This is a genomic window from Anaerotignum sp. (assembly GCF_030625865.1).
In the GTDB taxonomy this organism is placed as follows: domain Bacteria; phylum Bacillota; class Clostridia; order Lachnospirales; family Anaerotignaceae; genus Chakrabartyella.
Genome location: NZ_DAOUQB010000022.1, coordinates 1 through 52954, shown reverse-complemented (window position 1 = coordinate 52954; position 52954 = coordinate 1). Strand labels below are relative to the sequence as shown.

General features: G+C 37.3%; 45 protein-coding genes, 4 tRNA genes and 1 other annotated feature. Of the genes, 24 read left to right on the top strand and 25 right to left on the bottom strand.

Annotated features, from left to right (window positions below; translation table 11 throughout):
* From carB to P9Q65_RS07965, 6 genes are all read left to right on the top strand, one after another.
* A partial coding sequence (gene carB / locus P9Q65_RS07990; RefSeq protein WP_304508858.1) for a carbamoyl-phosphate synthase large subunit occupies positions 1-3528 on the top strand: 3528 nt, incomplete at its 5' end.
* A gap of 160 nt (positions 3529-3688) precedes the next feature.
* On the top strand, positions 3689-4228 hold the full coding sequence (gene rbr / locus P9Q65_RS07985) for a rubrerythrin (RefSeq protein WP_304508857.1): 540 nt from the start codon (positions 3689-3691) through the stop codon (positions 4226-4228).
* A gap of 366 nt (positions 4229-4594) precedes the next feature.
* Positions 4595-5074: a MarR family winged helix-turn-helix transcriptional regulator gene (locus P9Q65_RS07980; protein WP_304508856.1), complete on the top strand. Its 480-nt coding sequence runs from the start codon at positions 4595-4597 to the stop codon at positions 5072-5074.
* Complete coding sequence (locus tag P9Q65_RS07975) at positions 5071-6192, top strand: efflux RND transporter periplasmic adaptor subunit (protein WP_304508855.1); 1122 nt, start codon at positions 5071-5073, stop codon at positions 6190-6192. Before P9Q65_RS07980 ends, P9Q65_RS07975 begins: the two co-directional genes overlap by 4 nt.
* 3 nt (positions 6193-6195) lie before the next feature.
* Entirely contained in the window at positions 6196-9333 is a 3138-nt protein-coding gene (locus P9Q65_RS07970; protein ID WP_304508854.1) for an efflux RND transporter permease subunit, read from the top strand.
* Between the two features lie 131 nt (positions 9334-9464).
* A complete protein-coding gene (locus tag P9Q65_RS07965) occupies positions 9465-10187 on the top strand; it encodes an MBL fold metallo-hydrolase (RefSeq protein ID WP_304508853.1) in 723 nt (240 codons plus the stop codon).
* Positions 10188-10288: 101 nt separating this feature from the next.
* Here P9Q65_RS07965 and P9Q65_RS07960 read toward each other — a convergent pair whose 3' ends face one another.
* Together P9Q65_RS07960 and P9Q65_RS07955 are read right to left on the bottom strand one after the other, a co-directional pair.
* Complete coding sequence (locus P9Q65_RS07960; protein WP_304508852.1) at positions 10289-12817, bottom strand: FAD-dependent oxidoreductase; 2529 nt, start codon at positions 12815-12817, stop codon at positions 10289-10291.
* 75 nt (positions 12818-12892) lie between these two features.
* A complete protein-coding gene (locus P9Q65_RS07955) occupies positions 12893-13273 on the bottom strand; it encodes a desulfoferrodoxin family protein (protein WP_304508851.1) in 381 nt (126 codons plus the stop codon).
* A 139-nt stretch (positions 13274-13412) separates the two neighbouring features.
* On the opposite strand from P9Q65_RS07955, the gene P9Q65_RS07950 reads away from it, so the two are divergent.
* Positions 13413-14072 carry a Crp/Fnr family transcriptional regulator gene (locus P9Q65_RS07950; protein ID WP_304508850.1) on the top strand — a complete coding sequence of 220 codons (660 nt, stop codon included), beginning with the start codon at positions 13413-13415 and terminating at the stop codon, positions 14070-14072.
* Positions 14073-14108: 36 nt separating this feature from the next.
* On the opposite strand, the gene spoIIID is transcribed toward P9Q65_RS07950, so the two are convergent.
* A complete protein-coding gene (gene spoIIID / locus P9Q65_RS07945) occupies positions 14109-14366 on the bottom strand; it encodes a sporulation transcriptional regulator SpoIIID (RefSeq protein ID WP_304508849.1) in 258 nt (85 codons plus the stop codon).
* 304 nt (positions 14367-14670) lie between these two features.
* Between spoIIID and P9Q65_RS07940 the strand changes: the two genes are divergently transcribed.
* Positions 14671-15750 (top strand): PTS transporter subunit IIC, encoded by a 1080-nt coding sequence (locus P9Q65_RS07940; protein ID WP_304508848.1) that lies wholly within the window; start codon positions 14671-14673, stop codon positions 15748-15750.
* Between the two features lie 155 nt (positions 15751-15905).
* On the opposite strand, the gene P9Q65_RS07935 is transcribed toward P9Q65_RS07940, so the two are convergent.
* Positions 15906-16844, bottom strand: coding sequence for a carbohydrate kinase family protein (locus P9Q65_RS07935; RefSeq protein ID WP_304508846.1), 939 nt, complete (start codon positions 16842-16844; stop codon positions 15906-15908).
* Between the two features lie 154 nt (positions 16845-16998).
* On the opposite strand from P9Q65_RS07935, the gene P9Q65_RS07930 reads away from it, so the two are divergent.
* Complete coding sequence (locus P9Q65_RS07930) at positions 16999-17736, top strand: SIMPL domain-containing protein (protein ID WP_304508845.1); 738 nt, start codon at positions 16999-17001, stop codon at positions 17734-17736.
* A gap of 265 nt (positions 17737-18001) precedes the next feature.
* Here the strand turns inward: P9Q65_RS07930 and P9Q65_RS07925 are convergent, their stop codons facing one another.
* On the bottom strand, positions 18002-18337 hold the full coding sequence (locus P9Q65_RS07925) for an SLOG family protein (protein ID WP_304508861.1): 336 nt from the start codon (positions 18335-18337) through the stop codon (positions 18002-18004).
* A 112-nt stretch (positions 18338-18449) separates the two neighbouring features.
* On the opposite strand from P9Q65_RS07925, the gene P9Q65_RS13315 reads away from it, so the two are divergent.
* Complete coding sequence (locus P9Q65_RS13315) at positions 18450-18692, top strand: helix-turn-helix domain-containing protein (RefSeq protein ID WP_334307199.1); 243 nt, start codon at positions 18450-18452, stop codon at positions 18690-18692.
* Positions 18693-18817: 125 nt separating this feature from the next.
* Here P9Q65_RS13315 and P9Q65_RS07915 read toward each other — a convergent pair.
* The 17 genes from P9Q65_RS07915 to dnaA all read right to left on the bottom strand — a co-directional run bounded on the left by P9Q65_RS07915 (position 18818) and on the right by dnaA (position 39704).
* Positions 18818-18905 (bottom strand) — tRNA-Ser (locus P9Q65_RS07915).
* Positions 18906-19160: 255 nt separating this feature from the next.
* Entirely contained in the window at positions 19161-20450 is a 1290-nt protein-coding gene (gene serS / locus P9Q65_RS07910) for a serine--tRNA ligase (RefSeq protein WP_304508844.1), read from the bottom strand.
* A gap of 79 nt (positions 20451-20529) precedes the next feature.
* Positions 20530-20732, bottom strand: a binding site (T-box leader).
* A gap of 114 nt (positions 20733-20846) precedes the next feature.
* Positions 20847-21650 (bottom strand): Cof-type HAD-IIB family hydrolase, encoded by an 804-nt coding sequence (locus P9Q65_RS07900; protein WP_304508842.1) that lies wholly within the window; start codon positions 21648-21650, stop codon positions 20847-20849.
* A gap of 190 nt (positions 21651-21840) precedes the next feature.
* Positions 21841-22659 carry a DUF4446 family protein gene (locus tag P9Q65_RS07895; RefSeq protein ID WP_304508841.1) on the bottom strand — a complete coding sequence of 273 codons (819 nt, stop codon included), beginning with the start codon at positions 22657-22659 and terminating at the stop codon, positions 21841-21843.
* 6 nt (positions 22660-22665) lie between these two features.
* Entirely contained in the window at positions 22666-23562 is an 897-nt protein-coding gene (locus P9Q65_RS07890; protein WP_304508840.1) for a ParB/RepB/Spo0J family partition protein, read from the bottom strand.
* Between the two features lie 3 nt (positions 23563-23565).
* Complete coding sequence (locus P9Q65_RS07885) at positions 23566-24339, bottom strand: ParA family protein (RefSeq protein ID WP_304508839.1); 774 nt, start codon at positions 24337-24339, stop codon at positions 23566-23568.
* A 135-nt stretch (positions 24340-24474) separates the two neighbouring features.
* Positions 24475-25386 (bottom strand): YegS/Rv2252/BmrU family lipid kinase, encoded by a 912-nt coding sequence (locus P9Q65_RS07880; RefSeq protein WP_304508838.1) that lies wholly within the window; start codon positions 25384-25386, stop codon positions 24475-24477.
* Positions 25387-25402: 16 nt separating this feature from the next.
* Entirely contained in the window at positions 25403-27097 is a 1695-nt protein-coding gene (gene argS / locus P9Q65_RS07875) for an arginine--tRNA ligase (RefSeq protein WP_304508837.1), read from the bottom strand.
* Between the two features lie 225 nt (positions 27098-27322).
* Positions 27323-28051, bottom strand: a complete 729-nt coding sequence (locus P9Q65_RS07870; RefSeq protein ID WP_304508836.1) for a FadR/GntR family transcriptional regulator — start codon at positions 28049-28051, stop codon at positions 27323-27325.
* An 80-nt stretch (positions 28052-28131) separates the two neighbouring features.
* On the bottom strand, positions 28132-29307 hold the full coding sequence (locus P9Q65_RS07865) for a CapA family protein (RefSeq protein ID WP_304508835.1): 1176 nt from the start codon (positions 29305-29307) through the stop codon (positions 28132-28134).
* A gap of 320 nt (positions 29308-29627) precedes the next feature.
* Positions 29628-29918: a hypothetical protein gene (locus P9Q65_RS07860; RefSeq protein WP_304508834.1), complete on the bottom strand. Its 291-nt coding sequence runs from the start codon at positions 29916-29918 to the stop codon at positions 29628-29630.
* Between the two features lie 465 nt (positions 29919-30383).
* Entirely contained in the window at positions 30384-32876 is a 2493-nt protein-coding gene (gyrA, locus tag P9Q65_RS07855; RefSeq protein WP_304508833.1) for a DNA gyrase subunit A, read from the bottom strand.
* A gap of 200 nt (positions 32877-33076) precedes the next feature.
* Positions 33077-34978, bottom strand: a complete 1902-nt coding sequence (gene gyrB / locus P9Q65_RS07850; RefSeq protein ID WP_304508832.1) for a DNA topoisomerase (ATP-hydrolyzing) subunit B — start codon at positions 34976-34978, stop codon at positions 33077-33079.
* Between the two features lie 473 nt (positions 34979-35451).
* A complete protein-coding gene (recF, locus tag P9Q65_RS07845; RefSeq protein ID WP_304508831.1) occupies positions 35452-36537 on the bottom strand; it encodes a DNA replication/repair protein RecF in 1086 nt (361 codons plus the stop codon).
* A gap of 218 nt (positions 36538-36755) precedes the next feature.
* Complete coding sequence (locus tag P9Q65_RS07840; protein ID WP_304508830.1) at positions 36756-36974, bottom strand: RNA-binding S4 domain-containing protein; 219 nt, start codon at positions 36972-36974, stop codon at positions 36756-36758.
* Between the two features lie 41 nt (positions 36975-37015).
* Entirely contained in the window at positions 37016-38119 is a 1104-nt protein-coding gene (gene dnaN / locus P9Q65_RS07835; protein WP_330695304.1) for a DNA polymerase III subunit beta, read from the bottom strand.
* A 253-nt stretch (positions 38120-38372) separates the two neighbouring features.
* Positions 38373-39704: a chromosomal replication initiator protein DnaA gene (gene dnaA / locus P9Q65_RS07830; protein ID WP_304508859.1), complete on the bottom strand. Its 1332-nt coding sequence runs from the start codon at positions 39702-39704 to the stop codon at positions 38373-38375.
* Between the two features lie 647 nt (positions 39705-40351).
* On the opposite strand from dnaA, the gene rpmH reads away from it, so the two are divergent.
* The 10 genes from rpmH to noc all read left to right on the top strand — a co-directional run bounded on the left by rpmH (position 40352) and on the right by noc (position 49519).
* Complete coding sequence (gene rpmH, locus P9Q65_RS07825) at positions 40352-40486, top strand: 50S ribosomal protein L34 (RefSeq protein ID WP_290715678.1); 135 nt, start codon at positions 40352-40354, stop codon at positions 40484-40486.
* A gap of 91 nt (positions 40487-40577) precedes the next feature.
* The gene (gene rnpA, locus P9Q65_RS07820; RefSeq protein ID WP_304508828.1) at positions 40578-40961 is read left to right on the top strand and encodes a ribonuclease P protein component; all 384 of its coding nucleotides are present in this window, start codon (positions 40578-40580) and stop codon (positions 40959-40961) included.
* The gene (gene yidD / locus P9Q65_RS07815; RefSeq protein WP_442870842.1) at positions 40958-41179 is read left to right on the top strand and encodes a membrane protein insertion efficiency factor YidD; all 222 of its coding nucleotides are present in this window, start codon (positions 40958-40960) and stop codon (positions 41177-41179) included. The genes rnpA and yidD overlap by 4 nt, the downstream gene beginning before the upstream one ends.
* A 71-nt stretch (positions 41180-41250) precedes the next feature.
* Entirely contained in the window at positions 41251-42312 is a 1062-nt protein-coding gene (locus tag P9Q65_RS07810) for a YidC/Oxa1 family membrane protein insertase (protein WP_304508826.1), read from the top strand.
* Complete coding sequence (gene jag, locus P9Q65_RS07805) at positions 42305-42922, top strand: RNA-binding cell elongation regulator Jag/EloR (protein ID WP_304508825.1); 618 nt, start codon at positions 42305-42307, stop codon at positions 42920-42922. Before P9Q65_RS07810 ends, jag begins: the two co-directional genes overlap by 8 nt.
* 570 nt (positions 42923-43492) lie before the next feature.
* A complete protein-coding gene (gene mnmE / locus P9Q65_RS07800; protein ID WP_304508824.1) occupies positions 43493-44878 on the top strand; it encodes a tRNA uridine-5-carboxymethylaminomethyl(34) synthesis GTPase MnmE in 1386 nt (461 codons plus the stop codon).
* 168 nt (positions 44879-45046) lie between these two features.
* A complete protein-coding gene (mnmG, locus tag P9Q65_RS07795; RefSeq protein ID WP_304508823.1) occupies positions 45047-46930 on the top strand; it encodes a tRNA uridine-5-carboxymethylaminomethyl(34) synthesis enzyme MnmG in 1884 nt (627 codons plus the stop codon).
* 92 nt (positions 46931-47022) lie between these two features.
* Complete coding sequence (locus tag P9Q65_RS07790) at positions 47023-47457, top strand: hypothetical protein (protein WP_304508822.1); 435 nt, start codon at positions 47023-47025, stop codon at positions 47455-47457.
* Between the two features lie 3 nt (positions 47458-47460).
* Positions 47461-48180, top strand: coding sequence for a 16S rRNA (guanine(527)-N(7))-methyltransferase RsmG (rsmG, locus tag P9Q65_RS07785; RefSeq protein ID WP_304508821.1), 720 nt, complete (start codon positions 47461-47463; stop codon positions 48178-48180).
* 499 nt (positions 48181-48679) lie between these two features.
* Positions 48680-49519, top strand: a complete 840-nt coding sequence (gene noc, locus P9Q65_RS07780) for a nucleoid occlusion protein (RefSeq protein WP_304508820.1) — start codon at positions 48680-48682, stop codon at positions 49517-49519.
* A gap of 365 nt (positions 49520-49884) precedes the next feature.
* On the opposite strand, the gene P9Q65_RS07775 is transcribed toward noc, so the two are convergent.
* From P9Q65_RS07775 to P9Q65_RS07765, 3 genes are read right to left on the bottom strand one after another with little or no spacing between them, the layout of a single operon-like run.
* Positions 49885-50361, bottom strand: a complete 477-nt coding sequence (locus P9Q65_RS07775; RefSeq protein ID WP_304508818.1) for a PaaI family thioesterase — start codon at positions 50359-50361, stop codon at positions 49885-49887.
* 16 nt (positions 50362-50377) lie between these two features.
* A complete protein-coding gene (locus P9Q65_RS07770; protein ID WP_304508817.1) occupies positions 50378-50863 on the bottom strand; it encodes a PaaI family thioesterase in 486 nt (161 codons plus the stop codon).
* Positions 50864-50877: 14 nt separating this feature from the next.
* Positions 50878-51822, bottom strand: a complete 945-nt coding sequence (locus P9Q65_RS07765) for an alpha/beta fold hydrolase (RefSeq protein WP_304508816.1) — start codon at positions 51820-51822, stop codon at positions 50878-50880.
* A 102-nt stretch (positions 51823-51924) separates the two neighbouring features.
* Here P9Q65_RS07765 and P9Q65_RS07760 point away from each other — a divergent pair, with 102 nt between their 5' ends.
* The 4 genes from P9Q65_RS07760 to P9Q65_RS07745 all read left to right on the top strand — a co-directional run bounded on the left by P9Q65_RS07760 (position 51925) and on the right by P9Q65_RS07745 (position 52497).
* A complete protein-coding gene (locus P9Q65_RS07760) occupies positions 51925-52131 on the top strand; it encodes a hypothetical protein (protein ID WP_304508815.1) in 207 nt (68 codons plus the stop codon).
* 106 nt (positions 52132-52237) lie between these two features.
* A tRNA-Thr gene (locus P9Q65_RS07755) sits at positions 52238-52310 on the top strand.
* A gap of 7 nt (positions 52311-52317) precedes the next feature.
* Positions 52318-52398, top strand: a tRNA-Tyr gene (locus tag P9Q65_RS07750).
* A gap of 25 nt (positions 52399-52423) precedes the next feature.
* Positions 52424-52497 (top strand) — tRNA-Met (locus P9Q65_RS07745).
* Positions 52498-52954 lie beyond the last annotated feature (457 nt).

The window sequence follows — 52954 nt, the reverse complement described above, 5'->3', positions numbered from 1 at the left end:
GCCTTTACCTTAGGGGGAAGCGGTGGCGGTATTGCTAAAAACAATGACGAATTAACGGAAATTGCCCGCAGTGGCTTAGAGGCATCTCCTATCCATCAGATTTTAGTAGAACAGTGTATCTCAGGCTGGAAAGAAATCGAATTTGAAGTGATGCGTGATGGGGATGGCAACGTCATTGCTGTATGTTCCATGGAAAATTTCGACCCCGTTGGTGTGCATACTGGAGACTCTATCGTCATTGCCCCTGCCTTTACCTTGGCAGATAAAGAGTATCAAATGCTTCGTACCGCCGCTTTGAATATTATTACGGAATTACAGGTAGAAGGGGGTTGTAACGTACAATTTGCCTTAGACCCTGAAAGTTTCCGCTATGCGGTCATTGAAGTAAATCCCCGTGTGTCCCGCTCCTCAGCGTTGGCATCCAAGGCGACAGGCTACCCCATTGCAAAAGTTGCAGCACAGATTGCCGTTGGCCTTACCCTTGGGGAAATTGAAAATGCAGTTACAGGCAAAACAAGTGCATTTTTTGAGCCAACCTTAGACTATGTGGTTGTGAAACTGCCGAAATGGCCTTTTGACAAATTTGTTTATGCCAAGAGAAAACTTGGTACACAGATGAAAGCCACTGGGGAAGTCATGGCAATCGCTCCTACCTTTGAACAGGCATTGCTAAAATCCGTTCGTGGGGCAGAAATCTCTATGAATACCTTGAATTTGGCCGCTTTAGCTGACCATAGTGATGCTGAAATCAAGGATATGCTTTATGAAACCACGGATCGTAGACTTTTTGTGGTTTATGAAGCCTTAAAACGTGGCATTTCCATTGAAGAAATCCATGAAATCACACTGATTGATGAATGGTTCTTGGGCAAGCTTACAAATATTTTAGCAACGGAAAAACGGCTTGCGGAGGAAACCCTAACAGAAGAACTTTACCTTTTTGCGAAGAATGTAGGATTTTTGGATCAGACCATTTATGCCCTATCAGGACAGACTTACCCCCACCGAGGGGCAGTTTATAAAATGGTAGACACCTGTGCTGCGGAATTTGCGGCACAAACACCTTATTTCTACGCAACCTACGACACTGAAAATGAAGCCGCCGAATTTATCGAAACTCATAACCAAGGCAAAAAAACGGTTATTGTTTTCGGCTCTGGCCCCATCCGTATTGGCCAAGGCATTGAGTTTGACTATGCTTCCGTTCACTGTGTTTGGACGTTAAAAGAAGAAGGCTATGACGTGGTTATGGTAAATAATAACCCCGAGACAGTATCCACAGACTTTGATACGGCAGACCGTCTTTACTTTGAGCCCCTCACACCAGAGGATGTTATGGATATTATTGCAACAGAACAGCCCTATGGCGTTGTGGTTGCCTTCGGCGGACAAACGGCAATCAAACTGACAAAAGCTTTATCTGAAGCAGGTGTGAAAATTTTAGGCACCTCCGGAGAAAGCATTGATGCGGCAGAGGACAGAGAAAAATTTGATGCCATCCTCGAAAAATTGCATATGTCAAGACCCAAAGGCTTTGGCGTTATGACAAAGGAAGAAGCCTTAAAAGCAGCAAATCAGCTTGGCTATCCTGTTTTGGTACGCCCTTCCTATGTTTTGGGCGGTCAGAATATGATTATCGCTTTTTCCGACGAGGAAGTAGAGCGTTATATGAATATTATTCTGGATGGGGGTATTGAAAACCCGATTCTCGTGGATAAATATTTAATGGGCACTGAGGTTGAGGTTGACGCAATCTGCGACGGCGAAACCGTGCTTATTCCCGGCATCATGGAACACGTAGAGCGTGCAGGTATCCATAGTGGTGACTCCATCGCCGTATATCCCGCTTGGAATTTGAGCGGCCCCTTAACACGTCGCTTGATTGAAGCAACGGAAAAACTGGCTTTGGCGTTAGAAACCAGAGGCCTGATTAATATACAATATGTTATTTTTGAAAACGAAATCTATATCATCGAGGCAAACCCCCGTGCATCCAGAACCATTCCTTATATCAGTAAGGTAACGGGATTACCTGTCGTTGATATTGCTACACAAGTAATGCTTGGCAAAAAACTCAAAGATATGCCTTATGGCACAGGCTTATTCCGCCAGTCCTTATTCTCGGCTGTTAAGGTTCCTGTATTCTCCTTTGAGAAATTGACGGATGTAGATACCCACCTTGGTCCCGAAATGAAATCGACAGGTGAAGTTTTGGGGATTGGACGAACCTTGGAGGAAGCAATTTATAAAGGCTTGGCTGCGGCCGGCTATCACATGGAGCAACGTGGCGGGGTACTGCTTACAGTAAAGAAAAGAGATAAACCTGAGGTGGTTCATCCTGCAAGAAAATTGCATGAACTGGGCTTTACCCTATATGCAACGGAAGGTACCGCTTTTGAGTTGAAAAAGTATGGTATCCCCGTAATAGAACTGCCAACCATGGTAGATGGCATTGACGAAATTATGGAATTACTGGAAAGCGGTAAAATTCAATACATGGTTTCCACCTCCAATAAAAGTACGTTACCTCAGCTTGCCAGCGTAAAAATTCGTAGAAAAGCTACAGAACGAGGTATTTTCTGCTTAACCAGCATTGATACCACAAATGCTTTGGTAAATGCATTATCCAGCGGTTTCCACCTGAACAACATGGAATTAATTGATATTGCCCATCTTCCTAGGGAAAAGGAAAAACTTCACTTTACCAAAATGCGTGGAAGCGGTAACGATTATATCTATTTTGATTGTTTTGAACAGGAAATCAAAAATCCCGAATTTTTAAGTGTTTGGCTCTCCAGCCGTCGAAATGGTATCGGTGGCGATGGTATTGTCCTCATGGAACCTTCTAAGGTTGCAGATGCAAAAATGCGTATGTTCAATGCAGATGGTACAGAGTCTGCCGTTGCGGGAAATCCCATTCGCTGTGTTGCCAAATATCTTTATGATAAGGGTATGATTGACTCCGATCATCTAACCATAGAAACGGGTTACGGCGTAAAAAATCTGGAGCTGTTTATCCGTGAGAATGAGGTTTATTCTGTGTTGGTTCACATGGGTCATGCTGATTTTAACCCCAAAGCCGTACCTGTTACCCTTGGGGAGGAACCTGTAATTCACAAGGGAATTACCCTAAATGGAAAGGAATATTTCATCACTTGCCTTTCCATGGGCAACCCTCACTGTGTTATTTTTACTGAGGATGTGGAATACATTCCTTTGGAGGAAGTTGGCCCTTTGTTTGAGCATGCCCCCTTCTTCCCGGAACGGGCGAACATCTCCTTTGCCTCCATAGAAGACCGTACAACGCTGCGTATGCGTGTATGGGAAAGAGGCATCGGTGAAACCTGGGCTTGCGGTACCGGCGCTTGCGCTGTTGCAGCTGCAGCTGTTGCCTTAGGACATTGTCCTGACAAACAGGATATTACCGTGAAACTTCGTGGGGGAGATTTGATTATTCACTGCGATAATAACAATATTACCATGACCGGCGATGCCCGTAAGGATTTTGAAGGTTTTATAGAAATTTAAATAGATTGAAAAGTGGTATCCCCAAAAGGGACACCACTTTCCTTTTATAAAAAAAAGGAAAAATTTATCCTTTACTAGTTGACAATCATTATTATTTAATATATAATATATTACATAAAAGAGAAGTTAATATAATTTAAAATATTTCGGAGGTGTCTTTATGGAATTAAAAGGATCTAAAACAGAAGCGAATTTAATGGCTGCATTTGCCGGTGAATCTCAAGCAAGAAATAAGTATACATATTATGCAAGCAAAGCAAAAAAAGAAGGCTATGAACAAATTGCAGACCTTTTTATCGAAACAGCAAATAACGAAAAAGAACATGCAAAAATTTGGTTCAAACTGTTGCACGAAGGTGATGTACCTTCCACAGAGCAAAACCTGTTGGATGCTGCTTTAGGTGAAAACTACGAATGGACCGACATGTATGCTAACTTTGCAAAAGAAGCAAAAGAAGAAGGCTTTGATCGTATTGCATATCTTTTTGAAGCAGTTGGTAAAATTGAAAAAGAACATGAAGCAAGATATCGTCAGCTTTTAGAAAACCTGAAAAATGACACAGTATTTGCAAAAGAAGAAGAAACTGTATGGCATTGTGAAAACTGCGGACACAGATTTGTAGGTAAGAATGCTCCTAAGGTTTGTCCTGTATGTAATCACCCTCAGGCTTACTTCCGTCTGGTTGCTGAAAACTACTAAGACTCACGTTTCCCCTATTTATCAGGAAATGAATTTTAAAAAAGAATTGATAGAAATCTGTCAATTCTTTTTTTATACCCAATTTTTAGTTAAAAAATAAAATTAGAAAAAAATCACAAAATCAATTTTTGCGAAATAATTTTCTTAGCCTTTTCCTTTCTTCAATAAATATCAAAAAAACGAATTCGCTTTTTTTATTCCTATTGCACCCATAAAAACTCAGCACTAACTTGTTTGGTTCGGTTTTAAAAACAAATTAAAATCTTTAAAAATTCTTAATAAAATAATTACACAAAGCAATTGACACGGAGTTAGTTTTATCATAAAATTAATTTCATATTGCAAGTTGAAAGAGGGGTTCCTTTAATGTCTGATATCAGTGGCAAACAAATTGCCGCGCTTTTTATTAAATTAAACACAAACTTAGTTTATTGGGGCAGGCTTCATTTAGTGGAAGTATTTAGTGCAAATGGGAAAGGAGCCGAAACAAGATTAACTACACAACAATTCCATTCCCTAATCTGCATTAGAGATTTTGGTTTAAATACGGTTTCTCAAATATCTGATGCCCTTTGCCTAAGTAAAAGCAGTGCATCTTTAAGTATTGCAAAAATGGTTGAAAAAGGTTATTTAAAAAAAGAATGTGCCACAAAAAACGATGATGGACGTAAAATTTATCTTCATCTAACGGAAAAAGGGAATGCTGCTGCACAAGCTACCGAAAACGCCCTTATGAAAATAACCAGCAGCTACTTTGATTCTTTTGACGATGAAACTAAGTTGACTCTTTATGAGCATTTAAATACAATCATTCAAATATTATCAACAGGAGGAACTAAAAAATGAACCAAAAGTTAATCATTCTATGCCTTTGTAGTGTTCTTTTGGCAGGATGTGCCAATGGAGCTAGTGAGGAAGAAGAAACCGTATTACGAACTGTTGAAGTCGCTGCCGTTGGCATAGACTCAATTTCTAATGACTTTTCCTATTCTGGAAAAGCTGCTGCTTCAAAAGAAATCTCCGTTGTCCCCACGATTCCAGGGGAAGTTATGAACTATTTCTTTGAAGTTGGGGATACTGTAAGGGAAAATCAAGTTCTTTTTACAGTGGATTCCTCCGATTTAAACGATCAGTTACGTAGTGCAGAAGCAAACTATAATGTTTCTAAGCTAAACCTTGAAAATGCCGAAAAAACCTATAATAACAACAAGGTTCTTTTCCAAGGGGGTATTATTTCCCAAACAGAGATGGATCAAATTAAATTATCCTATGAATCAGCAAAAGCAAATATTGAATCTTTGGAAGTAAACCTGGACATTTTGAAGAAACAAATTAACGACTGCTCTGTTACTTCCCCCATGTCCGGTGTAATCGTGAGCAGAAATGTGGAAAGAGGCGGATTTGCCAGCCAAACCACTCCTGCTTATGTCATTATGGATCTTTCTACCATCAAAGTTGAAGTAGGTGTTTCCGAACAAGCGATTAATGTAATTCACGTTGGCGATAAGGTTCAAGTTACCATGAGTGCTGTTTCAGATACCCCTTTAATCGGAAAAATCTCAACCATTAGCCCGGCTTCCAGCCAAACCGGTACATATTCTGTAAAAGTTGAACTAGACAATAAAGATGGTGCCATTAAATCCGGTATGTTGGCTGATGTTAACTTCGTAAAAGAAAAAGCTGATGATGCAATAATATTACCTAGAGATGCAGTCCTTACCAAAAATGGTGAATTCTATGTCTATATCGTAGAAGGTGATATTGCGAAGAAAACACCTGTAACCACCGGTATTGAAACCGGCGAAACCATTCAGATTACTTCTGATTTACCCGAAGGTGCACAGATAGTAACCCGTGGTCAAACATACCTTTCCGACGGCGAACAGGTTTCTATTGCCAACCAGGCTGATCCTGCTGAAAATACTGCTGAAAACATTGCAGAAGATACGGCAAAGGAGGAATAAAATATGTTGTCCAGACTATCCATCCGCCGGCCTGTTACCACAATCATGGTATCTTTGATGGTATTAATTGCCGGTATTGTAGCTTATTCTAGCTTAAACCTATCCTTGATGCCTAACGTAGACATACCCGTTGTTTTAGTTAGTACCACTTATGTGGGCGCAGGCCCCGAAGAAATTGAAAACCTTGTTTCAAAACCTCTGGAGGAAGCACTTGGTACCGTTAATAATGTGGATACCATTACTTCAATGTCCAATTCTGACAGTTCTATGATCGTGGTACAATTTGTTGATGGTACGGATATTGATATGGCGTCCTTGGATTTACGAGACGTATTAGACCGTACCAAATACGCACTGCCTGATGATGTTGATGATCCCGTTATATTTAAAATAGATATGAACGCTGTCCCCATTTATTTGGGCGCTACATCAGATACTCTTGACTTAAATTCTCTGAACGACTTATTGGAAGATGATATTCTTCCCCGTTTGGAGCGTATTGAAGGGGTTGCCTCTATTAATACATATGGGGGTATTGAAGAAGAAGTGCGTATTACTGTTGACCCCAGCAAATTAGCTGGTTATAACCTGACCACCAGTACCCTTTCTCAAATTTTAGCCGCAGAAAATATGAACCTGCCTTCAGGCACCCTCTCTCAGGGTGAAAGCAAAGTACAGGTACGTACCATGGGTCAGTTCTCTTCCATTGAAGAAATCAATGATTTGCCCATTGCAACACCCTCTGGGGCAATTATTAAGCTAAGCGATGTAGCAAAGGTAGAAGAAGTGGAAAAAGACAAAACTTCCATCTCCTATGTTAACAGCCAAAAGGGTATGCTAATCGCCGTAAATAAGCAGTCTACGGCAAACTTGGTTAAAACAAGTGATAAACTTCAAAAAGAAATAAATAAGCTTTCAAATGAATATCCTGAGCTTAAAATTAGCATTGTTATGGATACCTCAAGCTATATCAAGGATTCTATCTCAAATGTAACGCAAACGGCATTTTTAAGTGCAATCATTGCATTCTTTGTATTGTTGTTGTTCTTAAAGAACCCTATTACATCCGGTATTATTGCCGTATCCATACCTACATCAATATTGGCAACCTTTGCCTTGATGTATTTAGCGGATATGTCGCTAAATATCATTTCCATGGGTGGTGTCGCCATTGGTATAGGTATGCTGGTTGATAACTCTATCGTTGTTTTGGATAGTATTTATCAGTATTATGAGCGTGGCTATACCCCTAAGGAAGCGGCAGAAATCGGTGCAAAGGAAGTTACCATGGCAATTACCGCCTCTACTTTAACAACGGTAGCGGTTTTCTTGCCCATTGCTTTCGTAAAAGGTTCCGTAGGACAGCTTTTGCAAAACCTGTCTTTCTCTGTTACCTTTGCCTTACTGTCTTCCCTTTTCGTTGCCATAACCTTCGTTCCTATGGCCTGCGCATTAATGTTGCAAAAAGACAGGAAAACTAAATTACGTAAATACAGTAAATTTTCTTCTGCCCTTACCATATGGGATAAAGCGTTGGATCGTATCACCCAGTTTTATGAAAACGTACTGCGCTGGTCGTTGGCTCATCGTAAAAAAACAGTACTTCTGGTTCTGCTAATCTTTATCGGCAGCTTGGCAACAGTACCTTTCACCGGCATGGACTTCATGGAACAAATGGACGAAGGTACTGCCAATATTTCCATCACCCTGCCCAACGGAACCACCTTGGATACCACAGAAGAAGTTGTTTTAGAAGCACTGTATCGCCTTCAAACTATCCCCGAGGCTGAAACCGTTTATGCCAATATCGGTGCTGACTCCATGTCCACCAATAGCTCTATTGCAAGTATTTATATGAATTTGGTTGGGCAAGGGGAAAGAGATCGCAGTACCGAAGAAGTCTGCGAAGAAATTAAAACCCTTTTAGGGGATATTCCAGGAATCGAATTATCTGTATCCGCTTCTGACTCAGCAATGGGCAATATGGGCGGTTCTGATGTAACCTTTAATGTTTATGGCTATGATAATCAAGTTCTCATGGATATTGAAGATGACATTGTAGATCTGATCAGTAATATTGATGGATTTACTGATGTAGAAAGCTCCACAGGTAACACTGTACCCGAAGCAAGAGTTGTAATAGATCGAAGTAAGGCATCCCATTATGGAATTACTGCATCCTCCATCGCCAGCGCTTTGAATACAGCAATCTCCGGTTCTACAGCAACCAAGTATAAAATAGACGGAACGGAATTAGATGTGGTACTTCGCTATGATACAAAAGAACTGAATTACCTTACAGATTTGGATAATTTAACAGTAACCTCTGCAACAGGCAGCCAGATTCCTCTTTCGGATGTTGCCAGCATTGAAGTTACAGAAAGTGCAACTTCCATTTCCCGTGAAAACCAAAAGAACTATATCACCATTAGTGCCAACACGCCTGACTTAAGCGGTAGTGAAGCACAAAAACTGGTGGATCAAGCCTTGGCTTCTTATAACTTCCCCGAAGGTTGCACTTATGGCTATTCCGGAAGTATGGAAATGATGATGGATTCCTTTAGAAGTCTGATGTTATGTATGGTAATTGCCATCTTATTGGTATATATGATTATGGCTTCTCAGTTTGAATCCGTACGATATCCTTTCATTGTCATGTTCTCCATGCCTTTGGCAATTACAGGGGGTATCTTAGGTCTGTTCGTAACAGGGCACACCGTAACTATGCCCGCCCTTATGGGATTTGTTATGCTGGTGGGTATGGTTGTAAATAATGCCATCGTATTGGTTGATTACGTAAATCAGCTCATGGGACGTGGCCTAAGCTGCTATGATGCTTTGATAACAGCAGGCCCCAGACGTTTACGCCCCATTTTAATGACTACACTGACTACAGTTTTAGGTATGCTTCCCATGGCATTAAGCGTCAAAGAAGGCAGCGAAATGATGCAAAGTTTAGCCATCGGTGTTATTTTCGGTCTTGCTTTCTCTACCATTGTAACCCTGATCTTTATTCCTGTTGTATATACTTGGATGAATGAGAGAAAAACGCGTCGGAAACAGAAAAAGGAAAACAAAAAAGCTAAAAAAGCTTTAAAAGCACAGAATAAGCAGAAAAAACAAAAAAATGTTACTGCATAAAAAATAATATTTGTTTACTATTGCTTTTTCCTTAATAAAGACGATATACTGAAAGAGATAGAAGTACCGTTTATTTTTATAAAATAAGCGGTACTTTCGTATTGAGAATGACAACAGAAAGGAATTCCAGTATGAAATTCATGAAAATATCGGAACACATTTATTTTATGGAGCACAATCCCGAAACAGATCGCCCAGCCCTGGGATATGTTAGAGGGGAAAAAGGTGGATTTATGATGGATGCAGGTAATTCTGCAGCCCATTATCATCACTTTATAGAAAAGTTGCAGGAAAATAAGCTTCCCCATCCTCGCTATCTTTCTTTAACCCATGCCCATTGGGATCATAGCTTTGGTCTTTGGGCAACAAAAACCGCTACCATTGCCGGGGGAAAAACAAATAAAGAATTGGAAAAAATGTCCCATTGGGCATGGGATGAAGAATCCATGAAAAATCGTTTGAAAACGGGAGAGGACTCTGTTTTTTCTGACACCCATATCCGTAGGGAATATAGTCACCGCAGTGACATAAAAGTAAAAACTGCTGAAATTAGCTTTAACGGCTCTATGACCATTGATTTGGGAGACGTCACCTGTATATTAAGGGAAATCGTATCTCCTCATTGCAGAGACTCTGTGGTTTTTATCATTCCTCAGGATGGGGTTATCTTTTTGGGTGACTCCTATTGTTCTGCTATTCAAGGAGAAGAATGGTTTTATGATAAGGTCTTATTAACAGCATACATTGACGAAATAGAGAAAATTGATTTTCGCCTAGCCATCAAAGGACATCATCCCCCACAGACAAAGGAAGAACTTTTGGCTGAATTAAAATCAGAATGGAAAAAGCTTTAATGTAAACAAAAGACACCTCATAAAATAGGAGGTGCCTTTTTCATTCATTTGTAATGTTCACACAAAAAAGAGGACATCGAAAGATGTCCCCATTTTTCTTTTTAGTTAAAAAATTCTCCAAAATTTTTCTTTTCTTCCACTGCAAGTGTGGATTCGCCAATTTTTGAAGTATCTCCCAAAAGGATTACACCACAAAGGATATTGTTTAGGAAATAATATTTTTCCAAAATGCCTTTTCTTTCATCCTTTATTTCTACAGTCTTATAACGCTTGCCTTCCTTACTGCCTACATCACCCATAGCAAATAGCGTAGTTCCCATTGCTGCTAAGGTTACACCATAAGTCTTTGTTCCAAAGGTCAAACTATCTCCCGCTGCATTTGCTCCTGCAATTCTTCCCATTTCAGATGCTACAGGCCAAATAGCTATATTTAGACCTTGATACTGAGCGCAATCTCCGCAAGCATAAACATCCGTCGCACTGGTACGCATAAACTCATCCACTACCACAGCACGTTCACAGGTAATTCCCGCCTCTGTTGCCAAAGCAATATTAGCTCTAACACCGGTAGAAATAATAACCAAATCTCCGGGGATTTTTTCTCCGCCATCCAATATTACACCGTCAACCTTAGAATCACCACTAATCTCGGAAATCTTTGCTCCGATTACCATGCGAATTCCCTGGTCATTTGCAATTTTTGTAAGCATGTCCGCTGTTACACCATCAATTTTTCCTGCCAAAAGTGCCGGTGCACCTTCCAAAACTGTTACTTCCAGTTTTTGCTTTCTCAATTCCCAAGCAGCCTCAAGGCCTAATACGCCGCCGCCAATCACAACTGCCGACTTTGCACCCTTGGCCCAAAGGTTTACCTTTTCTACATCGGCAATGGATCTGATCGCTGTAACACCCGTAAGCTCTCTGCCCTTAATAGGAGGAACAAAACTATAGGAACCTAAGGCATAAATACATTTGTCGTAAACTAATACTTCCCCATCAGAAAGAACAACCTCTTTCTTTTCGGAATCTAATTTTTCAGCCTTTACCCCTAATTTCAATGTGATCTGATTCTCTGTATACCAATTTTTTTCCTCACTGGCAATCGCACCATTGCTGATTGCCCCAAACATACTTTTTGTCAGCATTGGTCTGTCATAGGGCAACTCATTTTCTTCACAAATCATAGTAATTTCCGCAGTTTTATTCCGTTTACGAATGGATTTTGCAGCATTCAAAGCTGCTGTACCGCCACCTAAAATAACAAAGCATTCGTCGCTTTCTTTTTGGAAGATTACTTCTTCCATTTCCACAGGAACAAAATTTTCAGGCCCTACGCCGCAAACAGGGCAACGTTCCATGGAAGAATCTAAGATCTCACCGCATACCAAACACTTAACCAAGGTACTTCTTCCGCTTGGCTTTGCCGGTACATTTTTTTGCTGCACTTTTTCACCAAAGCAATATCCAAATTCGTATGCCTCCAAAAATTCCTTTTCCGAAGGCTTAAAACGTACCTGAAAACCGTCAACTACACGCATTTGAAGCTGTTTCAACCTTTCTGTCAAATGGGGAACCCCTTCACCGCTCCATCCATAGCTACCAAAGGCTCCGGCAAGCTTACCACCATGAACAGGAGCAAACAAAGAAGTGGTCAAATCCCAAATTGGCTTTAAGGCCTCCCCTAAAATGGTTGGTGTGCCAAGTAAAAATCCATCTGCCGCTGCAAGTTCTCCTAATACCGCAGATGCATCCGCAGTTAACATATCATAAATTTTTACGTCAATATCGCCACTTTCACGAATACCCTCTGCTATTTTTTCTGCCAGTTGGCCTGTATATCCATAGGCACTTACATAGGGAATGACAACAGTTGTTTTATCATTGGTGGGAATTTTACACCATTGTTCATAAATTCCAATTAATTCGTCTATATGACTATCCAAAACAGGCCCATGACCTGGACAAATCATATCAATCTCTAATGATTTTACCACTTCTAAGGCATTTGTCAGATATGGCTGTTTAAAAGGTCCTAAGATATTATCAAAATAATACTTTGTAGCACGCATATAGCCCTCTTCATCCGTTACGGTGCTTCTTAAAATGCCTTCATGGGCATAATGAGAACCAAAAGAATCGCAGGTTACCAAAACTTTATCCTCAACAACGTAGGAATACATACTATCAGGCCAGTGAAGATTTGGCAGAGAATAAAAACGCAAAGTTTTATCACCAATGCGCAATTCCGATTCATTTTCTACAGGAATACTATAGAAATCACGGTTTACAATTTGTTTCAAAAATCCAATTGCCGTGGGTGTTGCAATGATTTTTGCCTGAGGGCATTTTTCAATAATATTTACAATACTACCGGCATGATCCGGCTCTGTATGGTCAACTACAATATAATCAATATTTTCAATATTCAGCTTTTCAGACAATGCCTCCTCATATTCATCCCAAAACTTTGCTTTTGCCGTTTCAAAAAGAACATTTTTATCTCCGCACTTTAAAATATAAGAGTTATAGGTTGTACCGAACTCTGTCATCATAATAATGTCAAACACGCGTAAATCTTTATCTAAAATACCAGCCCAAAAAAGATCTTTCTTTAACTGTAATGTTTTCATTTAAAACTCCCTCCTTCTCAATCCCTGTTGAAACAAACAAAGACCGGTAAAAACCGGCCTTTGTAGGTGTGTTTATTAAGCTTCGTACTTCCAAAGACCGTGTAAATTACAGTATTCGTACGCAGCAACAAATTTTTCATCATCTGCCAATGCAAATTCAGCTTCAGGCGCGCCTGTATGATCCAAATACTTCAACTGTCCGCCCTTTGTTGTTTCTAAATAAATCCAAGCAATGTGATGCTCTTCTACCATAGGATGTGCAACGCTACCAACAACAACCTTTACTTTATTGCCTTCAACGGTTACAACAGGAACATGCTTTTCTGTAGCAGCATCTGTAGTATTTGCTTTCAATTCTTCCATTTTCTCTCCACAACAGACAACAGGTACACCTGAGTCTTCTACCTTAAGAATAATGTTGTGACAGTGATTACATCTAAAAAATTTTGGTCTCATAAATTTTCCTCCTTCATAATGTAATTATATTATTATTTACTTGTTACCCTATAATTTAAACCTTTGACTTTTCTGTAAATTTATGATAGCATATTCACAAAAAATAATCTGTTGCATATGCAACAATAAGGAGTTTTTTATGGAAAATTTGATAAAAAATCCAATTTTTAACGGTGTCTCTCTTGATGATGTTGAAAAAATGATCGTTTGTTTCGAAGCACAAAAAAAATTTTTCAAAGAAAAACAAACGGTTTATGTTTATAATCTCGGCTGTCAAAAAGTCGGACTATTATACCACGGATGCGTGTCCATCAATAGAATAAATGCTGACGGCTCTTTAGATATGCTGGAATACATTGAAAATTCCGGTATATTTGGTGCTACCTTTTCCTTTTTTGAACACGATGATGAATTTATTGTTGTATGTGAAAAAGATTGCGCAATACTTTTTGTAGATAAATCTCAAATTACAAAGCGTTGCTCTAAAGCTTGTGCCCACCACAGCACTGTCATAGAAAACCTACTTTCTTTTATGTCGAAAAAAATTGTGGATTTAACAGAAAAGGTAGACATTTTAAGTCACCGTACCATTCGAGATAAGCTTTTATGTTATTTTCGAATGCAACTAGCAAAATCCGGTAATAATTTCTTCCAATTACCCTTCTCTTTTCTGGCTCTGGCAAATTATCTTTGCATTGACCGCAGCGCAATGATGCGTGAGCTTAAAAAGATGAAAGAGGATCATATTGTTAAGGTAACTGGAAAAAACATCTATATTAATTCTACACCAAAAAGCTGACACAAACAATGTGTCAGCCTTTTTTTCATATTATTTTCATCTTTTTAGTTTATGAAGATATTTTTCTTTGGTGGCCATGCCGCCTCTAATATGACGTTCTGCTTTGTTTACCTCAAGCACACGGCGAACAGACCGTGCCAATTCCGGATCAATACGTTCTACACGATCAGTAATATCCTTATGTACCGTTGATTTACTGATGCCAAATTTTTTTGCCGTTTCTCTAACTGTTGCATTTGTATGAATCATAAATTTTGCTACCTCTACCGCCCTCTCCTCAATATATGTTTTCAACCTTAGCACTCCCCTAGAGATCATCTTGGATTATTTATATGCGAACACCAATTGCATATATGAACCTTTTTGTGGATTTCTTAAAGAAGTGGCATTTTTCTTTCATCAAACAAAATAAAAAATCTGATTTTTTGTTGACTTTTGGTCAACACTATTCACGGAAAACATGAATCTCAAAAAATTTACAATATACGAAAAGCACAAATTTTTGAAGATTAACAATTTTTTGTCAATTTTTATTGTATTCTAATAAAACAAGAAGTATAATAGTGGTTAAAAAAATTCTTTACTATGGGAGGTTGTCATGGAAACTAATCAATCATCGCAAGGGTTTCGTTCTTTTCTTAAACGAAAGGATATTGAATTTTCCGCAAAACGCTACGGAATCGAAGCCTTAGGAGCGATGGCACAAGGTTTATTTGCTTCTTTACTGATTGGTACGATTATTTCAACTTTAGGGCAGCAGCTTGGCATTGAAATTTTAGTTGAAATAGGAAATTTTGCAAAAAGTGTAACCGGTTCTGCTATGGCAGTTGCAATTGGTTATGCGCTAAAATGTCCCCCTTTGGTTCTTTTTTCGTTAATTGCCGTAGGCGGGGCCGCAAACAGCTTAGGTGGACCCGGTGGCCCTCTTGCTGTACTTGTGGTTACCATCTTTGCCGCAGAATTCGGTAAAGCCGTTTCAAAAGAAACAAAGATTGACATTTTAGTAACACCCTCGGTAACCATTATCATAGGTGTTTTGTTATCTATGTGGTGGGCACCCTCTTTAGGGGCTGTTGCAAACGGCGTAGGAAAAACAATTATGTGGGCAACAGAGCTTCGACCTTTTTTAATGGGAATAATCGTTGCCGTTATTGTTGGTATCGCTTTAACACTACCCATCAGCAGTGCCGCCATTTGTGCCACGCTAGGCCTTACGGGACTTGCAGGCGGGGCAGCCTTAGCCGGTTGTTGCGCACAAATGATTGGTTTTGCAGTTATGAGTTTTCCTGAAAACAAGTGGGGCGGCTTATTCGCCCAAGGCATTGGTACATCCATGCTACAAATGGGTAATATCGTTCGTAACCCCAAAATTTGGATTCCACCTACCCTTGCTTCTGCAATCACAGGACCCATTGCAACCTGCTTTTTTCAAATGAAAATGAATGGTAATGCCGTTGCTTCCGGTATGGGTACTTGTGGACTTGTAGGACAAATCGGTTTATATACCGGATGGGTAAATGATATTTCCACAGGCGCAAAAGAAGCAATTACAGCCTTTGACTGGTTAGGCATGGGAATGATTTGCTTTTTGTTACCAGCCGTGTTTACCTTGATTTTTGCTTATATTCTAAGAAAAATGGGATGGATAAAAGAAAATGATTTAAAATTAAATCTATAATGTATAAAGTTCTTTGTTTTTCACAAGGTTTTGATAATTTTATGATAAACAAAAGCCCGTATTGTTCGGCAAATTATTTTCCGGACAATAGGGCTTTTTTCAATTATCAACACTTTTTGAAATAATTTCATTTTCTATAAAAATAATACCCACCTTTATACCTCTGCAACAAACCTGCTTTGCAATTTCAATGGCATCTTAGAAAAAGCATTTTTAAAATCTTCCTCTGAAAGGAGTCCCCCTGCTTTTGCCACTACACCAGCAGAAATATAATTTGCCGCTTCTATGGCTTCTTCAAAACTTAAACCGAATCGTCTTGCGGCAATCACTGCACCCATATGAGAATCTCCTGCGCCTATGGTATCAACTACCGTTGTTTCCACAGGTGGTGCATAGCAATCTTTTTCTCCATCAAAACAATAAGAACCTCTCTCTCCAAGCGTTACAATAACAGGGCTTTTTGTTTTGTCATACATTGTTCTTGCACCCTGCTCAACTATATCTTCCTTTGTAAATTCCAATAATTCTTTTTCGTTTAAATGAACAATGGGATGCAACTTTAGAACTTCCCCCATTCTTGTGGGATCAATTTTCATAATTCTTGGACTGGGTGAAAAATAAATTTGATACTTAGGATGCTTCTTTAGATATTCTATGATATTCATTCCTGTGTATTCTTCCACTTCCAAGCCACAAATGTAAACGCTGTCAATGGATTCCGTATCAATGTTATCTAAATATGATTCATAGAATGTATATTCAATTCCATGGTCTACAATAAAGGTTCGTTCGCCTCCGTCCTCTACCATGCAGTAGCAACAGCCATTTTCTCCTTCCGGACGTCTTACATAAATTGTGACTCCCCGTTCTTTTAGTTTTTCCAAAACAAAATTCCCATAAATTCCACCCCCAACAGCAGTACATAGGCTATAAGGCGCAGAAAAAAGACATAGGATATCCGAAGTTAAATATGCACATCCCCCTAAGGAGCGGCTTTGATTTGAAATATGCACATCCTCCCCCGTTACAGGTAAATGAGGAATATTTACGATTACATCAACCACAGAAGAACCGATCACCAACGTTTGTTTCATAGCATTTCTCTCTCCTAACTCAATTTCACTTCCTCTAGTATAGCATAAACATTACAAAAATCGAATCTTTTCTTTTTTTGGGGAACTATAAGCAAATAAATTGCGTCTATATATAATGGAAAAAATTACTGTAAAAAAGAAAGGGGAAATTAGAATGAAAAAAATAAAAAATTTATTAATTACAACTTCTCTTGCAACTGTCCTTATTCTTGGCTCTGCTACATCCGTTTTTGCCGCTGAAGGGTCTACGATCTCCACCAACGGTACCGGTGTTGTAAAAGTTCAGCCCGATATTGCAACGGTATCCCTCTCCGTTCAAACCACCGGCAAAACTTCAGAAGCGGCACAAAAGGAAAATAGCAAAATTTGCGAAAAGGTGATGGATAAATTAGAAGAAATGGGTGTATCTAAAGATAAAATTGTTACAAGTTATTCCTCTGTATATCCCATGTACCAATATGATGACAACACAGGAAAAAGGACAATTACAACTTATCGAGCAAACACAAATTTTGAAGTAACTGTCAAAGATATTGATTATATTGGAGAATATATTGATGGCGCATTAAAAGCAGGGGCAACAGGATATAATAGTGTAATTTTTTCATTGGAAAATCCGAACCAATATTATGTTCAGGCCTTGCAGGCAGCGGTGAAAAATGCCTCTATCTCAGCCAATGCCATTGCTGCTGCTTATGGAAAGCCTCTTGGGCAAATTCAAACCGTAGAAGAACATGCTTCCTATGCGTCTTACGAAGAAACAACAAATTTTAAAGAAAGGGCTCTCTTAGACAGTGCAGACTATGGAAGCGGAAGCAGCACAAGCGGCACAGAGATTCAGTATGACCAAATTCAAGTTACCGCAAATATCACCGCTACTTATGGAATTTAAAAAACGAAAATCCAAAATATTGATTGTTTGAAACCACGGAAAATGTAACATGCTTTTTAAAATAATTTCTTTCATTATTTTAAGTTTCGTAGATAAAAGCCCGATTACCATGTAAAAAATTTGCCTGGTAATTCGGGCTTTTTCATTGAAAACTTAAGTGAATCAACACATAAATTTTTTTAATAACACGGGTACAAGTTTTTCAAAAAGCTACTACAAGCCAAACAAGGGAATACGGGAAAGGTCATACCAACATTATGAAAAACTATATAATAATAACTTTCACTTCTTTTTTCATTGCTTGAGTATATCGAATGGTGAAAAGGGTACCGCCTTTTTCTCTGCCATCATAAACAGCAATAATAAGATCTGAGGCTTGCACCATAAAGCGATTACGCACAACATAGCAGTTTTGATGATACTTCTCTGAATGAATACCTATCGCATTACATTCATCCAGCAAACGTTGAGATTCTACATCCTTGGTATTGATACGATTACGATAAAGTAAGGCTGCTTCAAGAAAAAGAATATGTTCCTCCTTAAGTTCAGCAACAATATCCGCAAAATATAAATCTACTCCACTGGCAAAGCCACTGATAAAATGGATCTATCCCTTTTGAATCGCAGTAAAAAGCACCTTTAGTAATAATACGCAAGTGCGTATACGCATGAACGCACACATGTTTACAATTATGTTGAGGTGATAATTTATAAAAATTAAAGAAGCAATTGTTTTACGTTTTCAAACACTATGCAAAGAAAATGATATTAAATATAATGAACTTGCCAATCGTGCAGGTGTAACTCCTTCAACTGTATATTCTATGATGGAAGAAAGTCGTAAAGATTTATCGGTTATCACAATAAAAAAACTCTGTGATGGCTTGGATATTTCCATTTCAGAGTTTTTTAATCATGATATTTTTATTGGGCTGGAGCAAGAGATAAAATAACAACCAGTTTAAAGTTAAGTTTTAAGCACAATATTTAATGAGCATCACATATTATAAAGTAATTTTATCATAAAAAAATAAAAAGCCATATATGAATTTTATTTTTCATACATGACTTTAATCTACGGAGAAGGAGGGATTTGAACCCTCGCGCCGCGCAAACGACCTATACCCTTAGCAGGGGCACCTCTTCAGCCACTTGAGTACTTCTCCAAACGCTTACTGCCACAATATCATATCATTTTTCCTAGGCTTTGTCAAGGGAAAACTATTTTTAAAATCTAATATTAATTGAGCTACTGAATCATGTATATATTACCTTTCCATTTAGGAAAATCCTATCTCTCCTCTTGATCGTTCCCATCTAAAATATACTTCACTTATCATAAAAATGTTAAATTTCAGTGTTTGTGCCACTTTTTTATTATGAATGGAGGCCATGGATCATAGCCCCCATTCTTTAAAGATTTAGTTTTTCTTTTCGATTTTTTCTATACCACCCATATAAGGACGTAATACTTCAGGAATGCGTACAGAACCATCAGCCTGCAAATTATTTTCCAGAAAAGCAATCAACATTCTGGGAGGTGCAGCAACGGTATTGTTCAAAGTATGGGCAAAATATTTTTTGCCATCTGCACCAGCTACACGGATACCCAATCTTCTTGCCTGGGCATCACCCAAATTAGAGCAGCTACCGATTTCAAAGTATTTTTGCTGTCTGGGAGACCATGCCTCTACGTCAACGGATTTTACCTTTAAGTCTGCCAAATCTCCGGAGCAACATTCCAACGTACGCACGGGAATATCCATGGTACGGAACAAGTCAACCGTATTTTCCCACAGCTTATCATACCACATAGGGCTTTCTTCCGGCTTACATACAACAATCATCTCCTGCTTTTCGAACTGGTGAATACGATATACACCACGTTCTTCAATTCCGTGAGCACCTTTTTCCTTACGGAAACATGGAGAATAACTTGTTAATGTTTGTGGCAAGTCTTCCTCTTTATTCATTGTATCAATAAATTTACCGATCATAGAGTGCTCACTGGTACCAATTAAGTAAAGATCCTCTCCCTCAATTTTGTACATCATAGCATCCATTTCTGCAAAACTCATAACCCCGGTTACCACATTACTCCGAATCATGAAAGGTGGAATGCAATAAGTAAATCCACGGTTAATCATGAAATCTCTGGCATAGGACAATACAGCAGAATGCAAACGAGCAATATCACCCATTAAATAGTAAAAACCATTTCCTGCAACTCTTCTTGCGCCCTCCAAATCAATTCCATTGAAGCTTTCCATAATTTCTGTATGATAAGGTATTTCAAAATCAGGCACAACCGGCTCACCGTATTTCTGTACCTCTACATTTTCACTATCGTCTTTACCAATCGGAACAGAAGGATCAATAATATTAGGAATTGTCATCATTATTTTTTTGATCTTTTCTTCTACTTCCTTTTCTTTCTCCGTCAATTCGTCAACTCTTGTTGCTTCTGCCGCAATTTTTGCCTTAACTTGCTCTGCCTCATCCTTCAAACCCTTCGCCATTAATCCACCTATTTGTTTGGACAGCTTATTTCTTTCCGCACGAAGTACTTCCACTTCTTGCTTAATGGCTCTGTTTTCAAGATCTAAAGCAATAACTTCATCTACCAAAGGCAGCTTATTATCCTGAAATTTTTTTCTAATATTTTCTTTTACCACATCGGGATTTTCCCTAACAAATTTAATATCCAGCATCTTTTTTCCTCCTTATTTCTACTAACATATCTAAAATCAGGGGAGTCGGAGCAATTAAAAAAACCCCCGATCCCATATAAACAGGGACGAGAGTATTTCCCGCGTTGCCACCCAGATTGCTCGAAAAAAATCGAACCTCTTTAAACAGCGATAAAGGGCTTACCCTTCCGACTTTCATCGGCAGCTGGGAAAGTGGAGCATTTTCTTTTTTCATCGACTCACACCAAACGTCGACTCTCTGAAGAAATACAGAAAACTTAGCTTTCCTACGGACGCATTAACGCCACACGCCATTTTGTCCCATTATTATATACCAAACTACAGATAAAAATCAATAGTTTTTTCAATGCTTTTCTTTTTCGTACTTTTATCCTTCAAATAAAAACTTATGTCAACTTATAGTATGAATTTTTCTACTATTTCCGCTATTGCATCCTGCTCACATCTGTTTTTTGTCACAAAGTTTGCAATTCTCTTTACTTCCGGATCAGCATTTGCTACAGCAATTCCCAGGCCGGCTTTTTTTATCATAGAAATGTCATTATCACTATCCCCCACGGCAATTACCGCTTCAATTGGAACTCCGGCTTTTTTTGCTGTTTTTTCCATAATATTTCCCTTGCTGACGCCTTTTTTTACGACCTCCATAAAAATATTACTAGAAAAAAAGCAGTCCAAATCTTTACCCGCCATTTCCTGCACCTTTTTCTGAACCAAAAGCAGTTTTTCCTTCTCTCCTGTTATAAGTGATTTTGTAAATTCCCCCTTGTATTTCAGGGGATCCTTCATGATTTTAACGCTACTCCCCATTACTTCACAATAACGCTTCACTCTATTTGTTTCGGTTTCTGCTATAAAATCACGATCATCATAATAATACAGCTCTAATCCAAGCTCACGAGCAAACTCTACAACCGGAGCAAAGATATTTGGAGAAAAACTTTCTCGAATAGCTAAAGACATATCTTTTAAATCATAAACCGCACCACCATTTTGGCAGATTGCATATCCTTCTTGGCCAATTAAATCCAGTTGTTGCAAATATCGCTCTACGCCAAATACACCACGACCGGTACATATAACAAATTCTACTCCTTTTTTTACTGCTTTTTGTATTGCAATTTTATTCTTTTCTGATACCTCAGTGTCATTTTTTAGTAGTGTTCCATCCATATCAGAGAATATCATTTTATAATCCATATATTTCTCCTTTTACATTATTTTATCAATATTCTGTGGATAACTTTTTATTTTTTTGTGTTTTTATTTTATTTTAAAAAAATTACAGAAAGTTATCCACATTTTCCACATTATTTATACACATATTCACATTTTTGTAATAAAAAAGGGCGGTTTTCGAAATACAGTAATTTCCTCCCTCCACCCATTTTTATTCACTTTCCTCATCTTCCAGATGTTTTTCTATAAAGACAGGAGTATCTTGAAAAGTATTTTCTTCATTTAAATCCTCTTCAAATTTTTCTTCCTGCTCGCTTAAAATTTCCACAGCTGCGATTTGACTTGCTATAATTTCTTCCTGCAATATTTGTTCTTTCTCAGCCGAAGTTACATCTCCTAGTTCTTCTACCGTTTCCTTCTTTTCCTCATCAGGAATCAAATCAAGAGGTATTTGTTCATCCATAATTGGTTCTTTATCTTTTTTGCGAAAAACAGGTTTGAATTTTACTTTAAGCACTTTTTCATGTTCTGGTTGATAAGCTTGTTCTTTTGCCATCTGAACAGCCTTTATTTCTTCCTCTGATAGCATATAAATACTTACACCCATTTGAATAGGCTTTGCATAGGTAAAAGAACCAGTACGACTATGAATTCCATTTAAAACAACGCCATTATTCTCTCCATCTAAAAGTGCCAAAGCAAAACACAGATTTCCACCCATTTCTTCAAATGGATTATAGCGCACCAATCCTACTTTTTGAATATTGCTTTTCATTGTTTTATCTAGATCGGTAACCATATCTAGAAGTTTTGTATATTTTTCTTCAATTTGTTTTGAGCTTTCATAGTATTTTTCAATTTTCTTTTCTAAATTATGACTTGGTCTGCGGTTTGCGCCCATAAAAAAATCGTATTTTTTCTTTTGTTTTCCAAGTTTAATAAATAATACGATACATAGAATGAAAAGTACAAGAACCGCTATTCCCAAACCAAAAAGAATATATATGATATAATCTTGTGAAAATCCCATTTATATTTATCCTTCCATTCTTTTCATAATGGTTAATAGTCTGTCCAAATCTTCTGGCGAATAATATGTTATTTCAATCTTTCCTTTATTCTTCATTTGATTAATACGAACTTTTGTAGAAAAAATGGTTTTCAACTCATCTTCAACTGCCTTTTGGTTTGCATTTACTAATCCATCTTTCATTTTATGTTCTGTTTTTTCTTTTTCACTTAACTCTGCTTTCACCAACGCTTCAGTAGCTCTTACGCTTAATTCTTCCTCAATCACATGCTCCGCCAGTTCAAATTGACGGTCTTTATCTGTTACTGAAAGCAATGCTCTCGCATGTCCACCTGTCAATTTGTTTTCAATTACAAAATTTAGTACTCTAGAATCCAATTGCAATAGGCGAAGAGAATTTGTAATAGTTGAACGACTTTTCCCTACTTTTGACGAAATTTGTTCTTGGCTTAATCCAAACTCCTCCTGCAACCGTCGGTAGCTTTCTGCTTCTTCAATTGGATTTAGATCTTCCCTTTGTAAATTTTCTACTAAAGCCGCTTCAAAAGCCAATGATTCTTCCCACTTTTTTTCTATTACAGGTATCTTTTTTAGTCCGGCAATTTTAGCAGCTCTCCATCGTCTTTCTCCTGCAATAATCTCATAATAATCGCCGGTTTTTCTTACAATAATCGGTTGAATCATTCCATAGGATTTAATGGAAACTGCTAATTCTTCAAGTGCGGTTTCTTCAAAACACCGTCTAGGCTGTTTTCTGTTTGGCTCAATCATATTTATATCCAATTCCCATACAGCAGATTTATTGACTTCTTTACCTGTTTCGTTGAAATCCTCTAATTTATTATTAATCAGTGCTTCTAATCCCTTTCCCTTAGAACCAAGTCCCATTTTTTTTGCAGCCATAAATCAGCTCCACTCCTTTTCGATAACTTCTTCCGCTAAAAGTGCATAGCTTTCCGCACCCTTTGACTTCGGGTCATACATATGAATTGGTAAGCCATGGCTAGGGGCCTCCCCTAAACGCACATTTCTTGGAATGATACTGCGATACACATTACTTCCCAAACTTCTCTTTACTTCCTCCACTACCTGCAACGACAAATTTGTTCTGGCGTCAAACATAGTAAAAACAATGCCTTCTATTTCCAAAAACGGATTTAGTCTTTTTTTAACCAGATTAATTGTATGCAATAGCTGCTCCAAACCTTCTAAAGCAAAGTATTCGCATTGAATGGGCACCAAAACAGTGTCCGCAGCTGTGAGCGCATTAATTGTAATTAAATTTAAGGAAGGTGGACAATCAACAATAATAAAATCATAATCATCTTTGACTTTTTTTAGCTCTTCCCGCAATATAAATTCTCTTTTTTCTTTCCCAATTAATTCTATTTCTGCCCCTGTAAGGCTGATATTAGCAGGAAGAATTTCCAAACCTTCTACACAGGTTGGCTGTTTCACATCCACAATTCCTGCTTCTCCCAAAAAAATATTGTATATCGTTAATTCCAAATTGTTTTTATCAAGGCCGAGACCGCTGGTCGTATTTCCTTGCTGGTCAGCATCAATAACAAGAACTTTTTTTCCATTTGTAGCTAGACTCGCAGATAAGTTGATTGACGTAGTTGTTTTACCAACACCGCCTTTTTGATTGGTCACTGCGATAACCCTGACTTTCCCCATGGCTTTCCCCGCCTTTCTTTCCATTTCTACAGAAATTATATCACAATGATTAGTAATTGGAAAGAAAAACAGTAATGTTCCACGTGAAACATTACTGTTTTAATGTCTTTGTAAAAAATGTTTCACGTGAAACATTTATTTTCTTTTTTCTCTAAAATAAACAGGAAGTACCTTAGGTACAACTTTCAATTCAAACGGCATTGTTGGGCCCATTTCACCGTCAACCGTTGAATCCATTATTTTAAAATCGTCCTTTAAACATTCAACTTTAAAATAATTATCTCTAATATAAAGCATATTCTTTTTGTCATTAATATGCTCACCCGTAAGCATTTTCAAAAATATTGGAGATAATTCTATTAACGACCGTGCACGAATAGCTAAAAACTCAAACAATCCATCTTGAATAGATGATTCAGGCGATAATTTTGTAAAACCTCCGGTTCCGGCACTATTCATAATCATATACAAATATAAATCTTCTTCGATCACTTCCGTACTCGTCGTAATCCGAAAAGGTATTTTATGAAAATTTGGTAACTGTTCTACGCCCTTTAAATAATAGGAAAGGCTGCCAAGAGCATTTTTTAAATCCTTATCCACAGTTTGCGAAACATTGGTTAAAAGTCCACCAGCACAAACATTGATAAAATAAGTTTTGTCATTAACAAGCCCTAAATCAATTGCAACAGGCTTCGTATTTACAATTGCATAACAAGCTTCTTCAACCTGTCCGCTTTTAAATCCAAGATATGTTGCAAAATCATTAGCAGTTCCGGAAGGAATAATACCTAAAGGAATATTCATTTTTCGACTCATCATCGCATTAATCACGATATTTACGGTTCCATCGCCGCCCGATGCAACAATTACATCATAATCATCAGGCATTTCTTTGATATGCTTAGCAATATCCCCCTCTGCCATAGAACGGAAAGGATGAACCTCATAACCTCCATGCTGAAAAATGCCAATACAAACATCCAAGTCAAATTTAAAACTTTTATTTCCAGAAAAAGGATTATAAATCAGTTTCAGCTTTTTCATGCCAAAACACCTCTCTTTACATTTGTTCAGGTGCATCTATCCCCAAAAGTCCCAGACCCTCTTTCATGACTGTTTTCACAGCCAATACAATTGCCAGGCGCGCCTGACGAACATCTTCTTCACTACTTAAAATAGGATTATCATGATAAAATTTATTAAATGCTTGTGCAATTGCAACCAAATGACGTGTTACAACAGATGGCTCCATCTTATTTGCCGCATCCTTAATTTTTTCGGGATAAGCCTCCAACAACTTACAAATATCCAAAGAAGCATCATCAGAAAGCATATCATAATGAATGTTTTCCAACGTAACTTCTCCTGCACGTTTTAAAATACTACATGCTCTTGCATGGGTATATTGAACATAAGGACCTGTTTCACCATCAAAATTCAACATTCTTTCCCATGAAAAAACAACATCTTTAATGCGTCCATTATATAAATCATTAAAAATGACAGCGCCAATCCCTACCTGCTTAGAAACTTCTTCTTTATCAGCTAAAGAAGGATTCTTTTCTTCTATAATTCTTTTTGTTTCCGCAATTGCTTGGTTCAACAAATCTTCCATCAATATAACATTACCATGTCGTGTAGATAATTTTCCACTATCCAAACTTACCAAGCCAAATGGAACATGAGTTAACTTTTTATACCAATCGTAACCCATCTTATGAATAACTTCAAACCATTGGGCAAAATGCAAATTTTGATCTAGCGCTGTTAAATAAATACATTTTTCAAAATCATAGGTTTTTTTGCGGTACAGAGCCGCCGTAATATCTCTTGTGGCATAAAGCGTGCCGCCATCTTTACGAATAATCAAACAAGGAGGCATATTTTTATCTTCCAAGTCAACAATCATAGCGCCTTCGCTTTCTTTCAAAATATTCTTACTCTTTAATTCTTCCACAACAGGGGCCATTTTATCATTATAAAAACTTTCACCTGTATACGCATCAAATTTAACACCTAACATATCGTATACCCGCTCAAATTCTATGATACTAATATCATAAAACCATTTCCAAAGGGTAAGGGCTTCCTCATCCCCCTCTTGCATTTTTACAAACCAAAGTCTGGCTTCATCTTCTAATGCAGGATTCTTTTCTGCTTCGTCGTGAAATTTCACGTAGATGCGCATTAATTCCTGAATACCATTGGATTCAACTTCCTCTTTGGTTCCCCAATTGTGATATGCAACAATCAATTTTCCAAATTGTGTACCCCAATCTCCCAAATGGTTTATACCTACACAATGATAACCCAATTCTTCATAAATTTTATAAATAGCATTGCCAATTACAGTGGAACGTAAATGTCCAACATGAAATGGTTTTGCAATGTTAGGAGAAGAATAATCAATTACAATCGTCTTGCCACTGCCAATATCACTCTTACCATAGTTTTCTTTTTGATCTAAAACTTTTGATAAAATCTCTTGGGCATAAACACCTTTATTGATAAAGAAGTTTACATAAGCTCCAACAACTTGTATATTTTCAACAAATTCAGGTCTATCAAACTTTTCTGCAATCTCCTGGGCAATCATCGGGGGTGCTTTACGAAAAACCTTTGCTAAACGAAAGCAAGGGAAAGCAAAATCCCCCATACCTTTATTCGCAGGTATTTCCACAGTACTCAAAGCATCTTCCAATGAGAGATCCGCAGCTTTCGCCAAGAGCTTTGCAATCTCCATCTTAAAATCCATATCAAAATCCTCCATTCAGAATTTGTTATTTAATTTCTAATAATAAACAAAAAAAATAGTGCAACTTCTATAAACTTTATCACAAAATCCCAGTAAAATCAAGAAAAACACCTATTCTTAGGGAATTTAAGAACAAACATTTTATAAAAAAAAACATCTAAAACAGAGGTGAAAATCATACTCCATTCTAAAGATGTCTTTTCATTAAAATTAAGTTTGGGACTATCATCCATATTTTACTGTTAGGTTAACATAAGAAATATGTTCTCTCATGACCGCATAAGCGGTTTGATAATCTCCATTTTTAATTGCATTTAAGAGTTTTCCATGTAAATCAATGGTTACATCAATGGCACGGGGGTTTTGCGTAAGTGATTCACGCAATGCCAACCGTATCCCTTTTTCAAAAGATTCCTTCGCAGCAATCATAGTACTCATCAAAAGCTTATTATGCGTAGCAGCTGAAACCTGCATATGAAACATAGAATCATAATCCACAAATAAATTCACATCATTTTTACTTTCTACCATTTTTTCATAACAAAATACTAAGTTAGAAATATCCTCAGACGTTGCCCGTTTTGCAGCATAACTAGCTGTTTCTGCCTCCAGCATATATCTGAATTCCAAAAGATCGCCTAAATCAGAATTTTCAACCGTGATACTAAAAGGCGCAATATTCACAATATTATCTATTTCATTAATAAATGTACCCGCCTTTGATCGCCGAATAAAACCGAACACCGCCAATGCAGTATAGGCCTCTCTTAATGTACTTCGTCCCACTCCCAACAAATTACTAACGATATTTTCATTCGGTAGCATATATCCTGCCGGAAGTACACCGCTCATAATCAATTCTTTGAACCGTTGGAACAAATTTTGCGAAATGTTGCATTTGCCCAAGTCTTTGGTTAAATAAGAAACGTTCTCCGCAAGAAAATCTCTTTCCATACCGATCCTCCTATATGTTTCATCTTTAACAATTCTGCACCTATTTTAACACTGAAATCGTTGCATGACAAGGACTTTCATTATTTTTCAAAAATATATTCATCCTGAATCTCTGATAAAGGGACTTCCCGATTTAAAAGAAACGACGCAGTTTCTTGATGAATTTCTTCCAAACGTGTTTGGTCTTTTTTTCGTATCAACTGATCTTTTTCACTTTGTTCTAAGGTTAACATTTCATAGACACTACGCACAACAAAATGATTTTTGTCTTGTGCATTTCGAAATTGTGTCCAAATTGGAACAAAAGAAACCTCTTTTACATTAGGTGGTTCATTTCCTACCTGCTCAATTGTTAGATGCAAAATAACAGAAGCATTTCTAGGCGGCGTTGTTTGAGAAGAAATAAAATTCCCTAAAGAATACATAATAAAACCATCATGAACACCGTCCCCATGATCCACTTTTCTATATTCCATGGGTTGCAAAACATGAGGATGACTGGCAAGAACGATATCTGCACCGGAAAGAAACATTAGGTCAGCCCATTCTTTAAAAACATCTTTTGGATAGGTTTCATATTCATTGCCCATATGAGGCATCACAACGACTACATCCGCATGCTCCCTGGCCCTTTTAATATCAGTCACCATCTGCTCATTATCAATTAAATTCACCAAATAATCATCAGGAACAGGAATACCATTGGTACCATAGGTGTAGGACAAAAAAGCAAAAGTAATTCCATTGACTTTTTTATATAAAATTTTATCTCTCTCCTCAGCGGAGCGATATGTTCCCATATGTGAAATCCCATACTCATCTAGCTTGTCCAATGTGCGAATGAGTCCATTTTTACCTGTATCCATACAGTGATTATTTGCAGTAGTTAAAATATCAAAGCCAGCATCTTTCACGGCATCCAAAAACGCATCTGGGGTATTAAAACAAGGAAATGACGAATAACCCCTTTCTTCTCCACCAAACGTTAACTCCAAATTTCCCAAAACGAGGTCATAGTTATCAAAATATTTTTTTACATCCTGAAAGTTATGCATGAAATTATACGAAGCACTAGATGGGTCATATGCCTCATTATATTGATAATCATGCACCATAATATCACCCACAACAGCCAGTGTTACCTGCTTTACAATAGGTTGAGAACTACCAGCTGAAACAGAATATCTTTGTTCTTCCCGCATTGCACAAGAAGTAAAAAATAAACTGGTAACGATAATGAATAATATCTTTTTCATTTTACACCCCTTAATATGAAAAACATAAACGTTTCGGATCAATTGAAGTTTTTCGTAAAAAAAGAAAAAAGCCCTATTGCATTCTCATAGATTTACCTTGAAATCCTTGCAATACGGGCTTTCGCATTCTGTAAAATTAGAGCCTGCTCAAAATTTTTATGTTGAATCAAAAAAGTTCGAAACGCCACGGTTAAGTAAACACATAAATCCGAAAAAAGTATACTTCTAAACGGCCATAACATTTTAAAAAAAATTTTGGATTGGAAAAACAGGTATTTCTACATCTGCAACCATTTTTTGTTTATCTTTCAAATAAGTTATCAGCTATTTTCCTCTTGATTTAAACTTAAAGCTGTACCATTTTTAATAGCACGACGACAGATATAATAGATAAAACAACATAATATAGCAGGTGCAAAAACCATAATAAAATAAATAAAATTTTTCCATGTAAATAATACCCAAACAGAAAGCAGCACCATAAAAATTGGCAACAATATGCCGGTCAATTTTCCATTGGGACGACTTGCAATTACCCCCTCAATAAAAACCATGCAAAGAACCAGTGAAATTAATTTTCCTATACCCAAAATAAACTCGACATCCCACATCTTCTTCTCCACCTCTATCTTTATCTTCTATTTTGATTCTAGCAGTATATATGAAATTTGTCAAATATCCGTGAAAAACAATAACATATTTCGTTATAATTTATATAAAGAAAATTTACAAATTACTTTTGTGTTTTCTTAAATATAAATAATTGTTCAATCTGCAAGTTTAATTGCTTCATCCACTTTACAAAAACCTTTTTTATAAACAGCATATCCAATAAAAAACATTTTCAATAACGTCTTTTTTCCTGCATTCTTCTACTCTCTTCAAAAATTCCTCTGTTTGGCATTCTGAATCGTTTCTTCAACTAAAATCTTGGTAATCACACAAACCAAACTTCTAAAATACTTCTTTTTATCATTTCTTATTTTATATGGTTTCCACTTAAAAAATAAATACTCTTCACATAAGCTAAATAAATAAAACTGCACTTTTCATTGCGCAGTTTTATTCATATATTATTATTCTGTTATTTCCGCATTATCTTCCTCTAGTTCTTCAGATTCTTCTTTAATATCATCTTCAGAAATTTTAGCAATCCCTATAACAGATACCCCATCGTTCAAATTCATCAGCTTTACACCCTGAGAAACTCGACCGACGGTGGAAATATCTTTTGCTCTCAAACGGATAATCACACCTTCAGAAGTCATCAGCATAATTTCTTCATTCTCATCTATCAGTAAAACTCCTGTCAAAAGCCCTGTTTTTTCCGTTAAATGATGAATCTTTGATCCTTTTCCACCTCTATATTGAATAGAATAAGCTTCGGCTTCGGTACGTTTTCCATAGCCATTTTCCGTGACATTTAATATCTTGGAGTCTTTTTCTAATTTAACAGCAGAAACTACATAATCCTCATCACGCAAGGTAATTGCCTTGACACCAGTAGCTGTACGTCCCATAGAACGCACATCTTGTTCAAAGAATTTTATGCCCATACCGTTTCTCGTAGCAACAAAAATTTCATCATTTCCATTGGTTGTCATAACAGAAATCAGGCTATCATCATCCCTAAGGTTAACAGCAATCAAACCGCCTTTTCGAATATTTGCATAACTGCTCATTTCTGTTTTCTTAATAATGCCTTGTTTTGTAATCATAACAAGATATTCATCATCTTTGAACTCTTTTACCGGAATCACAGCAGTAATGCTTTCCCCTGGCGCAATTTCCAGTAAATTCACAATTGCCATTCCCCTTGCGGTACGACCAGCTTCGGGAATTTCATAGCCCTTCATACGATATACCCTACCCTTATCCGTAAAAAACAAAATCGTATCGTGGGTGGAAGATAGGAACATATCTTTTACAAAATCCTCATCCCTTGTCTGCATACCAACAATACCTCTACCGCCTCTATTTTGGCTTTTATAAGTATCCAAAGGTGTACGTTTAATATAATTCAGGTTGGAAAGAGTCATAACACAGGTTTCTTCCTCAATCAAATCCTCAATATCAATTTCACCGGGGTTTTGTACCAATTGCGTACGACGCTCATCACCAAATTTATTACCAATTTCCACCAGTTCATCTTTAATGACGCCTAACATTAATTTTCTGTCAGCTAATAAAGATTGATAGTAAGCAATTTTTTCCATTAAGTCCTTATACTCCGCATCAATTTTCTCATGCTCCAACCCCTGTAAACGACGAAGCTGCATTTCTAAAATCGCCTGGGCTTGTATCTCAGAGAGTTGGAATCGCTCCATTAAACGATCCTTGGCATTATCATAACTGGTACGAATAATACGAATTACTTCATCAATATTGTTTATTGCAATACGCAATCCTTCTAAAATATGCGCCCGTTTTTGCGCTTTATCCAGATTAAATTGGGTTCTTCTTGTAACTACATTTTCCTGATGCTTTAAATATTCTTCAATAATCCGTTTAAGGTTTAAAATTTCAGGCTTGCCATCCACCAAGGCCAGCATAATCGCACCAAAACTTTCCTGAAGCTGCGTATATTTATAAAGCTGATTTAATATTACATTGGCATTAACGTCTTTTTTCAGCTCAATGATAATTTTAATATCATCACCTGCAGAAGCATCATACAAATCGCTAATCCCATCAACACGCTTATCCTTTACCAGATCTGCAATTTTTTCAATTAATCTGAGCTTATTTACCATATAAGGAATTTCTGTTACCACAATTTTTTCCCGTCCATTAGACATAGGCTGAATTTCAGCCAAAGCACGAACCAAAATTTTACCTCTACCGGTACGATATGCAGCACGAATTCCGCTTTTTCCTAAAATGGTTGCTCCAGTGGGGAAGTCCGGGCCCTGAATATGCTCCATCAATTCTTCCACATCGGTATCTTTATCATTTATTGTATTCTCTATCATACAAACCACACCATTAATGACTTCCGTCAAATTATGAGGTGGTATATTTGTCGCCATACCAACAGCAATACCTGAGGAGCCATTAATCAGAAGATTTGGTATCCTAGCCGGCAAAACAGTTGGTTCTTTTTCATTCTCATCATAGTTCGGTACAAAATCAACAGTATCCTTTTCGATATCTGCCAAAAGCTCCGCCGTAATTTTAGACATTCTTGCCTCAGTATAACGGCTTGCAGCGGCGCCATATCCATCAATCGAGCCAAAGTTACCATGGCCGTCTACCAGCATATAGCGCATAGAAAAGTTCTGTGCCATACGCACCATTGCCTGATAAATAGAACTATCACCATGAGGATGATATTTACCCATGGTATCACCCACAATACGAGCGGATTTACGGTAACTTTTATTGGGGTCCAAGTTCATTTCGTTCATAGAATAGAGAATACGTCTTTGCACAGGCTTTAAACCATCCCGCACATCAGGCAATGCACGGGCAACAATTACACTCATGGCATAATCGATATAGCATTTTTTCATTTCCTCGTTAATATCTATGGAAACGACCTTATCTATTTCTTTGATTTCGTCGCTCATTTTTTCACCTCATCTTTTTTATAAAACCTTAAGACCTTGGGGCTTCGCCCCAACTCCCCACAAGGGATTTCATCCCTTGACTCTTTTTCAAAACTAAACCTTTCACTTGGAAAACGTAGTTTTCCATATTGGGTCAAGGGCATAGTCCTTGCTGGGTTTTAGGGACAGCGTCCCTAAGGTCTTTCTTTTGACCTTACGTTTTAGAAGTCCATTTCCGCATACTGAGCATTTTCTGCAATAAAATCCCTTCTTGGCTCTACACTATCACCCATAAGCATACTGAATATTTCATCAGCAAGCAAAGCATCACTAATATCAACTTTTTTCAAAATACGATGCTCTACAGCCATCGTTGTATCTCTCAGCTGGTCAAAATCCATTTCACCAAGACCTTTGTAACGCTGAACGTCTTTAATACCCGTTCTGCCAATTTCGTTATATAAAGCCTCTAATTGGAGATCATCATACACATAATAATGCTGTTTATTTTTCTCCACGCAATAAAGAGGAGGCTGTGCAATAAATACCTTCCCCTCTTCAATCAATTGGGGCATATAGCGGTAAAAGAAAGTTAAGAGCAACGTACGAATATGGGCACCATCCACATCGGCATCGGTCATAATAACGATTTTATGATACCGTAATTTTTCAATATCAAAATCTTCGGAAATTCCCGTACCAAAAGCGGTAATCATATTTTTAATTTCTTCGCTGCCTAAAATACGATCCAATCTTGCTTTTTCCACATTTAAAATTTTACCCCGTAAGGGCAAAATAGCTTGAGTCTTAGGATCTCTGGCTTTAATGGCACTTCCCCCCGCAGAGTTACCCTCTACAATATAAATTTCGCATTCATAGGGATCTTTACTGGTACAATCCGTCAGCTTACCGGGAAGCCTTGTATTTTCCAATCCTGTTTTACGGCGAACCAATTCCCTTGCCTTTCTGGCAGCATCACGGGCCCTGGAAGCCGTCATACTCTTTTCAATAATAATTCTAGCAACAGATGGGTTCTCTTCCAAATAATAAGTGAAATATTCGCTTAAAACACTTTCCACTGCATTTTTTGCTTCACTTGTACCTAATTTTGCCTTTGTCTGCCCTTCAAACTGAGGATCTTCCACTTTTATGCTGATTACAGCAGAAATACCCTCTCTCACATCATCGCCGGAAAGCTTTTTATCCGAATCTTTGATGACACCGACTTTTTTACCATAATCATTTAACGTTTTTGTCAAACCACTTTTAAAGCCAATCAAATGGGTACCGCCATCAGGCGTATTAATATTATTTACAAAGCTGAAAATGTTCTCTGTATATCCATCATTATATTGGAAAGCAACTTCAACCAAAACGCCGTCCTTTTGGCCAGAAGCATAGAAAATATCATCATATAATGGCTGGCGATTTTTATTGATATAGGCAACAAATTCTTTAATACCGCCTTCATAGTGGAAAGTGCGCTCCTGCTCCATCCCCTCTCGCAAATCAATCAAAATAATCTTCAAGCCCTTTGTCAAAAAAGCCGTTTCACGCAAACGCTGCAATAAAATATCATAAGAAAAAACCGTTTCTTCAAAAATTTCCGGATCCGGCAAAAAATGAACATATGTCCCATGCTTTTGTGACTCACCAATAACAGTCACAGGTGTCAATACATCACCACGTGCATACTTTTGCTCATATAACTTTCCATCCGTATGGATATTTACCGTCAACCAAGACGACAGTGCATTTACAACGGAAGCACCAACCCCATGCAGACCACCGGAAACCTTATATCCACCACCGCCGAACTTACCCCCGGCATGTAAAATTGTAAAAACCACCTCAACCGCTGATATTCCCTTTTGCTGTTGAATACCAACAGGAATCCCTCGTCCATTGTCCATAACAGAAATAGAATTATCGGGATGAATTTTCACGGTAATTTCATTACAAAATCCTGCTAAGGCCTCATCCACCGCATTATCCACTATTTCGTAAACCAAGTGATGCAGGCCTCTGGCACTGGTAGAACCGATATACATCCCCGGACGCTTTCTAACAGCCTCCAAGCCTTCCAGCACTTGGATCTGACTTTCATTGTAATCTGATGACATAAAACCTCTCCTCCAAATAAATCTTCTTGGGTTCTTCATCGCTGCTTTGCGCCAAAGAAAAAATAGGTTTGTATCATAAAACCTATTTTAAATCAAATATGAAAAGTAAAATTTGTTGAAATTTTACTTTAACGCACAAAATTTTCCATTGTCCATTGTTATCTAAAAACTTTCATTTGACATTCTATTTTTCAAAAACAACTATAAATTCCATTAAAAAATAAAAAATATTTTTCTTGCATATCATAAATTTATCTAATGTACTCATTATATCATTTTTTCATCCATTCTACAAGCAAAAAACCTTTTATTTTCAAGGAAAACTGTAATTTAAGATGCATTTTTTAATTTTTTTTCTTCCTTAATTAAAGAAGCACCATCTTATTTTAAATTTCACCAATTTTTTCAAATACTATTCCCTTAAATAAAAGAGGTGTAATTTCATTTTAAATCACACCTTTTTTAGAAAATTTTTAGTTTTCAGCCGTAATACGACCATTTTCCACATAAAACAAATTCTCATTGCTAATATATTTTTTAATCACATCTTCTATTCCTGTACAGGTTAAAAAAGCTTGAAGACCATCAATACTTTCCATTAAATATTTTTGACGCCTTTCATCCAATTCAGAAAGAACATCATCCAACAACAATATAGGTTCTTCTCCCGTTTCTTCCCGAATCAAATCAATTTCTGCCAGTCTTGCAGCCAAAGCCGTTGTTCTTTGCTGCCCCTGAGAACCAAAACTTTTTACTTCCTTGCCATTAATGGAAAATAGAATATCATCCTTATGGGGTCCATGATTGGTCGTACCCAAATAAATATCACGCTGCAAATTACGTTGTATTTTCTCTGTCATCTGCCCCCGGTCACAATTTGGTTTATATGTGATTTTAAGCTGATCTAAGCCACCTGTAAGGGCATTAAGCTTTTTAGCGGCAATGACATCAAGTCGTTGTAAAAAATTCATTCTAGCCCCTATTATGCGCTCACCGTAGTCAATTAATTGCTCATCCCAAACAAAAAGGGTTTCCTGTAGGGATGTTTTTTTCTGTATTTCCTTTAATAAATTATTTCTCTGCTTTAAAATACGGTAATACTGCTGCAAATCATAATAGTAAATCCGACTTAACTGACAAAGTTCCATATCCAAGAATCGACGGCGTTCTCCCGGCCCCTCTTTTACCAAAGCAAGATCCTCGGGAGAGAAAACAACCGTATATAAAGCACCGAATAAATCACCCAATTTTTTTATAGGCACGCCATTTCTTGCAATCCCTTTTTTTGTATCTCTTTTTAGATGAACATCTACTCGTTCTTTTCGGGTGTTTTTCTGTACTGATACGCGAATATGCGTTTCTTCTTGATCGAAGCCAATCATCTGCCAATCGTATTTTGTACGCATAGACCTTCCCGTTGCACAAAAATAAAGGGATTCCAAAAAATTTGTTTTCCCCTGGGCATTTTTACCGTAGAATACATTAATTCCTTCTGACGGTTTTATATGCAATTGTTCTAAATTGCGAAAACCTTGTAAAGAAACTTCCGAGATTTGCATAAATATTCACCAAATATTCACTGAACAAATATAAGTTAAAAATAACAAAAAAAGATGGTTATAAAAATAACATTCTTTATAACCGAAAATATAGATCCTCTCCCCTTTTAAAACAAACTGTTTTTCTAGAGGAGAGGTTTAAGTCTCATAGTATTTCCAAAATAAAAGTGTTTTTTCCATTATTTGGATATAAACGTCCAAAATCACTTTTTAATTTATTATTCTTCACTAATGATTTTAACTGTTCCAAGCCCCTTTACTTCTATTACATCATTTGGGCGAATCTTTTTTCCTCTTTCCAGCGCTTGTACGCCGTTTACATAAACCAAACCTTCAGCAATAATTGCCTTGGCATCAGACCCCTGTCCAATTATGCCGGCAAGCTTTAGTGCCTGCTGTAATTTTATAAATTCGGTATGAATCCCAACTTCCTGCATCTTATAATCCTTCTTTCTTATAAGGTTAACATAAAATAAAATTACATTCTTAGGGGAAGAATCAAATATTTAAAAGAATCTCCCTCCACAGGTAAAATAGTACATGGACTTAACGAAGCAGTAAAATGTATTTTTACTTTTTCTTCATCAATGGAACGCAATGCCTCAATAAAATAACGTGGATTAAAGGCAATGGAAATTTCTTCTCCTTCAATTTCAGCCGAAATTTCCTCATAAGCAGTCCCCATATCACTTTTTGCTGTAATTTCAAGGTTTTTTGTTTTAATTTTAAAGCGAACCGGTGTTTTTCTGTTATCTCTTGACACCAAGGAAGCTCTTTCCAGAGACTGAATCATTTCACTTTTGTCAATCAGTATTTCTGTTTTATAATCTTCGGAAAAACTTTGTTCATAACGGATAAAATCTCCATCTATTAATCGAGAAACCATAATTGCCGTACCCAGATCAAATAAAATATGTTTATCTGTAACATAAACAGAAACCAAATCTTCCTCTTCCTGAGATAAAATTTTATTTAACTCACTCAAGGTTTTTCCCGGAACAATTACATTTGTTTGATCATAACTATTCATCAAAACATTTTTACGATAAGAAATTCGATAGCCATCCACAGAAACAATATTAAAAAAATCACTGTTGAATTCAAATAACTCTCCTGTTAAAACAGGCTTTGCATTGTCTTGTGCAATGGAAAAAATTGTTTGACGAATCATATTTCTTAAATCATTTTGCTTTAAAGTATAAGCTTGGTTCTGTTCAACCTCTGGTAATGCAGGAAAATCTTCTCCACTTTGACCCATAATGGTAAATTCCGAAGAACCACAAAGAATGGTAACTGCATTTTTTTCGTTTGTTGAAATTGTCACCTCTTCTCCGTTTAAACGGCGAATAATATCGTTAAAAATTCGAGCTTCGATGGCAATTTCTCCTTGTTCCAAAATATTTGCTTCAATGGAAGCCGTTTTTATTCCCAATTCTAAGTCATTACCTGTTAAAATAAATCCTCTTTCATCGGCTGTTAATAAAATACATTCCAAAATTGGTAAAGTAGTTCGATTGGAAACAGCTTTATTCACAATATTGATATATTGTAATAGCAAATCTTTTTTACATAACAGTTTCAAGTTGTTCACAACTCCTTTTCACACAGTGTATATAGAAATAAATAAGAGTTTAACCGTAGTAGCAGTAGTAGGGGCTGTGGGTTTGTGGAAAACTTACTTTTCCTCGAGGAATCAAATATTTTCCCTGTTGGTAAGTCATGTGGATGGGATGTGGGCAGAAGGATAGCTTATCCACACTATGCACAGGGATGATTAAAAATGACTATTTATCCACAGGATTTCCCTATTCTGTTCCACAAGCTGATGTGGAGAATTATTGCCCCTTAATTTCCTTTTCAAGCTGTAAAATTGTATTTTGTAAAGCCATATCATTTTCTAATTGCTTTTCAATTTTTGATATAGCATGAATTACAGTGGTATGATCACGTCCGCCAAAGCTTTCACCAATCTTTGGTAAGGAAATATCTAATAATTTACGGCATAAATACATAGAAATTTGCCTTGGAAAAGCAATATTTTTAGGTTTTTTACTTCCTTGTAAATCTTCTATTCTGATATTGAAGTGATTTGCAACAATTTCCTGTATCAAAATAGGCGTCAAAGGTGCAGACGCATTTTCACTGAAAATATCTTTTAAAGAATTTTCTGCTAATGTGATGGAAATATCTTGATTTGTAAGGGTTGCAAAGGCAACAATACGGGTTAATGCCCCTTCTAATTCTCGGATGTTGGATGCAATATTCTTAGCGATGTAAGCCATAACATCATCGGGAACCTGAAGATTATCACGCTCGGCTTTTTTACGAAGGATTGCAATTCTTGTTTCGTAATCCGGTGGTTGAATATCAGCGATCAAACCCATTTCAAAGCGGCTGCGCAACCTGTCTTCTAAAGTTTCAATTTCTTTTGGTGGACGGTCGGAGGAGATAATAATTTGTTTGGTTGATTCATATAATGCGTTAAAGGTATGGAAAAATTCCTCCTGCGTACCTTCTTTTTTAGAGATAAATTGAATATCATCGATTAAAAGAACGTCGATATTTCTATATTTATTACGAAAAGCTTCATTTCTATTATTCTGAATAGAAAGAATCAGCTCGTTTGTAAAGGTTTCACTTGTTACGTATAATACTTTTGCGGCATTGTTATGCTCCAGGATATAGTGGGCAATGGAATGCATTAAGTGGGTTTTGCCAAGACCTGAATTTCCGTACAAAAATAAAGGGTTATAGTTTTTTGCCGGTGCCTCGGCCACCGCCAAAGAGGCAGCATGTGCCATACGGTTGCTGTTTCCTACCACAAAAGAGCTGAAGACATATTTGGGGTTTAAATTTCTCGGAATATCAATATTTGGTTTTTGTGTTTCTTTTTGTTCCACTAATTTTTGAGGCAGTTCATTGCCCAATAAAATAATAATTCCCAGTTCTCTTTTCGTTACCTGTTTTACAGTATTACGAAGTAGGTCAAAATATCGTTTTTCCAGCATATCTTTGGCTAAAGGATTTTCTACCTGCAAATACAGACAGTTGTCCTGTATGCCATATGGCACAATGGGACGAAACCATGTTTCAAAACTAACGGCGGAGCTTTCTTCTTCGATAATTTTTAATGCTTCGTTCCAAAATTCGTTTATTTGTTCCATTATGTACCTCCTGTTAAAATTTTGTGGATAACAGACTAGTTATTCACAAAGGAATGTAGTCAGGCTGTGAAAAAAATTTTGAAAAAATAAGACAAGCCTTGGTTATTCACAACTGTTGCTTAATAAATACCCACACAATAAACAGCCGATTATTTACGGAAAAACTTGAAATATCTTAGTTTAAGCATAGACTTAAGGAAAAAAAGTGTATGATTCAAAAGGTTTTACACAAAAAAATTGAGTTATACACAGGTTTATCAACAAATTGTGGATAACACAATTTTTAGATGCTTAAAAATATTGTGAATTTTGTGGATTAGGGTATAAATATCTTGTACATAGTATAACAAAAGTTATCCACAACCGCAATGAAAAAATCTGCATATCTTTTTGGGAAGTGCAAAAAGCCATGTGGATTAATTTATAAATTTTTTTTTCTACTATATATAGTAGGAAAAAAATAAAAAGAACTATATATTTGTTTGGTTGAAAAATATTAGTAGATTGAAATTCTTAAGCTTAAATTCCCAGGGATTTAAGGCTTTTAGGGGAAATATTTTTCTTGACGTTCCTATCCTTTTTTACTATAATAGTAACAGTGCTCGGAAATAGGGCAGTGAAACCCTGTAACAAAGGAGGTGCGTATAACTATGAAAATGACATTTCAGCCGAAAAAGAGACAAAGAAGCAGAGAACATGGCTTCAGAAAAAGAATGAGAACAGCTAACGGCAGAAAAGTTCTTGCTGCAAGAAGAAAAAAAGGTAGAAAAGTATTATCCGCATAATCCTCATACCAAAAAGTATATTAGGCCGCTGTAAGTGGCCTTTTGTTCATATGAGGAACTTTTGGCGGTACCGAATGAAAGAAGGATCATTATGAAGTTTACAGAATCTTTGAGAAAAAATTTTCAATTTCGGTATGTATACAATAGAGGTAGATCTATCGCCAACCGCCATTTGGTTATGTATGTAGTGAAAAATGGGACACAGGGCAACAAATTAGGAGTTTCTGTCAGCAAAAAAGTTGGAAAAAGTGTTGTCCGTTCCCGTGTGACTCGTTTGATTCGAGAGAGCTATCGCAATATGGAGGACGACCTTCGTTGTGGCTATGATATTGTTGTGATTGCCAGAGTGATCTGTAAAGACGCAACATATCAGGAGGTCAGTGTTTCCTTGCGGCACTTACTCAAAAAACATCAATTACTTCTTTCTCAACAAGCCAAAGAAGCGGGGAAAGAGGATGAAAAAGAAATGAGATGAGAAAAATGGTAAAAAAATTTTTTTTGTTCTTAATCCGTTTTTATCAGGTGGGTATTTCTCCTTTGATAGGACCCCATTGCAGGTTTACTCCCACCTGCTCTCAGTATGCTTACATTGCTATATGTCGTTATGGTATATTTAAGGGCACATATCTTGCCGTCAGAAGAATTTTGAAATGCCATCCCTTCCATGAAGGCGGCTATGACCCCGTTCCTTAAAAATCCTTTTGTTTGTGATCTTGTCCTGCGGGGCAAAAAATTCTATTTGTTTGTTTAAGGAGGCATAAAACGTGTTTGGAAGTGAATTGTTATCAGGTGTCGTTTTGACGACGTTTACGTCTGTAAGGATGCCCGGAAGCATATTGAGTCCCATTGCAAATGTTTTGGGACAAGTATATAATATGCTCTTTAATGGGCTTTATGGTGTAATGAATGTGGGCGCATTGGGCTTTGCTATCATTATATTTACTTTGATTGTGAAAATAATTCTGTTTCCGCTGATGGTTAAGCAGCAAAAATCTTCTATTAAGATGCAGATGCTTCAGCCAGAGATAGAAAAGATTAAAAATAAATATAAAGGAAAAAAAGATCAGGTTTCTCAGCAGAAAATGGCTATGGAGATGCAGGATTTTCAAAAGAAAAATGGGATTAACCTTATGGGTGGGTGCCTACCTTTGATTATTCAGCTTCCTATTTTATATGCATTATTTTATATTTTCCAAAATGCATATATATATGTTGATGTAATTGGTCAAAATTACACAGATATCGCAAATGCAATTTTGCAGATTCCCGTAGATTTGAGAATGGAAGTGTTTGGGCCTTATGCTCAGACTTTCATGGATCATTACAAGAATGTGGCAACAATTAAAGCCAATGGTTTTGATTTGGGCCGTTTGAACGATGTTGTTATGCTGGTAAATTATCTTAACGTTGATGCATGGAAATCAATTTTAGAACAGCTTGGCAGCAATGGAGATGCATTGGTTGGACTTTTGGCAACAAAGAATAATATTGAAACCTTTTTGTATCTTCCTTTGGTAAACCAGGCCGGATTAAAATGGCCGGGGGTAATTATTCCTGTGGTGGCTGCAGTAACTACTTTTGCCCAGTCTAAAATTATGATGACAATGACACCATCTGCGAACAATGATCCCAACAACCCCGCAGCGGCCATGACAAAAACAATGACTTATGTTATGCCGTTTATGATGGGCTTCTTCTGTATTTCTATGCCTGTAGGTATTGGTCTTTATTGGACATTCAGTAATATCTTAAGTATTATTCAGCAGGTAATTTTACAGAAATACTATAAAAAGAAATTTATGGGGGAGGCAGCTCAAAATGGATGAAATTAGAAAAACCGGTAAAAGCATTGATGAAGCAATTGCTGCTGCTTTATCAGAATTAGGGGCGTCAAAAGAAGAAGTATCCATTACGGTGATTGAAGAAGGCTCTAAAGGTTTATTTGGTGTATTTGGCGGAAAAGATGCAGTTGTTTTGGTTAGAAAAAATTTTAATCCCGAACGCATGGCAGAAAATTTTTTAAGAGAAGTATTTTTATCCATGGGGCTTATTGTAAAAATCGAAACACAACTGAAGGATAAGCATCTACTAATCAATTTAACCGGTGGCGATATGGGTATCTTAATTGGCAAAAGAGGTCAAACTTTAGATGCTTTGCAGTATTTGGTAAATCTTGTTGTGAATAAAAACAGCAATTCTTATGTAAGCGTAATGCTGGATACGGAAAATTATCGTCAAAGAAGAAAGGAAACATTGGAAACCCTTGCCTTTAATTTGGCAAAGAAAGTAAAGCATACAAAGAAAAACGTGGTGCTTGAGCCAATGAATCCTTATGAAAGAAGAATTATTCATTCTGCATTGCAAAACGATCGATTTGTGACAACTTATAGCGAAGGGGAAGAACCTTATCGTAACGTTGTGATTACTTTAAAATAAAAACGATTTGAAACCCGTTACAGGAGCGCTTGTTACGGGTTTTCCTGTATTTAACGGATAATAAAAAATAAGACCATGTGCCTTGCCCACACCCACTTGCTTTTTGAAAAAAGCAAGAGCAAAAACTTCTATTGAAAACCGCATATTTATGTGGTTTTAGATAGTTACAGCTATTGGCTTTTGATTAAAAATTTCTTAAGCCTTTGATTTATCTCTTTAAAACTTGCAAAAACGAAGTTTTTCCATAAATGGGTCAAGGGATAAAATCCCTTGCAGGGTTTGGGACAGAGTCCCGAGAACGAAGGGCAAGACCTTGGGTTTCACCCAAACCTGCCTTGCTTTTTGAAAAAAGCAAGGGCAAAAACTTTTATATAAACCGCATATCCATGCGGTTTAAGAAAGATTTAGATTATATCTATAAGCAAAAACGAAGTTTTTCCATAAATGGGTCAAGGGATGAAATCCCTTGCAGGGTTTGGGACAGAGTCCCAAGAACTTACTCCCAAGAACTTAGTCCCGAGACCTTGGTTTTAATATTGACCTTGGTATTTGTTGAAATAGGAGGGGAAAATGAATAGATTAAATCAGTTAGACGATATAATAGCGGCAATATCAACCCCTTTGGGTATGGGAGGGATTGGTATTGTCAGAATCAGCGGGCAAGGCAGTGTTGAATTGGTAGATTGTCTGTTTGAAGGAAAAAAATCTCTTTTGGAAAAGAAAAGTCATACCTTGTCCTATGGGAAAATAATAAGCCGTGGAGAAGTTATTGACGAGGTTTTGGTCTCTGTGATGAAAGAACCCCAAACTTATACAAAAGAAGATATTGTTGAGATAAACTGTCATGGTGGTGCGCTGGTTACTCGCCGTATCTTGGAGGCGGTTTTGAACGAGGGTGCCAGATTAGCGGAACCCGGGGAATTTACAAAAAGAGCTTTTTTAAATGGCCGAATGGATTTAACTCAGGCTGAGGCAGTTATTGATATTATTCATTCTCATACAGATTTATCCCGTCAGGCGGCGGTAAATCAGCTAGAGGGAAGGTTGAAGACGGAAGTTCGCTCCATGCGTGAGGAATTATTGGATATGATTGCTGCAATAGAGGCGGTTATTGATTATCCGGAGCACGATGTGGAAGAAGAAACATACGGTAATATGGAACAGGGTGCTTTGAAATTACTGAGCCGTATGGAAGAATTATTGGCCAAAGCGGATCGTGGAAAAATTATTCGAGAAGGTTTGGAAACAGTGATTGTGGGTAAGCCTAATGTTGGTAAATCATCCCTATTGAATTGGTTATTGGAAGAAGAACGGGCAATTGTAACGGATATTCCCGGTACTACAAGAGATACCGTGGAGGAGTATATTAACATAGATGGCATTCCTATGAAAATTGTGGATACAGCAGGAATTCGTGAAACCGGGGATGTAGTGGAAAAAATGGGTGTGGAAAAATCCAAGGCCTATGCGGAAAAATCCGATTTGATTCTAATGATGTTAGACGGTTCAAGATTATTGGAAGGGGAGGACAGAGAAATTTTATCCTTCATTCATGGAAAAAAGACGTTAGTTTTGTTGAATAAAACAGATTTGGATCAAAAAATTTCTATGGAAGAATTGGAAAAATATATTCCCAAAGAGCAGTTGATTTCTATTTCCATAAAGGAAAACAGAGGATTTGAGGAGCTAATTCATGGTCTAAAGGATTTATTTTTCAGCGGTGAAAGTGTAAAGGCGGAGGATGGACTTTTAGGAAATACCCGCCATAAAAATGCATTGTTTCAAGCAAAAGAAGCGATGGAGCATTGCCTGACTACGATCCGTACCCGTATGCCTGAGGATTTTATTTCTATGGATTTGCAGGATGCCAACCGAGCTTTAGGCGAAATTACAGGCGATGTGGCAGATGAAGAAATTATTGATCGAATTTTTACAAAGTTTTGCCTTGGAAAGTAAAAAATAGGATATTTTTTAATATATTCGGAAAAAAGACAATTTTTTCTCCATTTTTTTGGTTAGTTCATTTGAAAGCATTGCTAATTCCGAGGAATTGTCCTAAAATACTAGATTAAGAATAAAATAAAAACGAGGGAGTTTCCCTTCGCGATACTAAGGAGTTTTAAAATGAAGTATGAGGCAGAAACCATTGATGTTGCTGTTGTAGGCGGTGGCCATGCAGGCTGTGAAGCGGCTTTGGCGTCAGCTAGAATGGGAATGAAAACCATTATGTTTGCCATCAGTTTGGACAGCATTGCCATGATGCCGTGCAATCCCTCTATTGGGGGTAGCTCTAAGGGGCATTTAGTAAGAGAAATTGACGCTTTGGGCGGACAAATGGGAAAAGTAATTGATAAAACTTATATTCAGACAAAAATGTTGAATACAGGAAAAGGGCCTGCGGTTTATTCCTTGCGCGCCCAGGCAGATAAAGTAAAATATCAATCAGAAATGAAACTCACTTTGGAAAAAACAGCAAACCTACGGATTTATCAAGGTGAAATTGCAGAGATTATGATGGAAGATGGCAAAGTTTCCGGCGTTGTGACTGCTGCCGGAGCAATCTTTCGCTGCAAAGCTGCTGTTCTTTCTATGGGTACTTATATGCGCGGGCGTTGTTTACATGGGGAAGTCATTGTTCCCAGTGGTCCCAATAACTTGATGCCTGCCACCCAATTAAGCCAAAGCTTAAAGGATATGGGAATTCAGTTGTATCGGTTTAAAACAGGTACACCGGCCAGAATGTTGAAACGTTCTTTGGACTTTGATAAAATGCAGCCTCAATATGGAGATGAAAATATTATTCCTTTTTCCTTTGAAAATACAGCGGAGGATATTAAAAGAGAGCAGGCATTATGCTGGTTGACTTATACCAATGAAAAAACCCATGAGGTTATAAAAGAAAATTTACATCGTTCCCCGTTATTCGGCGGTATTATTGAGGGGACAGGCCCCAGATATTGTCCTTCCATTGAGGATAAAGTGGTTCGTTTTGCCGATAAAGAGCGTCACCAGATTTTTATAGAGCCTGAAGGTGAGACTACGGAAGAAATGTATATTCAAGGCATGTCTTCTTCTTTGCCTGAGGATGTACAAATTGCCATGTATCATACGGTTCCAGGGTTAGAGCACTGCGAAATTACCCGTTTTGCTTATGCCATTGAATACGATTGCATTGATGCAACCCAATTAAAGCTTTCCTTAGAATTTAAGGATTATAAGGGATTATTCAGTGCAGGTCAGTTTAACGGAAGTTCCGGTTATGAGGAAGCGGCTGCCCAGGGGCTTATCGGTGGGATCAATGCCTCCAGATATATCCAAGGGAAAGACCCCGTTATTTTACAACGTTCCGATGGATATATCGGTGTATTAATTGATGATTTAATCAGCAAGGGAAGTAAAGAGCCATATCGTATGATGACAAGCCGTGCAGAATTCCGTTTGTTGTTGCGTCAGGATAATGCAGATCAGAGGCTGATGCCAATTGGTCATGAAATCGGCTTGGTTTCAGAGGAACGCTTTCTCGCATTGAGAGAAAAGGAACGTTTGATTGCTATGGAAATTGAGCGTGTAAAAGGCTTAACCATTGCACCTAATACAAAAACATTGGAAATATTGGAAAAACATGAAAGTTCTCCCATTAAATCAGGGGTAAAACTGTCAGATCTTATCAAAAGACCGGAGTTGGATTATGAAAAGCTTGCGCCTATTGATGGGGAAAGACCGGAATTGCCCATGGATGTGAGAGAACAGGTGAATATCCAAATAAAATACGAAGGCTATATCGGTCAACAGCTCAAGCAAGTGGAGCAGTTTAAAAAGTTGGAAAATCGTAAATTGCCCGAGGATATGGACTATCAGAGTATTCAAGGCCTGCGTATTGAAGCAAAACAAAAACTTGATGCAATTCGTCCCAGTTCTTTAGGTCATGCATCTCGTATTACAGGGGTATCTCCTGCGGATATTTCTGTATTGCTAATTTATCTGGAGCAACAAAAGCGAAAAAAATAAATTATGGGGATTTTGTCCCGTAATCTAAAAGACAAGCTCTCGGGACGCTGTCTCGAAGCCCAGGTCTATTTTTTCAAAAAGGAGGGGATTGGATGAATCTATTTCTGCCTTGGGAGGAAAATCGAAAAGAAGAACCCCAAAAAGACAGAAGAATGTTTTTACCCAAAAGAAGATTTCCATTGGAACATTCTTGCTTTAATACAATTGGTGCTCCCTTTTTTTCATTACCGAATCCCAGTGGAACGGTACGTTCATTTATTACTGCATTGGAAAATGACTGTCAAGATGAGGCGATGGGATATCTCTCTACTACCGCTGCTGCTGTAGCAGATTTTGAGGGAATCAAAAAGTTTTTTGAGGATAGAAAAACCCTTCATTTTTTTTCTGATGATATATTGAATGAAATTAGAACGGTATCCCTTACTTGCAAAAACGATGAGGGAAAAACAGAGGTAATTTCCGTTCAAATGGTGGCGGAACCTAATCGCTATGGTAAGTGGAAAATAAATTATATTGAGAAGGAGTAACACATGGAAAATAAAATGCTGTTACAATCTTGTTGCGAGCAAATGCAAATTCCTCTTTCCCAACAAATGGGAGAGCAGTTTATGATATATATGTCCCTGTTGCTGGAATGGAATGAAAAAATGAACTTAACCGCCATTACAGAGGAAAAAGAAGTCGTTTTAAAGCATTTTGCTGACTGCTTGAGCCTTGTGCCTTATTTAGAAATTTCACAGGATACAAAAATTATTGATGTGGGAACAGGAGCTGGCTTTCCCGGTTTGCCTGTGAAAATTGTCTGTCCGGAGGTTTCTATGACCTTGTTGGATTCTTTGCAAAAAAGAATTGGCTTTTTGGAAGAGGCAATAAAATCTATGGGTTTAAAGGATACTGTATGTGTTCATGCCCGTGCGGAGGATGGGGGACAAAATTCGTTGTATCGGGAGCAGTTTGATTACTGTGTTTCCCGTGCAGTGGCAAATTTAGCTGTATTATCGGAATATTGTTTGCCTTTTGTAAAAATTGGCGGAACTTTGGCGGCGCTAAAAGGTCCTGATGCTTTGGGAGAAATTGCGGAGGCAGAGAGTGCAATAGGGAAGCTTGGGGGTAGGGTAAGTAAGGTGATTGATGTTACAATTCCTTTTACAGAATTAGCACATAAGCTTGTTTTTATTGAAAAAGTATCTCCTACGCCAAAACAGTATCCCAGAAAAGCCGGTAAAATTTCAAAAAAACCTTTGAAGTAAGACAGTCTGACAGCATACTGATGTATGCTGTCTTTTTTATGGTAAAAGGGGACTGAGAGAAAAAAAGTAAGACAAGTCTTTTTGGAACGAAGCTATACCCGGGAAATATATTGTGTCGGCACAAATATTTCATCTGATTTTCAAATTTATTTTTATAAAAAAGCAGTAGTGGAATAAAAAAAATTACTACTGCTGAAAAGAAAAAATACGATATATAGTATGCCTGTGTCAAAAAAAGTCATGTATGTAGTTTTTTAAATGAAAAAATTTGACGAGAAAAGGTTAAAGAATTATTAAATTTTCACAACCTCCGTCAATATATCCAACCCTTCGAGTTTTTTGTGTCTTATGCAGCACCATTTTGTCGAGGGTACAGTGTTTTTGTTATACTCTTTTTCTGTCAATTTTGGTTTCCTATGTTAAAATGAAAAAAAAGAAAAATGCCGTAGATTTGTAAAAGTATCTCGGTTTCTATAGGATAAAAAAGGAGGAAATACAGATGGAGGTTTTGAAATTTCCCGAAATGCTATTAAAAAAGGAGAAGGCTGTATATCAGCTGCCAATTGAAAAGGTTCGTCCAAATCCATATCAGCCAAGAAAATATTTTAATCTAGGTGCACTGGAGGAATTAGCGGAATCCATTACTGCATATGGCATCTTACAGCCCATTACTGTTCGGAAAATGAGTGGTGGTTCCTACGAATTGGTGGCAGGTGAGCGTCGCCTTCGAGCAGCGGAAATGGCTGGACTTACAACGGTTCCTGCCATTTTTGTGCAGGTAAGTGACAGCGATAGTGCTGTTTTAGCATTTATTGAGAATATTCAGCGCCAAAATCTGAGTTTTTTGGAAGAGGCTGAAGGCTATCGCAATATGATGGAAGATTATGGTTTAACCCAAGAAGAGTTGGCGGCAAAGTTGTCCAAAAGCCAGTCAGCCATTGCAAATAAACTGCGTGTTTTAAAATTAGAGGATAGTGTGAAAAAAGAGCTTTTGGAGCATAACTTTACAGAACGTCATGCCAGGGCATTGCTTCGTTTGCCCGATGAGCAAACCCGTCTGTATGTTATGGCCCAGATGATTCGTGAGGAAATGAATGTAAAACGGACAGAAGAATTTGTGGAACATACTTTGGAAGAAATGCGGAACAAACATACGGAAAAGGGTGAGAGGAGGGAAAAACGTTATGTTACGGATTTCCGTTTGTTTACCAATACCATTAAGCAATCTTTAGAAGTAATCCGTCGCAGCGGTATGGATGTGGTATATGAGGATTCACAAAACGAGGAGGGATGTGAAATTATTATTCGTATTCGCAAAGGTGTAGTAGAATCGGCATGAACAAAAAATGATAAGTAATTTTGTTTCAAAAAGAATAGAAAGAAATGGGGTTTGTACTAAAAACTTTTTATGATCTCATATTTTATCGGGAATTTGAGAGGAAAAGGAATAAGGAGATGCTATCCTTTTATCATAGGAAGTAAGGAAAGTTGACTTGGAAATGAATAAGATGAGGTAGTAAAAAAGGGAGTTTTACTTACTGTTTATCTATTGATTTTCATTATCTTGCAAAAAAAGAATACAGGAATAGACTTTATAATTGAAAACAAAAGTGAATTTAAAATTGCCGATTATGAAAAGCAATAAGATTTATAAAAAAAAGGATGCAGATTTTAGCTGCATCCTTTTGCGTATCAAGGTTAATTTTACTCCGGTATATCCAATTGCTTATTTAAAATCATATACGTTGTAGTAGCAGTTGCCGCAAGAATATGCTCTCTTGTTAATCGTGCTTCCCCTACCAAGCTAATCATGTTTTTTCCCTGGGAAATGATGCGAGCATGATATTCAACTGTATCATCAGGTAGGACGGGTTGAATGTATGTTGTGGATAGATTCACAGTGCAAACCATATTTGGTTTTTCAAAATAATGGCAAAGTAAACCAAAAGTCATATCAAAACCCGTTACAATAATACCGCCATGCAATCCACCTTCCGGATTTAATTCCCAATCCTTTACTTCAAAGGAGAGAACCAGTTCTTTTTTTTCGAAGTTGCATTCTTTAAATTTTGGATCCAATAAATTTAGAACACCTTTTTCTCTCATATAAAAGTCAGGTGCATTTATTTTTGTAAACCAAGCCTCCATGTCTCCTTGGTTTAAATTTTTGTTTTTTTTCATAAGTATATCTTCCTTTCTATACTAATGGGTTGCTTTGGATTTCTCTGAGGGCTTTAAAAACTGCGGTAGAACTTGCTGCCAAAACAGAATTGTTTTGTGTCCATGCTTCTCCCGTAATATTGCATAAAGAGCGCCCTTGAAATTCTAATTTACCCTTAATATGAAAGGTAGTACCCATAAAAATAGGTTTATGATAGGTGGTATTTAAGTTTACTGTAATTACCACATGAGGTTTTGTAAAATAATGACAAAGAAGCCCAAGAACTGTATCAAAGGCTGTGGCGATGATACCGCCATGAATGACGTTTTGCGGATTTAATTCCCATTCTAAAACATCAAAGGATAGCGTAACGCTTTTTTCTTCTAGGCTGCAACTCACAAATTTGGGTTGGATTTTTGGTACTACACCGTGACTCAAGAGCCTGGAACCGGGACTGGTTACTTGTTGGAACCACAGTTCCATATCTTTTTGAGAACGGGTTGGTGTTTCTAACTGATTCATTACAATAATCCCCTTTATTTCAAATATTCTTTCACGATATGAGTAAAAGTTTGGCTGTTTTCCAGATGGGGAAAGTTGCCAACATCTTCAAAAATAACATATTCTCCCTCAGGACGGATGTTTTCGGCCCATTCCATGTTAGAAATGGGGTTTGATTTGTTTTCTTCTCCCCAAAAAATCCAGAAAGGCATAGGAAGGGCAGAAAATGCTGCTTTTGTATCTGCTCGCCAAAAACCTGTTTTTAATGTTGCAAAGGTCACCTGATTTTTTTTATTTCTTCTAGCAGAATAATAGAAGGTGTTCAATAACTCTTTTGAGATGTTTTCTTTTGCAAAAATAAGTTCTTCCAAACCTTCTTTGATTTTTCTTTTTGTTGTTCCGGAAAGAAAAAGTTGGGTTCCGGAAATAGGCATTAGAAGGTTATTGAGAGGTTTTGTTTCTTTATTTGTTGCGAAGCCTCGTCCAAAGCCTTCCGGAGAGATTAGGATAAGCCCTTTTATTTTTTCGGGATACATCATAGAGGTAACCAAAGCCATATCACCACCGCCATTAGATGCTACGATACAAACAGGACGGCGAATTACATTTTCCATAAATTCATGAATACATTGGGCATACTGATAGGCTGTCCACGGCTTCTCAGGTGTATAGGAATTGCCAAAGCCGGGTAAATCCAATGCATAAACATGGTAACTTTTTGCTAAATCCGTTATAACCATATCCCATTCCCTACGACTTGTCCCCAGTGTCATACTATGGATTAGGAGCAAAGGACGGCCATTTCCTACAGATGTATAGGCGATATCACCCAATGGTGAGGAATATATTTCAAAATGGGTATCATCTACTTTTTTTTGTGCTTGCCAAAAACAAGCTTTTTGCCAAAGAAATAATCCGCCGGAAAGACCTGTTGCTGCGGCGGAAAGGGAAAGTACTGCTTGCTTTGCTTTTTTGTTCATATCAGACCCTCCTTTTCTATTCTCTATTATGAACGGAAAAACGTCATTTGAAAAGAAAAATTTTCATAGGATGATAATAAGTTTTTGAATAGGAGCGATATTATGCAAGGATTTCTAACACTGGCAGGACAATTTTTTATAATTTTATGTATTCAGTCCATACTAGAAGTAATGGCTTTTTCCAGAAGGCAAAATCATTTGCTAAAACCTATCTCTCTGGGGTGTTATATTGCTTCTCTTCTTTTGGTGTTGCGGTTTATGCAGCAATATTTAGGCGAAATTTTACAGGCGCTCAGCCGCCTTTGTTAACTTATAAAGGATGGAAAATGCTTTTTGTCGAAAGAAGAAGAAAAAATACTTGACGAAACAAAAATCCTATGATATTATATTAGTCGTACTCCGTTTTTGAGTATTTGCCGATGTGGCTCAATTGGCAGAGCAGCTGACTTGTAATCAGCAGGTTATCGGTTCGAGTCCGATCATCGGCTTTCATATGGGTGGATTCCCGAGCGGCCAAAGGGGGCAGACTGTAAATCTGTTGCGATAGCTTCGAAGGTTCGAATCCTTCTCCGCCCATAGTAATTTCATATTTTTTTATTGCCGCGGAGTGGAGCAGTCCGGTAGCTCGTCGGGCTCATAACCCGAAGGTCGTCAGTTCAAATCTGGCCTCCGCAATTGAAAAAATCCCTGGAAACTTTTGTTTCTTAGGGATTTATTTTTTTGTTTTCTTGTTCTTTTAATGATGGTTGATAAAAAAGAGATTACGTAATATAAAAGTAATAAGGAGATAAAATTGTACCTAAAATAAAAGAAGCCATGAAACAAGGCAAATACAATCAATAAAATTTTAAAAAAAGCAGAAAACCCGCATATCTATGCGGGTTTTAGCAAGGTCAAGGGTGAAACCCTTGTAGGTGTTTGAGGGCAAAGCCCTCAAGGTCTTTCTTTTGACCTTGTCTTTCATCCCCCTAGAAACTTTTGTTTCTAGGGCTTTTTTACGTTTTAGACGGTTTAAGAAATTTTTGTAAAATCTTTTTTAAATTTAAAGTAAATTTTAGGTTTCTCCAATATACTTGGTCTTGGAAAAAGGAGTTGCACCTGCAAAACAGCAGGTAAGGAGGCGAAGGACATG

Excerpts from the sequence above, each read along its gene's own strand:
- P9Q65_RS07765 (WP_304508816.1), bottom strand. The coding sequence starts at position 51,822 with ATGAACAAAAAAGCAAAGCAAGCAGTACTTTCCCTTTCCGCCGCAGCA.
- P9Q65_RS07940 (WP_304508848.1), top strand. The coding sequence starts at position 14,671 with ATGGAAACTAATCAATCATCGCAAGGGTTTCGTTCTTTTCTTAAACGA.
- argS (WP_304508837.1), bottom strand. The coding sequence starts at position 27,097 with ATGGATTTTAAGATGGAGATTGCAAAGCTCTTGGCGAAAGCTGCGGAT.
- P9Q65_RS07865 (WP_304508835.1), bottom strand. The coding sequence starts at position 29,307 with ATGAAAAAGATATTATTCATTATCGTTACCAGTTTATTTTTTACTTCT.
- P9Q65_RS07955 (WP_304508851.1), bottom strand. The coding sequence starts at position 13,273 with ATGAGACCAAAATTTTTTAGATGTAATCACTGTCACAACATTATTCTT.
- rsmG (WP_304508821.1), top strand. The coding sequence starts at position 47,461 with ATGGAAAATAAAATGCTGTTACAATCTTGTTGCGAGCAAATGCAAATT.
- P9Q65_RS07960 (WP_304508852.1), bottom strand. The coding sequence starts at position 12,817 with ATGAAAACATTACAGTTAAAGAAAGATCTTTTTTGGGCTGGTATTTTA.
- P9Q65_RS07975 (WP_304508855.1), top strand. The coding sequence starts at position 5,071 with ATGAACCAAAAGTTAATCATTCTATGCCTTTGTAGTGTTCTTTTGGCA.
- P9Q65_RS07860 (WP_304508834.1), bottom strand. The coding sequence starts at position 29,918 with ATGTGGGATGTCGAGTTTATTTTGGGTATAGGAAAATTAATTTCACTG.
- P9Q65_RS07900 (WP_304508842.1), bottom strand. The coding sequence starts at position 21,650 with ATGGATTATAAAATGATATTCTCTGATATGGATGGAACACTACTAAAA.
- yidD (WP_442870842.1), top strand. The coding sequence starts at position 40,958 with ATGAGAAAAATGGTAAAAAAATTTTTTTTGTTCTTAATCCGTTTTTAT.
- P9Q65_RS07760 (WP_304508815.1), top strand. The coding sequence starts at position 51,925 with ATGCAAGGATTTCTAACACTGGCAGGACAATTTTTTATAATTTTATGT.
- recF (WP_304508831.1), bottom strand. The coding sequence starts at position 36,537 with ATGCAAATCTCGGAAGTTTCTTTACAAGGTTTTCGCAATTTAGAACAA.
- P9Q65_RS07770 (WP_304508817.1), bottom strand. The coding sequence starts at position 50,863 with ATGAATCAGTTAGAAACACCAACCCGTTCTCAAAAAGATATGGAACTG.
- P9Q65_RS07870 (WP_304508836.1), bottom strand. The coding sequence starts at position 28,051 with ATGGAAAGAGATTTTCTTGCGGAGAACGTTTCTTATTTAACCAAAGAC.
- serS (WP_304508844.1), bottom strand. The coding sequence starts at position 20,450 with ATGCTGGATATTAAATTTGTTAGGGAAAATCCCGATGTGGTAAAAGAA.
- P9Q65_RS07980 (WP_304508856.1), top strand. The coding sequence starts at position 4,595 with ATGTCTGATATCAGTGGCAAACAAATTGCCGCGCTTTTTATTAAATTA.
- rbr (WP_304508857.1), top strand. The coding sequence starts at position 3,689 with ATGGAATTAAAAGGATCTAAAACAGAAGCGAATTTAATGGCTGCATTT.
- noc (WP_304508820.1), top strand. The coding sequence starts at position 48,680 with ATGGAGGTTTTGAAATTTCCCGAAATGCTATTAAAAAAGGAGAAGGCT.
- P9Q65_RS07950 (WP_304508850.1), top strand. The coding sequence starts at position 13,413 with ATGGAAAATTTGATAAAAAATCCAATTTTTAACGGTGTCTCTCTTGAT.
- gyrB (WP_304508832.1), bottom strand. The coding sequence starts at position 34,978 with ATGTCATCAGATTACAATGAAAGTCAGATCCAAGTGCTGGAAGGCTTG.
- jag (WP_304508825.1), top strand. The coding sequence starts at position 42,305 with ATGGATGAAATTAGAAAAACCGGTAAAAGCATTGATGAAGCAATTGCT.
- P9Q65_RS07965 (WP_304508853.1), top strand. The coding sequence starts at position 9,465 with ATGAAATTCATGAAAATATCGGAACACATTTATTTTATGGAGCACAAT.
- rnpA (WP_304508828.1), top strand. The coding sequence starts at position 40,578 with ATGAAGTTTACAGAATCTTTGAGAAAAAATTTTCAATTTCGGTATGTA.
- P9Q65_RS07790 (WP_304508822.1), top strand. The coding sequence starts at position 47,023 with ATGAATCTATTTCTGCCTTGGGAGGAAAATCGAAAAGAAGAACCCCAA.
- P9Q65_RS07840 (WP_304508830.1), bottom strand. The coding sequence starts at position 36,974 with ATGCAGGAAGTTGGGATTCATACCGAATTTATAAAATTACAGCAGGCA.
- P9Q65_RS07890 (WP_304508840.1), bottom strand. The coding sequence starts at position 23,562 with ATGGCTGCAAAAAAAATGGGACTTGGTTCTAAGGGAAAGGGATTAGAA.
- P9Q65_RS07775 (WP_304508818.1), bottom strand. The coding sequence starts at position 50,361 with ATGAAAAAAAACAAAAATTTAAACCAAGGAGACATGGAGGCTTGGTTT.
- rpmH (WP_290715678.1), top strand. The coding sequence starts at position 40,352 with ATGAAAATGACATTTCAGCCGAAAAAGAGACAAAGAAGCAGAGAACAT.
- P9Q65_RS07885 (WP_304508839.1), bottom strand. The coding sequence starts at position 24,339 with ATGGGGAAAGTCAGGGTTATCGCAGTGACCAATCAAAAAGGCGGTGTT.
- P9Q65_RS07880 (WP_304508838.1), bottom strand. The coding sequence starts at position 25,386 with ATGAAAAAGCTGAAACTGATTTATAATCCTTTTTCTGGAAATAAAAGT.
- P9Q65_RS07930 (WP_304508845.1), top strand. The coding sequence starts at position 16,999 with ATGAAAAAAATAAAAAATTTATTAATTACAACTTCTCTTGCAACTGTC.
- mnmG (WP_304508823.1), top strand. The coding sequence starts at position 45,047 with ATGAAGTATGAGGCAGAAACCATTGATGTTGCTGTTGTAGGCGGTGGC.
- mnmE (WP_304508824.1), top strand. The coding sequence starts at position 43,493 with ATGAATAGATTAAATCAGTTAGACGATATAATAGCGGCAATATCAACC.
- P9Q65_RS07970 (WP_304508854.1), top strand. The coding sequence starts at position 6,196 with ATGTTGTCCAGACTATCCATCCGCCGGCCTGTTACCACAATCATGGTA.
- gyrA (WP_304508833.1), bottom strand. The coding sequence starts at position 32,876 with ATGAGCGACGAAATCAAAGAAATAGATAAGGTCGTTTCCATAGATATT.
- P9Q65_RS07935 (WP_304508846.1), bottom strand. The coding sequence starts at position 16,844 with ATGAAACAAACGTTGGTGATCGGTTCTTCTGTGGTTGATGTAATCGTA.
- P9Q65_RS07895 (WP_304508841.1), bottom strand. The coding sequence starts at position 22,659 with ATGGGATTTTCACAAGATTATATCATATATATTCTTTTTGGTTTGGGA.